Annotated in this window: 53 protein-coding genes and 1 tRNA gene (2 of these 54 only partly in view); 28 read left to right on the top strand and 26 right to left on the bottom strand. The window is 69.5% G+C overall.

Annotated features, from left to right (window positions below; all coding sequences use genetic code 11):
• The 5 genes from rfbG to BM140_RS25785 all read left to right on the top strand — a co-directional run.
• Positions 1-739, top strand: partial view of a CDP-glucose 4,6-dehydratase gene (rfbG, locus tag BM140_RS07275; protein WP_091943809.1) — the 3' portion only. 365 nt of this gene lie to the left of the window's left edge; the window shows 739 of its 1,104 coding nt (coding positions 366-1,104); its start codon lies beyond the left edge, outside the window; it ends in the stop codon at positions 737-739.
• Positions 736-1,965 carry a class I SAM-dependent methyltransferase gene (locus BM140_RS07270; protein ID WP_091943542.1) on the top strand — a complete coding sequence of 410 codons (1,230 nt, stop codon included), beginning with the start codon at positions 736-738 and terminating at the stop codon, positions 1,963-1,965. Before rfbG ends, BM140_RS07270 begins: the two co-directional genes overlap by 4 nt.
• Positions 1,966-2,090: 125 nt before the next feature.
• A complete protein-coding gene (rfbC, locus tag BM140_RS07265; RefSeq protein WP_091943540.1) occupies positions 2,091-2,624 on the top strand; it encodes a dTDP-4-dehydrorhamnose 3,5-epimerase in 534 nt (177 codons plus the stop codon).
• The gene (locus BM140_RS07260) at positions 2,621-3,532 is read left to right on the top strand and encodes an NAD-dependent epimerase/dehydratase family protein (protein WP_091943538.1); all 912 of its coding nucleotides are present in this window, start codon (positions 2,621-2,623) and stop codon (positions 3,530-3,532) included. Before rfbC ends, BM140_RS07260 begins: the two co-directional genes overlap by 4 nt.
• Before the next feature lie 52 nt (positions 3,533-3,584).
• Positions 3,585-3,752: a hypothetical protein gene (locus tag BM140_RS25785; protein WP_165616414.1), complete on the top strand. Its 168-nt coding sequence runs from the start codon at positions 3,585-3,587 to the stop codon at positions 3,750-3,752.
• Between the two features lie 170 nt (positions 3,753-3,922).
• Here BM140_RS25785 and typA read toward each other — a convergent pair whose 3' ends face one another.
• The gene (gene typA / locus BM140_RS07255; RefSeq protein WP_091943536.1) at positions 3,923-5,749 is read right to left on the bottom strand and encodes a translational GTPase TypA; all 1,827 of its coding nucleotides are present in this window, start codon (positions 5,747-5,749) and stop codon (positions 3,923-3,925) included.
• A gap of 196 nt (positions 5,750-5,945) precedes the next feature.
• On the opposite strand from typA, the gene BM140_RS07250 reads away from it, so the two are divergent.
• Positions 5,946-7,310, top strand: coding sequence for a DUF2254 domain-containing protein (locus BM140_RS07250; RefSeq protein WP_207549439.1), 1,365 nt, complete (start codon positions 5,946-5,948; stop codon positions 7,308-7,310).
• 36 nt (positions 7,311-7,346) lie between these two features.
• A complete protein-coding gene (gene minC / locus BM140_RS07245) occupies positions 7,347-8,078 on the top strand; it encodes a septum site-determining protein MinC (protein ID WP_091943532.1) in 732 nt (243 codons plus the stop codon).
• A 42-nt stretch (positions 8,079-8,120) separates the two neighbouring features.
• Here minC (BM140_RS07245) and BM140_RS07240 read toward each other — a convergent pair whose 3' ends face one another.
• Positions 8,121-9,281, bottom strand: a complete 1,161-nt coding sequence (locus tag BM140_RS07240) for a calcium-binding protein (protein WP_165616413.1) — start codon at positions 9,279-9,281, stop codon at positions 8,121-8,123.
• 280 nt (positions 9,282-9,561) lie between these two features.
• Between BM140_RS07240 and BM140_RS07230 the strand changes: the two genes are divergently transcribed.
• The 5 genes from BM140_RS07230 to BM140_RS25780 all read left to right on the top strand — a co-directional run bounded on the left by BM140_RS07230 (position 9,562) and on the right by BM140_RS25780 (position 13,215).
• Positions 9,562-10,596 carry a hypothetical protein gene (locus tag BM140_RS07230; protein WP_091943527.1) on the top strand — a complete coding sequence of 345 codons (1,035 nt, stop codon included), beginning with the start codon at positions 9,562-9,564 and terminating at the stop codon, positions 10,594-10,596.
• 303 nt (positions 10,597-10,899) lie between these two features.
• Positions 10,900-11,538 carry a septum site-determining protein MinC gene (gene minC, locus BM140_RS07225; RefSeq protein ID WP_244535341.1) on the top strand — a complete coding sequence of 213 codons (639 nt, stop codon included), beginning with the start codon at positions 10,900-10,902 and terminating at the stop codon, positions 11,536-11,538.
• Between the two features lie 11 nt (positions 11,539-11,549).
• Positions 11,550-12,365, top strand: a complete 816-nt coding sequence (gene minD, locus BM140_RS07220) for a septum site-determining protein MinD (RefSeq protein WP_091943523.1) — start codon at positions 11,550-11,552, stop codon at positions 12,363-12,365.
• Positions 12,362-12,640, top strand: coding sequence for a cell division topological specificity factor MinE (gene minE, locus BM140_RS07215; protein ID WP_091943521.1), 279 nt, complete (start codon positions 12,362-12,364; stop codon positions 12,638-12,640). Before minD ends, minE begins: the two co-directional genes overlap by 4 nt.
• 284 nt (positions 12,641-12,924) lie before the next feature.
• A complete protein-coding gene (locus BM140_RS25780) occupies positions 12,925-13,215 on the top strand; it encodes a hypothetical protein (protein WP_091943807.1) in 291 nt (96 codons plus the stop codon).
• 110 nt (positions 13,216-13,325) lie between these two features.
• Here the strand turns inward: BM140_RS25780 and BM140_RS07205 are convergent, their stop codons facing one another.
• From BM140_RS07205 to BM140_RS07165, 9 genes are all read right to left on the bottom strand, one after another.
• Positions 13,326-14,681, bottom strand: coding sequence for a cytochrome P450 (locus BM140_RS07205; protein WP_091943519.1), 1,356 nt, complete (start codon positions 14,679-14,681; stop codon positions 13,326-13,328).
• 270 nt (positions 14,682-14,951) lie between these two features.
• The gene (locus BM140_RS07200) at positions 14,952-15,437 is read right to left on the bottom strand and encodes a hypothetical protein (RefSeq protein ID WP_091943517.1); all 486 of its coding nucleotides are present in this window, start codon (positions 15,435-15,437) and stop codon (positions 14,952-14,954) included.
• 100 nt (positions 15,438-15,537) lie between these two features.
• A complete protein-coding gene (locus BM140_RS07195; RefSeq protein WP_091943515.1) occupies positions 15,538-15,996 on the bottom strand; it encodes a hypothetical protein in 459 nt (152 codons plus the stop codon).
• Positions 15,997-16,070: 74 nt separating this feature from the next.
• Positions 16,071-16,397: a hypothetical protein gene (locus BM140_RS07190; protein ID WP_091943513.1), complete on the bottom strand. Its 327-nt coding sequence runs from the start codon at positions 16,395-16,397 to the stop codon at positions 16,071-16,073.
• 198 nt (positions 16,398-16,595) lie between these two features.
• Entirely contained in the window at positions 16,596-17,420 is an 825-nt protein-coding gene (gene panB, locus BM140_RS07185; protein ID WP_091943511.1) for a 3-methyl-2-oxobutanoate hydroxymethyltransferase, read from the bottom strand.
• A 349-nt stretch (positions 17,421-17,769) separates the two neighbouring features.
• A complete protein-coding gene (locus BM140_RS07180; protein ID WP_091943509.1) occupies positions 17,770-18,156 on the bottom strand; it encodes a thioredoxin family protein in 387 nt (128 codons plus the stop codon).
• Positions 18,157-18,167: 11 nt separating this feature from the next.
• Entirely contained in the window at positions 18,168-18,746 is a 579-nt protein-coding gene (locus tag BM140_RS07175; protein ID WP_091943507.1) for a rhodanese-like domain-containing protein, read from the bottom strand.
• A gap of 4 nt (positions 18,747-18,750) precedes the next feature.
• The gene (locus BM140_RS07170; protein ID WP_091943505.1) at positions 18,751-19,566 is read right to left on the bottom strand and encodes a quinoprotein dehydrogenase-associated SoxYZ-like carrier; all 816 of its coding nucleotides are present in this window, start codon (positions 19,564-19,566) and stop codon (positions 18,751-18,753) included.
• Positions 19,567-19,600: 34 nt separating this feature from the next.
• Positions 19,601-20,530 (bottom strand): quinoprotein relay system zinc metallohydrolase 2, encoded by a 930-nt coding sequence (locus BM140_RS07165; protein WP_091943806.1) that lies wholly within the window; start codon positions 20,528-20,530, stop codon positions 19,601-19,603.
• Positions 20,531-20,711: 181 nt separating this feature from the next.
• Between BM140_RS07165 and BM140_RS07160 the strand changes: the two genes are divergently transcribed.
• Complete coding sequence (locus BM140_RS07160; protein WP_091943503.1) at positions 20,712-21,296, top strand: TetR/AcrR family transcriptional regulator; 585 nt, start codon at positions 20,712-20,714, stop codon at positions 21,294-21,296.
• 21 nt (positions 21,297-21,317) lie between these two features.
• Here BM140_RS07160 and BM140_RS07155 read toward each other — a convergent pair whose 3' ends face one another.
• A complete protein-coding gene (locus tag BM140_RS07155; protein WP_131803760.1) occupies positions 21,318-21,593 on the bottom strand; it encodes a hypothetical protein in 276 nt (91 codons plus the stop codon).
• Positions 21,594-21,878: 285 nt separating this feature from the next.
• Between BM140_RS07155 and BM140_RS07150 the strand changes: the two genes are divergently transcribed.
• Positions 21,879-22,868 carry a CobW family GTP-binding protein gene (locus tag BM140_RS07150; RefSeq protein ID WP_091943497.1) on the top strand — a complete coding sequence of 330 codons (990 nt, stop codon included), beginning with the start codon at positions 21,879-21,881 and terminating at the stop codon, positions 22,866-22,868.
• 225 nt (positions 22,869-23,093) lie between these two features.
• Here the strand turns inward: BM140_RS07150 and BM140_RS07145 are convergent, their stop codons facing one another.
• On the bottom strand, positions 23,094-23,354 hold the full coding sequence (locus BM140_RS07145) for a hypothetical protein (protein ID WP_091943495.1): 261 nt from the start codon (positions 23,352-23,354) through the stop codon (positions 23,094-23,096).
• A gap of 313 nt (positions 23,355-23,667) precedes the next feature.
• On the opposite strand from BM140_RS07145, the gene BM140_RS07140 reads away from it, so the two are divergent.
• The 4 genes from BM140_RS07140 (at position 23,668) to BM140_RS07125 (ending at position 31,037) form a co-directional block, all read left to right on the top strand.
• Positions 23,668-24,999, top strand: a complete 1,332-nt coding sequence (locus BM140_RS07140) for an O-antigen ligase family protein (RefSeq protein WP_244535331.1) — start codon at positions 23,668-23,670, stop codon at positions 24,997-24,999.
• 70 nt (positions 25,000-25,069) lie between these two features.
• Positions 25,070-28,390 (top strand): ATP-binding protein, encoded by a 3,321-nt coding sequence (locus BM140_RS07135; protein WP_091943804.1) that lies wholly within the window; start codon positions 25,070-25,072, stop codon positions 28,388-28,390.
• Between the two features lie 140 nt (positions 28,391-28,530).
• Complete coding sequence (locus BM140_RS07130; protein WP_091943492.1) at positions 28,531-29,976, top strand: YcjX family GTP-binding protein; 1,446 nt, start codon at positions 28,531-28,533, stop codon at positions 29,974-29,976.
• Positions 29,973-31,037, top strand: coding sequence for a YcjF family protein (locus BM140_RS07125; protein WP_091943490.1), 1,065 nt, complete (start codon positions 29,973-29,975; stop codon positions 31,035-31,037). The genes BM140_RS07130 and BM140_RS07125 overlap by 4 nt, the downstream gene beginning before the upstream one ends.
• A gap of 120 nt (positions 31,038-31,157) precedes the next feature.
• On the opposite strand, the gene BM140_RS07120 is transcribed toward BM140_RS07125, so the two are convergent.
• The 3 genes from BM140_RS07120 to BM140_RS07110 form a co-directional block, all read right to left on the bottom strand.
• Positions 31,158-31,538, bottom strand: a complete 381-nt coding sequence (locus tag BM140_RS07120) for an exopolysaccharide production protein YjbE (protein ID WP_091943488.1) — start codon at positions 31,536-31,538, stop codon at positions 31,158-31,160.
• Positions 31,539-31,839: 301 nt separating this feature from the next.
• A complete protein-coding gene (locus BM140_RS07115) occupies positions 31,840-32,733 on the bottom strand; it encodes a lipase family alpha/beta hydrolase (protein WP_091943486.1) in 894 nt (297 codons plus the stop codon).
• A 138-nt stretch (positions 32,734-32,871) separates the two neighbouring features.
• The gene (locus tag BM140_RS07110; RefSeq protein ID WP_091943484.1) at positions 32,872-33,618 is read right to left on the bottom strand and encodes a YebC/PmpR family DNA-binding transcriptional regulator; all 747 of its coding nucleotides are present in this window, start codon (positions 33,616-33,618) and stop codon (positions 32,872-32,874) included.
• Positions 33,619-33,875: 257 nt separating this feature from the next.
• Here BM140_RS07110 and rpmG point away from each other — a divergent pair, with 257 nt between their 5' ends.
• Together rpmG and BM140_RS07100 are read left to right on the top strand one after the other, a co-directional pair.
• Positions 33,876-34,043 (top strand): 50S ribosomal protein L33, encoded by a 168-nt coding sequence (gene rpmG / locus BM140_RS07105; RefSeq protein WP_003602581.1) that lies wholly within the window; start codon positions 33,876-33,878, stop codon positions 34,041-34,043.
• A 535-nt stretch (positions 34,044-34,578) separates the two neighbouring features.
• A complete protein-coding gene (locus BM140_RS07100) occupies positions 34,579-35,484 on the top strand; it encodes an outer membrane protein (RefSeq protein ID WP_091943482.1) in 906 nt (301 codons plus the stop codon).
• A 122-nt stretch (positions 35,485-35,606) separates the two neighbouring features.
• Here the strand turns inward: BM140_RS07100 and BM140_RS07095 are convergent, their stop codons facing one another.
• The gene (locus tag BM140_RS07095) at positions 35,607-35,981 is read right to left on the bottom strand and encodes a VOC family protein (RefSeq protein WP_091943480.1); all 375 of its coding nucleotides are present in this window, start codon (positions 35,979-35,981) and stop codon (positions 35,607-35,609) included.
• Positions 35,982-36,399: 418 nt separating this feature from the next.
• Here BM140_RS07095 and BM140_RS07090 point away from each other — a divergent pair, with 418 nt between their 5' ends.
• Complete coding sequence (locus BM140_RS07090; protein ID WP_091943478.1) at positions 36,400-36,768, top strand: DUF4440 domain-containing protein; 369 nt, start codon at positions 36,400-36,402, stop codon at positions 36,766-36,768.
• Between the two features lie 103 nt (positions 36,769-36,871).
• Positions 36,872-37,054: a hypothetical protein gene (locus BM140_RS07085; protein WP_091943476.1), complete on the top strand. Its 183-nt coding sequence runs from the start codon at positions 36,872-36,874 to the stop codon at positions 37,052-37,054.
• 268 nt (positions 37,055-37,322) lie between these two features.
• Here the strand turns inward: BM140_RS07085 and BM140_RS07080 are convergent, their stop codons facing one another.
• The 7 genes from BM140_RS07080 to BM140_RS07050 form a co-directional block, all read right to left on the bottom strand.
• Positions 37,323-37,682, bottom strand: a complete 360-nt coding sequence (locus BM140_RS07080) for a winged helix-turn-helix domain-containing protein (protein ID WP_091943473.1) — start codon at positions 37,680-37,682, stop codon at positions 37,323-37,325.
• Between the two features lie 8 nt (positions 37,683-37,690).
• A complete protein-coding gene (locus tag BM140_RS07075; RefSeq protein WP_091943471.1) occupies positions 37,691-38,761 on the bottom strand; it encodes a hypothetical protein in 1,071 nt (356 codons plus the stop codon).
• Between the two features lie 43 nt (positions 38,762-38,804).
• A complete protein-coding gene (locus BM140_RS07070; RefSeq protein WP_091943469.1) occupies positions 38,805-41,864 on the bottom strand; it encodes a penicillin-binding protein 1A in 3,060 nt (1,019 codons plus the stop codon).
• A gap of 223 nt (positions 41,865-42,087) precedes the next feature.
• Complete coding sequence (gene mqo, locus BM140_RS07065; protein ID WP_165616412.1) at positions 42,088-43,791, bottom strand: malate dehydrogenase (quinone); 1,704 nt, start codon at positions 43,789-43,791, stop codon at positions 42,088-42,090.
• 192 nt (positions 43,792-43,983) lie between these two features.
• Complete coding sequence (locus tag BM140_RS07060; protein ID WP_091943467.1) at positions 43,984-45,486, bottom strand: PepSY domain-containing protein; 1,503 nt, start codon at positions 45,484-45,486, stop codon at positions 43,984-43,986.
• A gap of 34 nt (positions 45,487-45,520) precedes the next feature.
• The gene (locus BM140_RS07055) at positions 45,521-46,708 is read right to left on the bottom strand and encodes a flagellin N-terminal helical domain-containing protein (protein ID WP_091943465.1); all 1,188 of its coding nucleotides are present in this window, start codon (positions 46,706-46,708) and stop codon (positions 45,521-45,523) included.
• A 208-nt stretch (positions 46,709-46,916) separates the two neighbouring features.
• Positions 46,917-48,092: a flagellin N-terminal helical domain-containing protein gene (locus BM140_RS07050; RefSeq protein ID WP_091943463.1), complete on the bottom strand. Its 1,176-nt coding sequence runs from the start codon at positions 48,090-48,092 to the stop codon at positions 46,917-46,919.
• Positions 48,093-48,296: 204 nt separating this feature from the next.
• On the opposite strand from BM140_RS07050, the gene BM140_RS07045 reads away from it, so the two are divergent.
• The 6 genes from BM140_RS07045 (at position 48,297) to BM140_RS07020 (ending at position 52,329) form a co-directional block, all read left to right on the top strand.
• Positions 48,297-48,707 (top strand): flagellar biosynthesis repressor FlbT, encoded by a 411-nt coding sequence (locus BM140_RS07045; RefSeq protein WP_091943461.1) that lies wholly within the window; start codon positions 48,297-48,299, stop codon positions 48,705-48,707.
• Positions 48,708-48,838: 131 nt separating this feature from the next.
• Complete coding sequence (locus BM140_RS07040; protein ID WP_091943459.1) at positions 48,839-49,081, top strand: hypothetical protein; 243 nt, start codon at positions 48,839-48,841, stop codon at positions 49,079-49,081.
• A gap of 441 nt (positions 49,082-49,522) precedes the next feature.
• Complete coding sequence (locus BM140_RS07035) at positions 49,523-49,807, top strand: hypothetical protein (protein WP_091943458.1); 285 nt, start codon at positions 49,523-49,525, stop codon at positions 49,805-49,807.
• 231 nt (positions 49,808-50,038) lie between these two features.
• Positions 50,039-51,664, top strand: a complete 1,626-nt coding sequence (locus tag BM140_RS07030; protein ID WP_091943800.1) for a hybrid sensor histidine kinase/response regulator — start codon at positions 50,039-50,041, stop codon at positions 51,662-51,664.
• Positions 51,665-51,673: 9 nt separating this feature from the next.
• Positions 51,674-52,153 (top strand): hypothetical protein, encoded by a 480-nt coding sequence (locus BM140_RS07025; protein ID WP_091943457.1) that lies wholly within the window; start codon positions 51,674-51,676, stop codon positions 52,151-52,153.
• 101 nt (positions 52,154-52,254) lie between these two features.
• A tRNA-Gly gene (locus tag BM140_RS07020) sits at positions 52,255-52,329 on the top strand.
• A 334-nt stretch (positions 52,330-52,663) separates the two neighbouring features.
• On the opposite strand, the gene BM140_RS07015 is transcribed toward BM140_RS07020, so the two are convergent.
• Positions 52,664-56,014, bottom strand: a complete 3,351-nt coding sequence (locus BM140_RS07015) for an AMP-binding protein (protein WP_131803756.1) — start codon at positions 56,012-56,014, stop codon at positions 52,664-52,666.
• Between the two features lie 6 nt (positions 56,015-56,020).
• Positions 56,021-56,753 carry the 3' portion of an aKG-HExxH-type peptide beta-hydroxylase gene (locus tag BM140_RS07010; RefSeq protein ID WP_165616411.1) on the bottom strand. Its footprint extends 167 nt past the window's final position, so 733 of the gene's 900 nt are visible here — the last part of the coding sequence; its start codon lies off the right edge, out of view; its stop codon occupies positions 56,021-56,023.

Raw genomic sequence — 56,753 nt, 5'->3', positions numbered from 1 at the left:
CGCCCGCGACGTGCGCGCGGTCGTGGTGGTGACGAGCGACAAGGCCTACGAGAACCGCGAATGGCCCTATGCCTATCGCGAGACCGAGGCGATGGGCGGGCACGATCCCTACAGCGCCTCGAAGGGCTGCGCCGAACTCGTGACCGCCGCCTACCGCGCCTCGTTCTTCGGGCCCGGCGGGCATCCGGCCCGGATCGCCAGCGCGCGGGCCGGCAACGTCATCGGCGGGGGCGACTGGTCGCAGGACCGGCTGGTGCCCGACATCGTCCGCGCCTTCGAAACGGCCGAATCGGTCGAGATCCGCGCGCCCCACGCGATCCGCCCCTGGCAGCACGTGCTGGAGCCGCTGGCCGGCTACCTGCGGCTGGCCGAATGCCTTTTCGGAGCGGACGGAGCCGCCTTCGCGGAGGGCTGGAACTTCGGGCCGGCGGACGAGGATTGCCGGCCGGTCTCGTATCTGGTCGAGCGGCTCAGCCGGGGCTGGGGCCAAGGACACGGCAAGCCGCCGGACTGGCACCTCTCGCAAAAAACCCACCCGCACGAGGCGACCTATCTCAAGGTCGATGCCTCGAAGGCCCGCGCCCGGCTCGGCTGGGAGCGGCGCCTCCCCCTCGACGCGGCGCTGGACTGGACCGCCGCCTGGTACCGCGACGCCGCCGCGGGCGCCGACCCGCGGGCGCTCACCGAGGCGCAGATCACCCGCTACGCGGCCCTTCGCGAGCCCGGAGGCACGCCGTGACCCGCCCGACCTGCCGCGCCTGCGGCGCCCCCCTCACCCGCACCTTCTGCGATCTCGGCCTGTCGCCGCTCGCCAATTCCTACGTGACGCCCGAGCATCGGCACCGGGGCGAGGTCTTCCATCCGCTCCACGCCTATGTCTGCGACGCCTGCTGGCTGGTGCAGCTGGAGGCCTTCGAGAGCCCCGAGGCGATCTTTTCCGACTACGCCTATTTCTCGGGCTTCTCCGCCGGCTGGCTGCGGCATGCCGAGGCCTACGTGGAAGCCATGATCGACCGCTTCCGCCTCGGGCCCGACAGCCACGTGGTGGAAGTCGCGAGCAACGACGGCTACCTGCTGCAATATTTCGTCGCCCGCGGCGTGCCCGTGCTCGGCGTCGAGCCCGCCGCCAACGTCGCCCGGGTCGCCGTGGAACGCGGCGTGCCGACCGAAGTGGCGTTCTTCGGCCGCGACGCCGGGCGCCGCCTCGCGCAAACCGGCCACAGGGCGGACCTGACGGCGGCCAACAACGTGCTCGCCCACGTGCCCGACATCCACGATTTCGTGGCCGGCTTTGCCGAGATCCTGAAGCCCGAGGGCGTCGCGACCTTCGAGTTCCCGCACCTCCTGCGGATGATCGAGAGCCGGCAATTCGACACGATCTATCACGAGCATTTCTCGTATCTGTCGCTCGGGGTCGTGGCCGGCATCCTCGCCCGCCACGGTCTGCGGGTGTTCGACGTCGAGGAATGGCCGACCCATGGGGGCTCGTTGCGCGTCTTCGCCTGCCGCGAGGCCGCCGCCCACGCGACGAACCCGGCGGTCGCCCGCGTGTGGGACGCGGAGCGGGCGGCGGGCCTGTTCGACCCTTCCGGCTATGCCGGCTTCGGCCGGGCGGTCGCCGACATCAAATGCGCGGCCCTCCGCTTCCTGATCGCGGAGAGGGAAGCCGGCAAAACGGTCTGTGCCTACGGCGCGGCGGCCAAGGGCAACACCTTCCTCAATTACGGCGGCATCGGCCCCGAACTGGTGCAGGCGGTGGCCGACCGCTCGCCGCACAAGCAGGGCACGTGGCTCCCCGGCAGCCGCATCCCCGTGGTCTCGCCGGAGGAACTCCTGAGTCTGCGCCCCGACACCGTGCTGATCCTGCCCTGGAACCTCAAGGACGAGATCGCGGGGGAGATGGCGGCGATCCGCGCCTGGGGCGGACGGTTCGCGGTGGCGATTCCGGAACTGACGGTGTTCTGATACCAAGCGGCACGGAACCGGACGGATGGTCCCGTTCCGTGCGTCCGGCGGACGCCCGCCGCCCCGCCGTCGCGGGGGCAATCGGCGATGAGCCAGGATCATCGCCGATCGGTATGAGGACGCCCATGGTCTTCGAGTCCCTCCCCCTTTCCGGTCTCTATCGGATCACGCCCGAGCCGCACGCGGACGAGCGCGGCCTGTTCGCCCGCACCTTCTGCGAGGACGCGTTCGCCCGGCACGGCCTGGCCGCCCGGTTCGCGCAATCGAGCGTGTCGTTCAACGCGCGGCGCGGTACGGTGCGCGGCCTGCATTTCGCGCGGGAACCGCATGCCGAAACCAAGCTCGTGCGCTGCACGAGCGGGGCGATCCACGACGTGGCGGTCGATCTGCGGCCCGGCTCCCCGACCTACCTGCGCTCCCTCGGGGTGACGCTCTCGGCCGAGAACCGCCATGCGCTCTACATTCCGGCGGGCTTCGCCCACGGCTTCCAGGCCCTGAGCGACGGCGCGGAAGTCCTCTACATGATCGACCGCCCGTTCGTGGCCGGCGCCGCCGACGGCCTGCGCTGGGACGATCCCGCCCTCGACGTGACGTGGCCGGAGCCTGTCACGGTCATCTCGGAGCGCGACCGCACCTATCCCGACTGGAAGGCCCGGTGAGGCGCGTCCTCGTCACCGGCGGGGCCGGCTTCGTCGGCCGTCACGCGGTGGCGGCTCTGATCGCCCGCGGCTTCGAGGTCCACGCCGTCGGCCGCCGCGCCCCCGAGGGTGCCCACGTCGTCCATCCTGCCGACCTGCTCGACGCGGAGGCCCGCCGCGCCGCCCTGCGCGCGGCCGGCGCGAGCCATCTCCTCCACCTCGCCTGGGTGACCGAGCCCGGCCGCTACTGGCAATCGCCGGACAACCTCGACTGGACGGCGGCCAGCCTCGACCTCGTGCGCGGCTTCCGCGAGGCCGGCGGCACGCGGGCCGTCGTGGCGGGAACCTGCGCGGAATACGATTGGACGGGGGGTGGGCAGGCATCGACGACCAACGGACACCTGACCGAGTCCGCCCCCTGCCGCCCGGCCACCCTCTACGGCGCCGCCAAGGACGGCCTGCGCCGGGTGCTGACCGGCTACGCCGCGGGCACCGGCCTGTCGCTGGCCTGGGGCCGCCTGTTCTATCTCTACGGCCCCGGCGAAGCGCCGGGCCGACTCGTCGGCGATGCGGCGCGGGCGCTGCTGGCCGGACGCAGGGTCGCCACCAGCGAGGGCCGCCAGCGGCGCGACTTCCTGCACGTCGCCGACGCGGGCGAGGCCTTCGCGGCGCTGCTGGATTCGTCCGTCGAAGGCCCGGTCAATATCGGTTCCGGCGCGGCCGTGCCGGTGCGGGCGATCCTGGAGACGCTGGGCCGGCTCACGGACCGCCCCGAGCTGATCGATTTCGGCGCCCGCCCCCTCTCCCCGACGGAGCCGGCCTGCATCGAGGCCGACATCCGGCGCCTCGTCGAGGACGTCGGCTTCCGCCCCCGCCTCAGCCTGGACGAGGGCCTGCGCGCGACGCTCGCCGCCTACGCGGCACGGTGACGATCGGCGGCGGGGCCTTCCCGCGGCCCCTCCCGAAGCCCATCTGCGGGCGATGAATGCGGTGCTCGGTCTGTGGGCGGCCTATTGGGCGGCGATCTTCGCGCAGCTCGCCCATCTGCGTGGGCAGGAGGACGGCGTCGGCGCCGTGGCCTTCGCCCGCATCGCCGGCCTGCTGCTGGCAGCGGGCCTCGGCCTGTTCCTCAGCGCCCATGCCGGGTGACGTCCAGAGCATCGGCCCGAGAGGTGGGAACCGGCTTTCGGAAAAAGCCGATGCGGCACAATCACGTAGAGTATCGGCCTGGATCCGACATCCAGGACGATACTCGAAAACGAGAAAGGCCACGGCGCGCCCTGCACCGTGGCCTTTCTCGTTTCGAACGCCGACCGGAATCAGGCCGAGAGGGAATCCTTGGCGCGCTCGGCGCGCTTGCGGTCGTTGGGGTCGAGCACGGCCTTGCGCAGGCGGATCGACTTCGGCGTGACCTCCATCAGCTCGTCGTCCTGAATCCAGGCGAGCGACTTCTCCAGCGTCATGCGGATCGGCGGGGTCAGGCGCACGGCCTCGTCCTTCGAGGTGGTGCGGATGTTGGTGAGCTTCTTGCCCTTGAGCACGTTCACCTCGAGATCGTTCTCGCGGTTGTGCTCGCCGACGATCATGCCCTGATACACCTTGGCGCCGGGCTCGATCATCATCGGGCCGCGATCCTCGAGGTTCCACATGGCGTAGGCCACGGCCTCGCCCTTGTCGTTCGAGATCAGCACGCCGTTGCGGCGGCCGGCGATCTCGCCCTTGTAGGGCTCGTAGGCCTTGAACAGGCGGTTCATGATCGCGGTGCCGCGGGTGTCGGTCATCAGCTCGCCCTGGTAGCCGATGAGGCCGCGGGTGGGAGCATGGAACACGAGGCGCAGGCGGTTGCCGCCGGACGGCCGCATCTCGATCATGTCGGCCTTACGCTCCGACATCTTCTGCACGACGACGCCCGAGTATTCCTCGTCGACGTCGACCACGACCTCCTCGACCGGCTCCAGGGTCTCGCCGTTCTCGCCCTTCTCCAGGACGACGCGCGGACGCGAGACGGCGATCTCGAAGCCCTCGCGGCGCATGGTCTCGATCAGGATCGAGAGCTGCAGCTCGCCGCGGCCGGAGACGTAGAACGAATCCTTGTCGGCGGCTTCCTCGATCTTGAGCGTGACGTTGCCCTCGGCCTCCTTGAACAGGCGGTCGCGGATCATGCGGCTCGTGACCTTGTCGCCCTCGGTGCCGGCGAGCGGCGAATCGTTGACGATGAAGGACATGGTGACGGTCGGCGGGTCGATCGGCTGGGCCTGGATCGGCTCGTTGACGGCCGGATCGCAGAAGGTGTCGGCGACCGTGCCCTTGAGCAGGCCGGCGATGGAGACGATGTCGCCCGCCTCACCCACGTCGATGGGAGCCCGCTCGAGACCGCGGAAGGCGAGAATCTTCGAGACGCGGCCGGTCTCCACGACCTTGCCGTCGCGCGAGAGCACCTTGATCGACTGGTTCGGCTTGACCGTGCCGGACGCGATGCGGCCGGTGATGATGCGGCCGAGGAACGGGTTGGCCTCGAGCAGGGTGCCGAGCATGCGGAACGGGCCGTCCTCGACCTTCGCCTGCGGCACGTGCTCCAGCACGAGGTCGAACAGGGGCGCGAGACCCTCGGACTGGTCGCCGTCGGGCGAGGTGTTCATCCAGCCGGAGCGGCCCGAGCCGTAGAGGATCGGGAAGTCGAGTTGCTCGTCGGTGGCGTCGAGCGCCGCGAACAGGTCGAACACCTCGTTCACGACCTCGTTGATGCGGGCATCCGGCCGGTCGACCTTGTTGATGGCCACGATCGGACGCAGGCCGATCTTGAGCGCCTTGCCGACCACGAACTTGGTCTGCGGCATCGGGCCCTCGGCGGCATCCACCAGCACGATCACGCCGTCGACCATCGAGAGGATGCGCTCGACCTCGCCGCCGAAATCGGCGTGGCCGGGGGTGTCGACGATGTTGACGCGGGTGTCCTTCCAGACGACCGAGGTCGCCTTGGCCAGGATGGTGATGCCGCGCTCCTTCTCGAGGTCGTTGGAATCCATCGCCCGCTCCTCGACCCGCTGGTTTTCGCGGAAGGTGCCGGACTGCTGGAGCAGCTTGTCGACCAGCGTGGTCTTGCCGTGATCGACGTGGGCGATGATGGCGATGTTGCGCAGCTTCATCGGGGTTCTCGAAGGGAGCGGACGAAACCCGGCCATAAGGCGGCGTGTCGCGGGCCGTGTTCGACGGTCGTGACGCCAGGATACGATTCGGGCGGTATCGCGTCGCAATATAAGCTGGGGACCGATCCGGCAAGGGCGTGTGACGCGGGGCGGGTCTTCCCTGTTATGTCCGGCGGGACGGGAGAGAGGACACCGGATGCCGCGCTGGCGATGGTTGATGGCGCAGCTGACGCGGCGCCTGTGGGTGCGCGCGACGCTGATCGGCCTGACGGGCGTGCTGGCCGCGGTGCTGGCGGCCGGGGTCGACCGCTACCTGCCCTGGCAGATGCCGGGCACGATCAGCACCGACGCCCTCGACAGCATCCTCACCGTCATCGCCTCCTCCATGCTGACGGTGACGACCTTCTCGCTCAGCATCACGGTCTCGGCCTACGGCTCGGCCACCAGCAACGTCACGCCGCGGGCCACCACACTGCTGATCGAGGACGGGCTGACCCAGACCGTGCTCTCGACCTTCCTCGGCTCGTTCCTGTTCGGCATCGTCGGCCTCGTCGTGTCGAAGACCGGGGCCTATGGCGAGCAGGGCCGCGCCATCCTGTTCGTGGTGACCATCGCGGTCATCGCCCTGATCGTCGTGACGCTCCTACGCTGGATCAACCACCTGACCCGCCTCGGCCGCGTCGGCGAGACGACCGACCGGGTCGAGGCCGCCGCCCGCAAGGCGATCGAGGTGCGCCTGCGCGAGCCCTATCTCGGAGGCCGCCCCCTGCGCGAGGGCGCCGTCCCCGAGGGCGCCGTCCCGGTGAGTCTGGAGGCGATCGGCTACGTGCAGCACATCGACATGCCGGCCCTGTCGGCGCTGTGCGAGGCGGCCGGCACGGAGGCGTTCGTCCGGGCGGTGCCCGGCGCCTTCGCCTATCCGGACGCGCCCGTCGCCTGGATCGGGCGGGCGCAGGCGGAGACCGACCCCGCGGCGTTGGCGAAGGCGGTCGCCCGGACCTTCACGGTCGGCAACGAGCGCTCGTTCGACCAGGATCCGCGCTTCGGCCTCGCCGTGCTGAGCGAGATCGGCTCCCGCGCGCTGTCGCCCGCCACGAACGATCCCGGCACCGCCATCGACGTGATCGGCCGCTCGATCCGCCTGCTGAGCCTGTGGGCGCGCCAGAGCGCCGCCGCCCCGGAGCGCGAGCCGACCTATCCCCGCATCCACGTCCCGCCGCTGACCGCGGCCGACCTGCTGGAGGACGCCGTCATGCTGATGGCCCGCGACGGCGCCGGACTGATCGAGGTGCAGCTGCGCATCCAGAAGGGGCTCTCGGCGCTCGGCCGCATCGGCGATCCCGCCTTCAGGGCGGCGGCCCGGCACCAGTCGCGCATGGCCCTCGACCGGGCCGAGACGGCGCTCGCCCTGGAGGCCGACAAGGAACGCCTGCGGGCCCTCACGCGGACCTTCGGCCAGGACGCGGCGGCGATCGACACGCCGAGCGCGCCGCCTGCGGCCCGCACGATACTTGTTGAGCACGCCCCGCCCCTGGGCGGACGGCCCCGCGATCTGGCATAAGCTGGCCGGCATGACCCGACCGATCCGGCCCCTCCCGTGACCGCCCGCCCCCCGATCCGCTTCCGCGGCCGCTCGTTCCTGGCGATGGTGCTGGCCCCCGTGCCGCCGGTCGATCAGTGGCTGGCCGAACTCGACGCCCTGAAGCAGCGCGCGCCCGCCTTCTTTTCGGTGCGGGCGATCATCCTCGACGTGACCGGCCTGTCCTTCGACCGCTCGGACCTGCTCGACCTCTGCGCCGAGCTGAACAAGCGCTCGATCACGATTCTGGGGATCGAAGGCATCGGCCCGACCTCGCTCGGCCCCGGCTTCCCGCCGCCGCTGGTGGGCGGCAAGCCGATCGACGATTTTTCGGCGCCCGAGCCCGGCGCCGAGACGCCCGCTGCCACGCCATCGGCCACCGCGCCAAGTCAGGCCGCGGCCCCGCCGGCCCCGCCGCGGCCGCGCTCCTTCGTGCTCGACGCGCCGGTGCGCTCGGGGCAGGTGATCCAGCATCTCGACGGCGACGTGACCGTGATGGGCTCGGTCGCCTCCGGGGCGGAAGTGATCGCGGGCGGCTCGATCCACATCTACGGGGCGCTGCGAGGCCGCGCCATCGCGGGCGCGGTGGGCGATGCCAACGCGCGCATCCTGTGCCGGAAATTCGAGCCGGAACTGATCGCCATCGACGGCCTCTACAAGACCGCCGACGACCTCGGTGCAACGGGCCGCGGCCAGGCGGTGCAGGCCCGGCTCGACGGCGACGCCATCGTGATCGCGGCCCTCGACTGAAGACCTCATGAAGGCCCCCGGATGACCGGGGGCCTTCCCTGCTCACAGCAGGAAGTCGCCCGCCTGCAACTGGATCTTGGTGAAGACTTCCACAGCGAAGTCGGCCTTGGCGTCGCCGTTCACGTCCGCCGAGACGAGGACATGATCCGTCGATCCTTTGATCTTCGTCACTTGAAGCTCGCCGGCATGGCCGCCGAATGCCTTGACGAGCGTGAACGCCTGATCGCCGGCGAGCTTGGTGTTCGCGTCGATGGCCCTGAGGTCGATGCGGTCGCCGCGCGTGAAGGAGTCGTATTGATCGCCGATGATGTCGTGGCCGGCCCTGCCGCCGGGGCTGTCGGACAGCGCCTTGAACACGAAGCTGTCGTGGCCTGCGCCGCCGAACAGACGGTCTGCGCCCGCGCCGCCGATCAGGGTGTCGTTGCCCCCCCATCCCTGCAAGACGTTCACGGCGGCGTTGCCGGTGATGACGTTGTCCTGCTCGTTACCGATTGCACCGATTTGATCCTTGCCAATCAAGGTGATGTTATCGATGTGGCGATTCTCGAAGGCATCATAGGAAACACGCGCGATGACAGTGCTGATTTCATTATTTCCCGAAGAATAATCCTCCACTTTGTCTCCGACATCATCGACAATATAAGTATTACTGCCGCTGCCGCCATTCATCACATCCGCCCCGGCACCGCCGTCCAGCCAATCGTTCCCGACACCGCCCCTGAGTTCATCGGTGCCGGCGCCACCGTAAAGGTGGTCGTTGCCATCACCGCCGCTCAGTTTGTCAGCGTCCGCGCCGCCGTAAAGGCGGTCGTTGCCGGCCTCGCCCAACAGCCAATCCTTGCCCGCGCCGCCATCCATCCAGTCGTCGCCGATCCCGCCGAACAGAAAGTCGTCGCCAGCGTCGCCAAACAGATGATCCTTGCCGTCGCCGCCTCTCAGGGAGTCGTTGCCGCCGCCGCCGATGAGGCGATCGTTGCCGGCCTCGCCGTTCAACATATTCCGCGCCGCATTCCCGGTGATGACGTTGTCAAGGGCGTTGCCGGTCCCGTTGATGCTGCCTTTTCCGGTCAGGACGAGATTCAGCACGTTGGCCGGCAGAACCGTATCCTTCGATGACACGATCTGCTTGACGAGATTGACCTTGAAGGCGCTCCCGATCTCATCGTCAGCGTCATTTATCTTTTTCAAGAACGACATATCCATCCCCCGGGCCATCATTTTCTGACTTTAACAAGTGTTGCGATGTCGGGGATTTATCTTACCGAGATATTAATGGCTACGCTTGCCGCGGCCACAATTTCAGACAAATTCTGCGACGATCGCCTCGGTTCGGGGGAAGACGGTCGAACCGTCGGCGCGACCGCGTTTCCGCTCCTGTCCCTGGCTTTCCATGGGGATCGCTCGCATTCTCGGCATTGGCCGTACCTTTGCTTCACGGGATCGCGGGTTCGATCCCGGATCGCAAACCCGGAGGCCTCGTCCGATGCGCCTGCCTGCCCTGGCGATCCTGATCGCCCTCGCCCCGAGCCTCGCGGCGGCCGACGACGCATTCCGCGCCCGGCTGTCCGAGATCATCGCCGAGCAGGGCGGTTGCGCCGAGAGCCGTGCTCTGGTGGAAGGGGAACTCGCCGCCTTCGAGCGGGCGCGGAAAGGCGACGAGACCGGACAAGGCGACGGGAAGGCGGACGAGACCGCTCCGCTCCTCCTGTTCGGCAAGCCGGCCGCGGCGTGGAGCGGTGAGAACATCCGCGACCTCGTCGCGGTGATCCGGGCCTGCGAGGCGGCCCGGCCCGGCCAGAGCCGGAACGCCGAGGAGCGCGAGCGGCGCCTCACCGAGCGGATGGACCGCCTCGCCCAGGCCATGCGCCGGGCGGTGGTGCTGAGCAGGCGCCCCCCGGAAATCGAGGAGACCTCCGCCAACCCGACCCTGCGGTCCGACGCCCTGCCCGAGGCCGCCGGCGGCGGCGCGGCGGCGCGCAGGACCGGCCGCCGCGGCGCGGGCCCCGCCTTCGTGCCGCTGGACGGCGCCCGCGCGGCGCAGACACCGCCGGAGGGCGAGCGGCGCGCCCCGGCGCGCGCGGCCGCGCACGCGTCGGCGGCGGTTCCGCCATCCACGCTCGCCCCCGAGACCCGATCGGCCCCGGCAGCGGCCACCGCGCCGTCGCGCCGCGAGGCTGCTTCGGACGCCCCGCAGAACGCTCCTCGGGCCGCCTTCGCGCCGGGGGCGGCGCTCTCGATCGAACCGGCCTTCCGCCCCGGCGCGGCGCCCGCGGAGGCTGCGCCGCCCCGGACCTGCCTCGTGACGCGAGAGCGGTTCGAGCGCATCCGCACCGGCATGAGCCTGAAGGAGGTCGAGGGGCTGTTCGGCTGCCGCGGGCGGCTCGACAGCGCGGTGGCGATCGACGGGCTCGGCACCTTCGAGGTCTATGTCTGGTCGCCGCCGAGCCAAGCCGGCTCGGTCACCGTGACCTTCCAGAACCGCCGCCTGACGACGAAGGTGTTGCGCGGCATGAGCTGAGCCGAATCGCGCCCGGCCTCGGATCACAGGATCGCCCGGGAAAGGGATTCCGGGAGCCGCGCGATGTCTTAACTTTTATCCCGATGGCCCTCCGGCACGCATAAGGGAGGGGTGGGCTTTCGCTTTTCCGCCCCGGCACGGGGGGCGGCAAAAATGACCGGCCCGGCAATTCTTGCCGGGAACAAGCAAAAAATTAACCACCCGGTAACCTTACCGGCGATCAATGGGCGGGTCGGTAAGGAAACGTCAACGCCCGTGACCAGCCCCGCTCCACCCCACCTCTCACTGCCCCTGCGAGGCCGCGTGTTCCGCGCCGTCTCGCTGGCGCCGCAAGCGCCGGCCGCCGAGTGGCTCGTCCTCCTGGACGGCGCCCTGAAGCGCGATCCGACGCTGTTCGACGACAAGGCCGTGATCCTCGACGTCGCGGGTCTCAAGCCTTCGGCGAGCGAGCTGGAGAGCCTGATCGCCGAACTGAGCACCCGGCGCCTGCGCCTCCTCGGCATCGAGGGCGCGGATTCCGCGCTCCCGCCCACCCTGCCGCCGCGCCTCGTCGGCGGCCGCCCGCAGGGCGAGACCCTCGAGGCCCCCGCGGGGCCCGAGGAGAAGCCCGGCGTGTCCTCCCTCACCATCGAGGGCTCGGTGCGCTCAGGGCAAAGCATCGTCCACCCGGAGGGGGACGTGACCGTAATGGGATCGGTGTCCTCGGGCGCCGAGATCCTCGCGGGCGGCTCCATCCACGTCTACGGGGCGCTGCGCGGCCGGGCCATCGCCGGCGCCGCCAAGAACCCGCGCGCCCGCATCTACTGCCGCAAGTTCGAGCCCGAGCTTCTCGGCATCGACCGCCTCGTCCGCACGGCCGAGGACATGGGCACTCACCTGCGCGGTCAGGCGGTCCAGATCTGGTCCGACGGCGGCGCGATCAAAATCGCAGCCTTGGGTTAAGGGGAAACAGTATGGCCAAGGTTCTTTGTGTCACGTCCGGCAAGGGCGGCGTCGGCAAGACCACCACGACGGCGGCGCTCGGCGCGGCGCTGGCGCAGGCCGGCGAGAAGGTCTGCGTGGTCGATTTCGATGTCGGCCTGCGCAACCTCGACCTGATCATGGGCGCCGAGCGCCGCGTGGTCTACGACCTGATCAACGTCACCAACGGCGACGCCAAGCTGCCGCAGGCGCTGATCCGCGACAAGCGCCTCGAGAACCTCTCGCTGCTGCCGGCCTCGCAGACCCGCGACAAGGACGCGCTCACCGACGAGGGCGTCGAGCGCGTCATGGGCGAGTTGCGCGAGAAGTTCGACTGGATCGTCTGCGACAGCCCCGCCGGCATCGAGCGCGGCGCCCAGCTCGCCATGCGCCACGCGGATGTCGCCGTGGTGGTGACGAACCCGGAAGTCTCCTCGGTGCGCGACTCGGACAGGATCATCGGGCTCCTCGATTCCAAGACCGTGCGGGCCGAGCGCGGCGACTCGATCGAGAAGCACCTGATCCTGACCCGCTTCGACCCGGCCCGCGCCGACCGCGGCGACATGCTCAAGGTCGACGACGTGCTGGAGATCCTGTCGATCCCGCTGCTCGCCATCATCCCGGAGAGCCTCGAAGTCCTGCGCGCGTCGAACCTCGGCTGCCCGGTGACGCTCAACAACCCGCTCTGCGCGCCCGCCCGCGCCTATGCCGACGCGGTGCGCCGCCTCAAGGGCGAGACCGTGGCGATGTCGATCCCCACCGACCGCAAGTCCCTGATCAACAAGCTGTTCACCCGGAGGGCCGCATGAGTGTCCTGACCTTCCTCAAGCCGCGGGGCTCCGGCTCCGTCGCCCGCGAGCGCCTGCAGCTCATCCTGGCGCACGAGCGCTCGGAGAGCAGCCGCCCCGATCTGGTGATCACGTTGCGCGAGGAGATCCTCGCGGTGATCGCCAAGCATATCGAGGTCGAGCGCGACAAGGTGCAGATCAAGCTCGAGCGCGGCGAAGGCGTGTCGACGCTGGGCGTCGACATCGAATTCCCGGTCGAGACGCCCAAGGCCGCCAAGAAGCGCGCCACCGCCTGAGACGGTTTCCGCTTTCACAGAGCGGAAACCGCCCCCGGACGCCCGCCCATCGACGGCAACGAGCCGCATGCCGACGGCGAAACAGTCGATTTCGCCGGTACGGACGCGAGTTCGGGCGATCCGTTCAACAACTTTTGCGATTAAATGCCATCACTCGGCGGTTTTCGCGCGCATTCGGCGCCCCGAAGACGACCACCTGTTCTTGAGAAAATCTTTTTCTCGGAACGGCTTTGCGCAGCACATCGTTCTGGAAGCCTCAACGGATGTTGAAGGGAGAGAACGACATGAAGCGCACCATTCTCGCGCTCGCCGGCACCCTGGCCCTGACCGGCGCGGCCTTCGCCGGCGGTTCGGGCAGCAGCAGCGGCAGCAGCCCCGGCGCCTCCGGCAACACCCCCGCCAGCCAGATGAAGAGCGACGGCTCGGGGTCCGGCTCGGGTTCGTCGCGCCCCGGCGCGTCCGGCTACACGCCCGGCGCCCAGATGAAGAGCGACAGCACCGGCTCGACCTCCGGCGGGTCCTCCGGCTCCGGCAGCATGGGCTCCGGTTCGGGCTCGGGCTCAAAGTCGAAATAAGACCCATCGGCGATGATCCTGCGTCATCGCCGATTGTCCCCGCGACGGCGGGGCGGCGGGCTCGGCAGATCCGAGTCCGCCCGGGCCTTTTTGCGTGAGCGCGTCGGCCCTTATCGCCGCGTCAGCCGGAAGGCCGGCGCGTGGTCGGGCTGGGTCGTCACCACGGCGGCCGGCAGGACCGGGCGGTCGTCCGCCCGCGCGAGGCGGAAGTGCCCGACGAGGCGGCTCAAGGCCAAAGTCGCCTCGGTGAGCGCGAAGGCGGCGCCGATGCAGATGCGGGGCCCCGCCCCGAACGGCATGTAGGCGAAGCGCGGCACGGGCGCGGCGCCGGGCAGGAAGCGGGTCGGATCGAACGCGTCGGGATCGCGCCACAGCCGGCGGTGCCGGTGCAGCAGCCAGGGCGAGATCGTCACGCTGTCGCCGCGTGCCACCGGCTGGCCCGCCAGCACGTCCGGTCCGAGCGCGACGCGGGCGATGACGTAGGCCGGCGGATAGAGCCGCAGGGTCTCGTCGATCACCGCGCGGGTGAAGGGTTTTTCCGGCAGGTCCGCCTCGGCGGCGACCCGCTCCTGCGCGTCCGCGTCGAGGGCGAGCAGGGTACAGGCCCAGAGCAGGGTCAGCGCCGTGGTCTCGTGCCCGGCCAGGATCATGGTGGCGACCTGATCGCGCAGTTCCTCGGTGGTGAAGCTGCGGCCGGTCTCGGGGTCGCGGGCGGCGCGCAGATGGTCGAGCAGGTCGCGCGGGCGGCCGTCGCGCTCCGCCGCGCGGTCGGCGATCACGGTATCGAGGAAGGCGACCCAGTCGCGCCGGAACCGGTCACGCGCCCGGTCGAGCGGCGTGGCGAAGCGCAAGGGGACCAGCGCGTCGGTGAGGTGCGGGCGCCCGAGCCGTTCGGAATAGGCGGCGAGGTACCCGCGCAGACGCGCGCCGTGGCGCGCCATGCCGACCGAGAACATGGTGCGCCCGGCGATCTCTAGGGCGAGGTGCTGGAGCGCGCCGAACAGATCGACCGGCCCCTGGGCGGCCGGCCCTTCGAGGGCGGCGACCGCCTCGTCGGTCGCCGAGAGGATGTGCGGCACCAGCGTCTCCACCGCCCGCGGGGTGAAGGCGGGGCTCAGCGCCCGGCGCTGATGGCGCCACGCCGCGCCCTCGCTGATGAGCAGGCCGTCGCCCAGCATCGGCCGCAGCATGCGGATCGAGAGCGCGGTGCGGGCGTAGTTGCCGGCATTCTCCACCAGCACCCGGCGCACCGCCTCCGGATCGCTCACCGTGAGCCGGACCTTGCCGAACAGGCGGCGGCGGCGCAGGGGCAGCTCGTAGGCCGAAGCCGGCCAGCAGCCGATGCCGTTGGTCCGCATGGTCGCGACGAAGCGCAGCGTCGACAGCTCCCGCTCCGGCGGCACCGGCACCGGCGGCACCAAGCGGGCGCCGGGGCGCGATGGAGCCGTCTGCTGATCGATGGTCATGGCCTCGCGCCCAGGTCCGCTCCGGGAAATTGCGGAGATCCGCCCCGGATTCCGGATCCGGGACGCATCGCCGCGTTCGTGGTTCGCATCGTTTTTCCGAAATCCGGAAGCCGCCGTTCAGAACGATGCTCTCGGTTCCTGTGCCGCATCGTCTTTTTTCCGAAAGCCGGTTCCCACCTTTCGGAACGATGCTCTAGGCCGCCGCCCCGCCCGCGGCGAGCGCGATTGCCGCGGGGGAGACCGCGGCGCGGCGCGGGGCTCCCGGCCGGTTCAGGCGGCGGGCTGCGGGCGCCGGATCAATCGCGGGCGCCAGATGCCGAACACCACGTTGAAGGTCGCGATGAACAGGAGCACCCAGAGCGTGCCCCGCTCCGAGCCGAGATCCTGGCCGAGCGTCGCCGGGTCGACCCGGCCGGCGAGCGCCTCGGCGCTCAGGCGCGCCTCCTCCTGCATCGGCCCCTGCACGCCGACGAAGCCCCACTCGAACATCACCACACCGGTGGCGAGCTTGGCCCAGGCCCAGCCGGCATTGTGGAAGGCGCGCTGCGCGATCGAGAGCAGGCCGGCGAGCAGCGTCAGGGCCAGCGAGGGCAGGAACAGCCAGGTCGCGACCGCCCCCATGGCGCCGCGGATCAGGGCATAGCCCTCGATCGCGGTCGGTGACGGGGTGCGCTCGAGCAGCACCAGCAGGGCGGCCATCGCGCCCATGAGCCCGATGGCCCCCATGGTGTGGAGGAACTTGAGAAGGCGCCGCATCGCGTCCCGCCCCGACCGGAGGATGGCCGAAGCCTATCGGAAACCGTCTCGATGCGGGAGGCGGCACGGCGGCGCCCGCCCGCACGTCGCCGTGAGCGGCTCAGGCGAACAGATCGAGCTGTGCCGCCGGGGCACGGACGCGCCGGGCCGGGCGCGCGGGCGGAGCCGGAGGCGCGAGATCGGGCAGCGGGATGCCGGGCTTGGCGTAGAGCACCGCGCCGACGACGCGGGTACGGGCCGGATCGAGCAGGACGCAGCAGGTGTGCGGGCCGCTGCGAACGATCTCCTGCACCAGCGGTGCGTCCGGGGGCAGCGCCGCGACGGCCTCCAGCAGGCCCGGCAGGCCGGCGGCGGCGATGCCGAGCACGCGGAACTCGAAGGCCTGCCCGCTCCACGTGTGGCGCACCGAGCCCGCCTTGGTGGCGGCGAACGGGTTGCTGGCGAAGGCGGTGGCCTCGTCGCGTAGGAAGGCGGCGATCGCCGCGCGCTCGGCCAGATGGCCGGCGGCGAGGACGAGGTCGGCGAGTTGTGGCTTCGAGAGGTTCTGTAGGGGTTGCACGAGGGCAAGGCTCGCACGCGTCCGTGCGCAGGGTCGAGGCCGCGCCTGTGCAAGCCTGTGGATAGCGCCGGCCGCTACCGAACCGAGTTCTCGCCGTTGTTGCGCTGGACGCAGCGATAGCCGGCGAAGCAGTAGGGATCGTCCAGCGTCGGCTCGAAGGCCGGGGCGCCGGTCACCTCGTTCTGGCAGGCGCCGCTCTCGTAATGCACCGTCTCGTAGGCGGTCGGGCTCGAGGCCAGCACGACGTGGCCGCGGCGGGCCACGATGCCCTTCACCGCCGCGCAGGACAGGGCCGGGGTGAACGGCCGGTCCGCGCTGAGCGTCTGGGCGGCAACCGGACCGGTGAGAGCCATCGCCATCAGGCCGGTGGCGAGACGGAGGGCGGACGCCTTGCGCATCATGGTCGAGGGTTCCGGTGGGAGCGTCCTATCTGCGCCGACGATCCGGCGCGGCGCAAGCCGGTTCCGAGGCCGGATCGACGCCCCGCTCCGCCCGCCGGGCGCCTTGCGCCGGTCGCGGGAACAGCACCATGCCGGCCAGCGCCCCGAGCAAGCCCGTCCATCCGATCCGCCACAGGCTCATCGCGGTCTCCCCGGGTTTCAGCGCGGCGCGTAGGTGTGCTCGTCGGCCGGAAAGCGGCCCTCGCGGACCTCTTCGGCATACATCCGCACGGCGCCCTCGATATGCTCGCGCAGCGACCCGTAGCCCTTCACGAATTTCGGAGCGCGCTCGCTCAGGCCCAGCATGTCCTCCAGCACGAGGATCTGGCCGTCGCAGGCGCTCGTCGCGCCGATGCCGATGGTGGCAGCAGAGACCGCCGGATCGGTCGCGATGGCGCGGGCCACCGGCTCGACGATGCCCTCCAGCACGATGGCGAAGGCGCCCGCGTCGCTGATCGCGCGGGCGTCGGCGATCAGCCGCGCCTCGTCGCCCGCGCCGTGGCCCTGGACCTTGAAGCCGCCCATCGTGTTCACCGATTGGGGGGTGAGCCCGATATGGCCCATCACCGGCACGCCGCGCTCGGTCAGGAAGGCGACGGTGTCGGCAAAGCGCGCGCCGCCCTCCAGCTTGATCGCGCCGGCCCCGGTCTCCTTCAGCACGCGGGCGGCGCTGAGGAAGGCCTGCTCCCGGCTCGCCTCGTAGGAGCCGAACGGCATGTCGACGACGACGAGGGCCCGCGCGGTGCCACGCATCACGGCCTGGGCCTGGACGATCATCATCTCCAGTGTCACCGGCAGGGTCGATTCCATGCCGTGCATCACCATGCCGAGGGAATCGCCGACGAGGATGAAGTCGCAATAGGGATCGAGGATGCCCGCCGTGTGGGCGTGGTAGGCGGTCAGCGCGATGATCTTGCGCCCCTCCGCCTTGCGCTTGGCCAGGTCGACCGCCCTGAGGCGACGGGACTGGACGTGCTGCGACATGGCTTGCCATCCGGGATGCGTTCCGGGCGCGCCGGAACCGTCATGGGAGGCCCGTCTATAGCCCGGTTCGCCCGGACGTTCGACGCCGTGTTCGAGACGCCGTATTCTTGCGGAAATCATGTGGCCCGGAGGCGTCGGCCTCCTGTTGCGGTGGCGTTTGCCGCCCCGCGCGCCCGTTATTCGGGCGTTTCCTCCCTAGACTTCGGACCGCCTCCGGGCGTGCCGTTTTTCCGCCACATCCGGCCCGGTGTCAACCGCCTCCGGCTGTCACAAGGGCTTTGAAATTGCTTGAATTTCGAGCTTTGCCGGAAATTTGACGAAATTGTGACAAATGATGTCCGGACGGGGCTCAGAGCGCCTTCTCGAGGAGCTGCTCGATCCATTCGGGTTGGGTCTCGCCGACGGAGCGGCCGACCTCGGCCTTGCCCTTGTAGACGATCAGCGTGCTCTGCATCCGCGCCTCGAATCGGCGCACGAGGTCGCGCTGACTGTCGAAGTCGATGGTGAAGACCGCGAGATCCTTGAACCGCGGCTCGGCCGCGAGCGTCGCCAGGATCGGCTTCTGCGTCTTGCAGATCGGGCACCAGGGCGCCGAGATCTGCACGAGGATCGGCCTGCCCTCGCTCTGCGCCGCCTCGAAGGCCGCCGCATCGAACGGCACGGGGGCTGCGGCCCGCGCCGTCCCGGCGAAGATCAGGGCGGCGGCGAAGGCGAGCGCGTGGCGGCGGGTCGGCATGGAGAAAAGCCCTATCGCTCGGGCGTGCCGCTCGCCGCGACCCATTGCGGGTCGGGCTTCACGGCCGCGGTGTCGTGATCGTCCTGCCAGCCCTCGACGCCGAGCGGGAACCAGTAGGCGCGCGAATACCCCGCCGCCACCAGCCGCTTGCCGGCGTTCCAACTGCCCCAGCATTCCGGGCGGCAGAAGGTGACGACGGGTCTGGCCTTGTCGCCGCCGGTCAGCGCGGCGACGCGGGCCAGAAACGCCTCTTCCTGCGCCGGAGCCAGCGGCACCTCGCCCGCCCCCGGCAGCCAGATGGCGTCGGGCAGCGAGCGGTGGGTCGGCAGCCAGGGGCGATTGGCCGGGAAGCCCGCGGGCTTGCGGTCGGCCAGCACCACGTCGAGCAGCACGGGCTTTTCCGGCAGCAGCGCCTCCAGCCCCTTGAGGTCGAGGACGGTGGCCCCCTTCAGGGTCGCGGGCGTGTAGCCGTGCGTCGGGCCGGTATAGAGCCCCTCCGGCTCCGGCACGTTCACCGGCGAATCCGCCGGCCCCGCGCCCCCGAGCATCAGCCCGAGCGCGAAGACAGCAGCGGTTCGGGTGATCCGCATCGGCTCAGTTGCTCGCCGAGGGGAGTTGGAAGCTGTGCTCCCAGCGTCCGCCCTGGTTGTCGGTGGCCGCAACCTTGACCGGTCCCTTGCCGTCGCCCTTGATCCCGAAATTGATCACCGGGTTCGAGGCGATGGAGATGTCGCCGTCGAGGTGGAACACGAGCTGGTCGCCATGGGTGACGTCGAGCTTGTCGACGTAGCGGGCCGGCGTGTAGTCGCGGGTCACCTGATTCATCTGCATCCCCGAAAAATTCGGGTGGCGCACCATCAGGGTCGCCTCGACCGGCTTGCCGCCCTGGCCGTCGCCCGAGAACTTCATGCGCATGTCGCCCATGCCCTTCATGGCCTCCTCGTCGCTCATCCCCATCGGGGCCGAGCAGCCGCCGGACGCCTTCACGAACTTGGCCGACTCGATCAGCTTGCCGTCCTTGGTCTCCACCACCGCGTGGACGTTGGTGTAGTTGTTCACCCGCACCCGCATCTTGATCTCGGCCGGGTCGGCGGCCGGGCCGAAGGTGAAATGCGCGGCGTAGGGCGACGGGTTGTCGTCGATGATGAAGTAGAGGCCCTTGACGTTGTCCTTGTCGGCGAGCGTCAGGCCGATCGGCACCAGCGAGGCGTCGAGCGCGCGGGCGGGCGCGTCGATCTTGACCGCCGCATCGCTCGCCTCGACCGCGCGGTCGCCGAAGATCGTCTTTTTGATCTCGGTCCAGCGGGCGGCACGTTCCTCGTCGGAATCGGTCGCGCCGGCCCGCACCGGCACCGGCGCGAGCGCGGCGGCCGAGAGGGTGAGGCTGAGGGCGAGCAGCAGGCGTTTCATGGTCGTTTCCTTCCAAATCTTTTAAGCCGCGGGATCACTCCCATTCGAGCTCTTGGTAGGCCTGGGTGACGTTGCGGCCGTTATAGGTGTCGAACAGGGCCCACTTGTCCTTCTCCCCCTGCGCGACCGTCGTCACCGCTCGCTCGATGGGGGTGTCGGCGGCGACCGCCTTGCGGGTCTCGTCGCGCAATGTCGTGAGATAACGCGCGAGATCGCCGAGCGAAGGAGCGAGCTTCACCCGCGTCGGGCCGTGGCCCGGCACGGCCTCGCTCGCCCCCATGCCTTTGAGCCGCTCGATCTCCTTGAGCCAGCCGATCAGGCTGCCGTCGAGCGAGGGGATGCGGCCGACGAACAGCAGGTCGGCGGGAAACAGCAGGCCGCTGGCGGAATCGAGCATCGACAGGTCGCAATTGGTGTGCGCGGTGCCGTGGGCCGTGAGCTTGAGGGTGCGGTCGCCCAGATCGATCTCGGCGCCGTCCTTCACTTCAAGCGTCGGGTAGACCACCGTGCCGGCCCGATCCTCGCCGAGGATGTCGACGAGGCGCTTGCGGTAGAACTCGCCGCGCGCGTCGAGCGCGCCGCGGAGCATCCCGTGGCCGACGAAGGTCGGGGTGTCGGCCTTGAAGGCGGCGGCGCCGAAGACGTGGTCGGGATGCACGTGGGTCAGCATCACGTACTTGATCGGCTTGTCGGTGCGCTTGCCGATCTCGGCGCGCAGCCACTGCCCGTCGGCGAGGCTGCCGCCCGACTCGGTGACCAGCACTCCGTCGCGCCCGACGATGAAGCCGATATTGGCGATGGCGTCGTTGTTCTCAGGGCTTGCTTCCGCGTCGGGGCCGCGGCGCACGAAGATGCCGGGCGCCACCTCGTCCATGGAGAAGGATTCGGCGGCGCGTCCGAGGGTCGGCAGGCAGCACAGGCACAGGCCGCCGAACAGGGCCTGCCTACGGGTCGCGGCGCTCACGCCGCGCTCCCCGGCTCGCTGCTCCGGCCGGCGTACCGCCATATGCCGTCTCCTCCCGATTCCTCGGTGATATATTGCCAACCATCTAGTAGGTAGATTTCTCGCGCGTCAAGTGTCATCCTGGCCTCGGCAGATCGGGCGGGATCGCGTTTGCGTGAGCGCCCCGGACGACGGACGGACGATGAGAGACACGCGCGCGTCGCTCCTGAGCGAGGCCGAAATCCTGGTACGCGGTCGGGGCTATTCGGGTTTCAGCTACGCCGACCTCGCCGAGGCGGTGGGCATCCGCAAGGCCAGCATCCACCATCATTTCCGCACCAAGGAAGACCTCGCGGGCGCGCTGATCGCGGCCTACGCGGCGCGCTACGACGCGGCGCTCGCCGACATCCTGGCGCAGACCCCGGACGGCGTGGCGCGGATCGAGGCCTACGGAAAACTCTATCTGGGCGGGGTCGAGCAGGGGCTCGGCTGCCTGTGCGCCGCGCTCGCGGTCGAATTGGAGACCCTGCCCGAGGGCCTGCGGCGGCAGCTCAGTTCGTTCTTCGAGGGGCACATCGCCTGGCTCGAGCGGGTGCTGGCGGAAGGCGTCGCCGACGGAAGCGTCCGCGCCGGGATCGACCCGCCCTCGCACGCCCGCATGGTGGTGGCGACGCTGGAGGGGGCGCTGCTGCTGGAGCGGTTCCTGGCCGGGCCGGCGGGGTTCGGGCAGGCGCTGGCAGCGTTGAGCGCGGGGTTGCGACCGGTTCGGCCGGGTGGCGGATCGTGAAACCCGGCCCGCACCGAGGCTCTAAATGTTCTCCTTCCCGGCCTGCTCGGAGCACGCCTTGAAGATGTCCGAGATCGACAGGTTCGAGTGACCGGGCGCCTTCGCCGTGTCGTCGAGGCAGGAGCGCACGCTGGCCTTGGACGAAGCGCCGCCCGACGCGTCCATCTTCTGCAGGAGGGCGTCCTTTTCGGCCGGCGAGGCCGCCGCCCAGGCCTGCATCTTGTCCCCGGTCCCGAGCGCGAAGGCGGGCGTCGCCAGCACGGACAGGGAGACGGCTCCGGCGAGAAGGAAGCGCATGGTCATGACCTCGGGCTGCGATGGACCGATAACGGCACGCCGGACTTCATCGAGAAGCTGGCCGCAGCCGAAGCGCGGGCCGATACGAGCACGAGCGTCCGTCCGGGAAGAATTAGGCCTCGAAGCGCCGCCGAAACGGCCGAGGGCTTAGGGCAAATACGCGCAGTCCGCCCCGCCCCTCGCGGCGTGGTGGCGTTTCCCCGGATAAGCGCGCCCCGACCTTCCATCGGGCCCCGCTGATACAATATGACAGCCTCAAACACCCCTCACAGCACAAGCGCCCCGATGTCCGACGCCTCTCCCCTCGCCGCCTCGTCCCAAAAGATCCCGGTGACGGTGCTCACCGGCTATCTCGGGGCCGGCAAGACGACGCTGCTCAACCGCATCCTCACCGAGCCGCACGGCAAGCGCTACGCCGTGATCGTCAACGAGTTCGGCGAGATCGGCATCGACAACGACCTCGTGGTCGGGGCCGACGAGGAAGTGTTCGAGATGAACAACGGCTGCGTCTGCTGCACCGTGCGCGGCGACCTGATCCGCATCATGGACGGCCTCGTGAAGCGCCGCGGCAAGTTCGACGCGATCATCGTCGAGACCACCGGGCTCGCCGACCCGGCCCCCGTGGCCCAGACCTTCTTCGTCGATCAGGACGTGGGCGAGGCCGCCCGCCTCGACGCGGTGGTGACGGTGGCCGACGCCAAGTGGCTGACCGACCGGCTCGCCGACGCGCCCGAGGCCAAGAACCAGATCGCGTTCGCCGACGTGATCCTGCTCAACAAGTCCGATCTGGTCTCAGGGGAAGACCTCGACCGGGTCGAGGGCCGGATCCGGGCGATCAACCCCTGGGCCAAGGTCCACCGCACCCAGCGCTGCGACATCGCCCTCGATCAGGTGCTCGACCGCAACGCCTTCGACCTGTCGCGCATCCTCGACGTCGAGCCCGACTTCCTGGAGGAGGGCCACCACCATCACCACGACGAGCAGATGCAGTCGGTCTCGGCCAAGATCGACGGACCGGTGGACCCGGAAAAGTTCATGCCCTGGATCTCGAACCTGACCCAGGTGCAGGGGCCGGACATCCTGCGCTGCAAGGGCATCGTCGCCTTCCCCGACGAGCCCAAGCGCTTCGTCTTCCAGGGAGTCCACATGATCCTCGACGGCGACGTGCAGGGCGAATGGGGCGCCGACGAGAAGCGGGTCTCCCGCGTCGTCTTCATCGGCCGCAACCTCGACCCGGAGGCGATTCGGCAAGGCTTCTACGACTGCAAGGTCTGACACGACGGCGTCGCTCGAAAGCGGCGGCACCGAGGACAACGAAAAAAGGGCCGCCTCCCGGCGGCCCTTTCCCTTGTCGTGACAGCGCCTGACGTCAGAGGTTCAGCAGGGTCTGAGCCGTGCCGAACGCCGTGGTCGCGAGACCGAAGGCCAACACGCCGATCATCGCGTAGGAGAACGCCCTCATCAGCATGAGCCGGCTCCCGTCCCGTGTGTCGTCCCGGATCAGCAGCGGTAGCCGCCCGAGGTCTGGCCGTACTGCTTGACCGGGAAGTGCTGCTGGTTGGCGTTACCCTCGGCGGCCGAGCTCTGCGGGCAGCTCGGCGAGGCGTAGACCGGGCCGTAGCCGAGGACCGGACCGGTGGTCTCGATCGCGCCGGGCGCGGCGTAACCGGTGTAGCGGCCGCCCCAGGTCTGGGCGGTGGCGGCGAGGGGAGCGGCGCCGAGAATGAGGGCGGCGACGGCGGCGGCGATGCGGGTCTTCATGGTTTGTCAGTCTCCGGTGAGAGGCCGACCCGGTCGTCCGGGCCGTTTCGTCTTCGATGAACTGAATATGGGGCGCCCTTTGCCGGCATGACGTGTCTCCCCGCACGCGCCGTCGCGGATTAAATTTTCCCTCGTCTCCCCGAACTTGGCACACTTGCGCCCGGGGCGGCTCGACCGCGTCGTTGGGCAAACCTCAACCTTTCGGTGGTGTGATCCGGCCCGGCGCGGGGCCGCGATCCCGTCGGGCGGCCGGTGACGGCGGACCGATCGGGTGGCGTGCAGCGGTCCGCGCCCCGGAGTTGCGTTGGCGTCGATGACCTCCACGGCGAGTCCCCTAGACGCGCGCCTTGCGGCCGCCCCGCTCCCGCGCTGGCGCGAAGGCGCCTGGGGCGAGCTTCCGGCGATCCGGGTCGTCCACGGGCTGGCCGGCGTGATGCACGCCGCCTTCATCTTCTTCGCCTGCTTCGCCTTCTCGGACGCCTCGCCCTACGACCTCATCGCCCTGCCGACGATGCTGCTGTGGCTGGCGCTCGGCATCCGGCTGCACCGGGGCGCGGTGCCGCTGGTGTTCCTGCTCGCCCTCTACCTGTCGGCGATCGTCGTGGCGCTCCTGCCCTATGTCAGCGAGCCGCTGCCGCTGACCTGGACGATCCAGCTCGGCTACCTCGTCATCACCGCGGTGTTCTTCGCGATGCTCTATGCCGACGACACGGCGGCCCGGCTCGATCTCGCGCTCAAGGCCTACACGGCGAGCTGCGTGCTCTCCGCCGGGCTCGGCATCGTCGGCTACCTGCAACTCCTCGGCATCGAGGACCTGTTCGCCCGCTACGGCCGCGCCTCGGGCACGTTCCAGGACCCGAACGTGTTCGGCTCCTACCTGATGCTCGGCACGCTCACGCTCACCCACGGCCTGCTGACGGGGCGCGGGCGCCATCCGGTGCCGGCGCTGGCCTGCCTGCTGGTGATCCTGGCCGGCACCTTCCTGTCGTTCTCCCGCGGCTCCTGGGGCGCCACCCTGGTCTCGACCGGGCTGATGGTGGGCTTCGTCTTCGCGACGAGCCGGTCACGCGCCTTGCGGCGGCGCATCGTGGTGATCGGCCTCGTCACCGCAGCACTCGGCGCGGCGGCACTCGTGGGCCTCCTGTCGATCGACAGCGTCGCCAAGACCTTCGAGTCGCGCGCGACCGTCACCCAGGACTACGACGAGGGCGAGACCGGGCGGTTCGGCAACCAGATCCGCGGCATGAGCCTCCTCCTGGACGAGCCCCTCGGCATGGGCCCGCTGCGCTGGCGCCAGATCTTCAACCTCGAACCGCACAATTCCTACATCGGCAGCTTCGCCAACGGCGGTTGGGTCGGTGGCGCTGTCTTCATCGTGCTGGTGGCCGCGACCACCTTCGTCGGCTTCCGGCTGATGACACGGGCCTCGCCCTATCGCGCCTATGCGCAGATCGTGTTTCCGGCGCTGCTGATGTTCTTCGTCCAGGCGATGCAGATCGACGTGGAGAAGTGGCGCCACGTCTACATGATGCTCGGCATGGTCTGGGCCCTGGAGGCCGCGCGCCTGCGCTGGGCGGCGCGGGGCGGCCGCGATCACAATGCGTTGCCCCGCGCGCCGCATGCGAGAACCACAGGGGACGGCTGAGCCGGCAGCCGCTATGCTGGCGCGTCGCACCCGCACGGGCGGGCGGCAAACGTACGAAAGTCAGGCCCCCGTGAGCAACCCGTCGGCGAGCGAGGCCGAGCGCCTCGCGGCCCTGCACGCGCTGCACATCCTCGACACGGCTCCGGAGGCGCATTTCGACGCCGTCTGCCGGACGGCGCAGCGCCTGTTCGGCGTCGCCACGGCCTATGTCTCGCTGATCGATGCCGAGCGGCAATGGCTCAAGGCCTGCACCGGCACCATGGCCCTGCCCCGGGCGATGCCCCGCCGCGACTCGATCTGCACCCACACCGTCGCGCAGGACGGCGTGCTCGTCATCCCCGACACCCGCCGCGATCCGCGCTTCGCCGGCAGCGACCTCGGTGCGGGGGCCTCGCGGATCGTGTTCTACGCGGGCGTGCCGCTCAGCCTCGGCCCCGGCCTGCGGCTCGGCTCGCTCTGCCTCGTCGATCCCAATCCGCGCCTCTTCTCCGCCGAGGACGAGATCGCCCTGTGCGATCTCGCCGAGGCGGTGACGGCGCATCTGCGGCTCCATCGGGACAACGTCGCGCTCGCCCGCGAGGCGGAACTGCGCCGCGGGCACGAGAGCACGATCCGGGCGCAGCGCGCCGAGATCGAGCAGCGTCGGGCGGCCAAGGCCCTCCTGATCATGGCCGAGCAGATGGCCCAGGTCGGCCATTGGCGCATCAACTTCGCCGAGCCGGAACCGCGCTACTCCGACAGCCTGCTGCGCATCGCCGGCCTCGACGCGGACGCCCCCTCGCCGACGCATCCGGCCTTGCCCAGCCTGTTCCACCCGGACGATCGCGCCACCGTCGAGGGGGCGCTGGCGGCCGCCCTGGCCAAGGCCGGCGACTTCGAGTTCGAGGCGCGGCTCGCCCGGCCCGACGGCACCGCCCGCGACGTGATGGTGCGCGGCACCTGCAAGCGCGAGGCGGACCACGTCATCGGGATGTTCGGCATGTTGATGGACGTCACCGACCGGCGGCGCATCCAGACCGAGATCCGTCGCAGCGAACTGCGCTATCGCAGCCTCGCCGACACCCTGCCCCTGCTGGTCTGGACGGTCGATCCCGAGGACGGCGCGGCCACCTACGCCAACACCCGGTTCGAGAACTATTACGGCCCGATCGGCCCGAACCGGATGGAGCGGGTGTCGCGCAACCACCCCGACGACGCCCCCCTCCTCGATGCGGCGTGGCGCTCGGCGCGGGCGAGCGGGCGGGGCTATGACGGGCAGTGGCGGCTGCGGGCGCGGGACGGCACCTATCGCTGGCACAAGCTGACGATGACCCCGGTCCACCATCCGGCCGACGGCACGGTGATCGAGTGGATCGGCACGGCGCTGGACATCGACGACATCGTCACCGCACGGCTTGCCGTGGAGGAGGCGAGCCGCTTCCTCGGCATCGCGCTCGAAGGCGCGGGCGCCGGCACCTTCGACTGGGACATGCGCACGGGCCTCCTGACGCTCTCACCGGAGAGCCTGCGGCTCTACGGCCTGCCGGAGACCGGCGAACCTCGCCGCCTGACCACGGCGCAGTGGACCGCGACCGTGAACCCCGACGACGTGGTCGAGACCTGGGACCGCATCCACCGCGCCATCGACAGCCATGGCCGCTACATCGCCGAGTATCGCGTCGGCCCGAGCTGGATCTATGCCTGCGGCCGCACCCTCTACGATGCGAATGGCCGGCCCTACCGGATGATCGGGCTGCATCTCGATGTGACCGAGCGCAAGGCGGCGGAGGCGGCTTTGCGCGCGCTCACCGACGAGGCCCAGGCCGCCCGCGCCGAGGCCGAGCGGGCGAGCGCGGCGAAGAGCGAGTTCCTGGCGCTGATGAGCCACGAGATCCGCACGCCGTTGAACAGCGTCCTCGGCTACGCCGACCTGCTGCTCGACCGCTCCGGCCACGACCCCGAGGACCGCCGCCGCCTGGAGCTGATCCGCGTCTCCGGCGAGGCGCTGCTCACCGTCGTCAACGACGTGCTCGACGTGTCGAAGATCGAGGCGGGCCGGCTCGAACTCGACCCCGTAGCGTTCTCCGTGCGGTCGCTGCTCGAGGACACCGTGGCGATCATGCGCGGCGGCGCCCTCAAGAGCGGGCTGACCGTGGAGACGCGCATCGATCCGCGCCTGCCCGAAACGCTGCGCGGGGACGCCGCCCGCCTGCGGCAGGTGCTGTTCAACCTGCTCAACAACGCGGTGAAGTTCACGCCCACCGGCTCCGTGACCCTGACGGTGCGGGCCGAGGGGGCCGCGCGCCTGCCTTCGGGCGAGGCGGCAGAGGCCCTGCGCTTCGAGGTGCAGGACACCGGTATCGGCATCGCGGCGGCGCAACAGGACCGCCTGTTCAAGCGCTTCAGCCAGGTGGACGGCTCGATCAGCCGGCGCTTCGGCGGCTCGGGGCTCGGGCTCGCCATCTGCCGCGACCTCATCACCCTGATGGGCGGAGACATCGGCGTCGAGAGCCGGGAGGGGGCCGGCTCGACCTTCTGGTTCACCCTGGTCCTCCCGGTGGTCGCCCCGTTGCCCCTTCCCTCGGCCCCGCCGCGGGTCGAGGCCGCCGCGGCGTCTCCGGCGCCGGCCGGCACGCCCGCGCCGGCCAAGCGCGGCGCCCGGCTGCTTCTGGCCGAGGACGTGATCCTGAACCAAGAGCTCGCCCGGGCCGTGCTGGAGGCACGGGGCTACCGGATCGACATCGTCGCGGACGGGGCCGGGGCGGTGGCCGCCCTGGAGGCGGAGGGCGACGACCCCTACGCCCTCGTCCTGATGGACCTGCAGATGCCGGTGATGGACGGGCTCACCGCCACCCGGCGCATCCGCGCCCTGCCGGGCGCGATGGCGCGGGTGCCGATCATCGCCATGACGGCCAACGTGCTGGACGAGCAGGTGCGCGAGCTGATCGAGGCCGGCATGGACGATCATGTCGGCAAGCCGTTCAAGCGCGCCCATCTCTACGCCGTGATCGAGCGCTGGCGCGGCCAGGGCGCCGCCCGCCGGAGCAACGACGCGCTGGCCCCCGCCCCCGCCGTGCCGATCCTCGATCACGAGACCTACGCCACGGTGCGCGACATGATGGGCCGCGAGCGCATCCTCGCCCTGTTGACGCTGCTCGAAGCCGAACTCGACCATCGCTTCGCCTCCGGCGCGGCGCTCACGGAGTCCGACCTCGACCGGACCCAGCTCGCCTACGACGCCCACGCCATGGTCGCGGCGGCGGGCGTGCTCGGCTTCGTCGCCCTCTCGTCGCTCTGCCGCGAGATCGAGAATGCCTGCCGCAGCGGCAACGACATCCTCCCCCTGATCCGCCATTTTGCGGCGCTCCGGCGCGACACGCTGGGAACGATCCGGGCGCTGCGGGCGGCATGATCGGTCCGAGCCTCGGTCCGACCGGGGCCGCCCAGCGGATCGGTCCATGCATGGCGCGGCGCAGAGCGGTAGCCTTGAGATCGGAAGGCCGGCGCGCCACCTGAGGGCGGCCCTTCCCGCCCGACGCCTCGAGCCCCGCCTTGCCCCTCTTCGACTACGCCGCCCAGGCGGGTTCCGCGATCAAGGCCTTCGCCGAAGCCTCCAGCGATCTCCTGATCCAGCCGACCCTGCGCCTCGGCGTCACCGGGCTCGCCCGCTCCGGGAAAACGGTGTTCACCACGGCGCTGGTCCACCACCTCGTCGAGGGCCATGCGCTGCCGGCCTTCGAGCCGGCGCAAGCCGGACGCCTGCGCCGCGCCCGCCTCGTGCCCCAGCCCGACGACGACGTGCCGCGCTTCCCCTTCGAGGAGAACTTTTCGGCGCTCACCGAGGCCCGCCGCTGGCCGGGCTCGACCGACCGGATCAGCCAGTTGCGGCTTGCCATCGAGTACGAGCGGTCGGGCGGCTGGCGCACGGGGCCCGGCACCCTGATGCTCGACGTGGTCGACTACCCCGGCGAGTGGCTGCTCGACCTCGCCCTGCTCGACCAGAGCTACGTCGCATGGTCGCGCGCCACCATCCTGGGCACCCGCCGGGCCGGCCGCTCGACAATCGCCGCGCCCTGGCTCGAGGCCATGGCCGGGCTCGACCCGGCCGCGCCGCTCGACGAGGTGGTGGCCGAGCGCGCCGCCAACGCCTTCAAGGCCTATCTCTCGGCGCTCCGGGCGGGCGCGGAATCCGTCGCCACGACCCCGCCGGGGCGCTTCCTGATGCCGGGGGATCTCGCCGGCTCGCCGATGCTGACCTTCGCCCCCCTCGACCGGCTGGAGGAGGTGCAGGTCCCCGGCAGCCTCGGCGCCCTGATGGAGCGCCGGTTCGAGGCCTACAAGGCCAAGGTGGTCGAGCCGTTCTTCCGCGAGCATTTCCAGCGGGTCGATCGCCAGATCGTGCTGGTGGACGTGCTCTCGGCGGTCGATGCCGGCCCGGCCGCACTCGCCGAGCTGGAAGAGGCGCTGGACGCGGTGCTGCTCGCCTTCCGGGTCGGGCGCAACAGCCTGCTGACGCGCTTCTTCGCCCCGCGGGCCGACCGCATCCTGTTCGCGGCGACCAAGGCCGACCACCTGCACCAGTCGAGCCACGACCGGCTCGACGCCCTGCTGCGCCTGCTCGTCGCCCGCGCCATGCGCCGCACCGAGGCCGCGGGCGCCCGCGTCGGCACGGTGGCGCTCGCCTCCGTGCGGGCGACCCGCGAGACCACGGTCCACGACGGCGGCGAGGTTTTGCGCGCGGTGTCGGGGACGCCCGAGGCCGGCGAGACCATCGGCGACGACACCTTCGACGGGCTAGCCGAGGCCGCGATCTTTCCCGGCGAATTGCCGACTGACGTCCAGAGCGTGCTCGACGGCGCGATCCCGCCGGGCGCGTTCCGCTTCCCGCGCTTCCGCCCGCCTTTGGCCCGGCCCGACGCCATCGGCCGGCCTGGCCACCTTCCGCAGATCCGGCTCGACCGGGCGATGCAGTTCCTGATCGGGGACAAGCTGACGTGACGACGCCTCAAGGCCCCCGCCCCCGCGCCTTCCGCCTCCCCGGCGCAGAGCCCGCCCCCGAGCCACGGCCGGAAGCCGGCGCCGAGGCACCGTCCCGGCCTCAGCCCGAGGCCCCGGCCAAGCCCAGACCGGACATACGCTTCGTCGACGAGCCGTTCGAGATCGTCGAGGCCGCCGACCGCGTGCCGGTGCCGGTCGCCCCCCGGCGCGGCCCGCCCTGGCTGTCGATCTTCCTGAGTGCGCTCGGCAGCCTCGTGGCCATCGGCGTCGGGCTGTCCCTGGAGCGCCTGGTCTCCGACCTGTTCGCCACCGCGCCCTGGCTCGGCTGGGTGGCGCTGGCCCTCGTCGTCGTGGCGGGCGTGGCCCTGCTCGCCATCGTCGGGCGCGAGGCGCTCGGCGTCTGGCGCGAGCGCAAGATCGAGCACGTGCGCGAACGGGCGCTGGCGGCGCTGACCGCCCGCGACCACACCGCGGCGCAGGGCGTGGTGCAGGAGCTGCGCGGCCTCTACGCCGACCGCCCCGCCCTGGCGAGCGGCATCAAGCGCCTCGACGCGGTGGGCGATGCGATCCTCGACGTGGACGACCGGCTCGGGCTTGCCGAGGGCGAGCTGCTCGCGCCCCTCGACCGTCAGGCCAAGGCCGCCATCGCGCAGGCCGCGAGCCAAGTGTCGGCGGTGACGGCGCTGAGCCCGCGGGCCATCGTGGACGTGGCGTTCGTGGTCTACTCCGCCGCCCGCCTGCTGCGCCGGATCGCGGCGATCTACGGCGGACGCCCCGGCCTGCTCGGCTTCCTGCGGCTCGCCCGCGCGGCGTTCGCCCACCTCACCGTCACCGGCGGCATGGCGGTGGGCGAGGGCATGCTGCATCAGGTGCTCGGCCTCGGGCTCGCCGCGCGGGTCTCGGCCAAGCTCGGCGAGGGCGTCCTCAACGGCCTGATGACCGCCCGCTTCGGTCTCGCGGCCATCGCGGTCTGCCGCCCGCTGCCCTTCGTTCGGGCGACGCCGCCCACCGTCAACGACGTGGCCGGTCAGCTGTTTCGCGGGACCGGCGAGGAGAAGTAGCCCGTCCATGCCGGCATGAGCTTGCCGGCATGATCTTGCCGGCATGAGAAAAGCCCCCGCACCGTACGGTGCGAGGGCTCTTTCAATCGGGTTCGCACAGCGGCGAAACCCTCAAAGGAATCAGCAGTCGTTGCCGCCCTTGTCGCCGAGCTTCTGGTCGGCGCCGGTGGCGTTCATCGCGCCGACGGTGCCCGGGGCGGCGGGCTGGTTGCCGCCGGCGTTGTTCTTGGCCATGGAGGTCTGCTCCGAGCCGGGCTTGTCGCCCACGCCCTGGCCGGCGCCGACATTGTTCATCGCGCCGACGGTGCCCGGCGAGGCCGGCTGCTGGCCGCCCGCGAGGTTCTTCGAACCCTTGTCGGCGCCGTTGGCGGTGGAGCTGGTGGCCGGGGAGTTCTGGTCGGGGGCCTTGGCGGTGCTGCCGGTGTTGCACGGCGCAGCGAAGGCGGAACCGGCCATGAAGGCGAGCGCGGTGGCGGCGGCAAGGGTCTTCGTGAGCGTCACGGTGCTATCCTCCGAGATTGTCTTACCGGCCCGACGACCGGTTCGACCGGGGAAAGCGATTAAGGAAAATTAAGTTCCCGAATTCTCCCGAGATAAATTGTTCTTTCCGCCGGGATTGCGCCCCTAAGGTCGGGATTCGCGAAGGAAATACCGACCTCTTCAAAAAGACCTGCGTCAAAATCGCAGGCAAGCGCGAACGCTCCCAATACAATCAGGCTCGGCGCAGACCGTTTGATGGCGTCGGTGTCCGCCCTCGAAACCGGCGAGCGATCGGAAGTATCCGAGCCGTCGGGGATTTTTCTCACGCCGAGGCGTCGGCCACGACGTCTCGGACCTGCGTGGCCCCGTCCAGGACGGCGGCCACGGCCCGCGAAAATTCCGGCGTGCGCAAATAGCCGTAGGATTTGTGCGGGTTGCGCCCACCGCGGGGGCGGCGATAGGCGTTGATCACCGGACAATCGACCACGCGCACACCGTCCGGATTCGGCGCGTAGGCCTCTCCGAGGTCGGTGCCGACGGTCGCCACGTCGTCGCGGTCGCCGAGATGGGTCCAGCGCGCCACCGCGCTCGGCACCCGCAGGTCGCCGTGCTCGGCCGTGATCCTGTGCTTGATCTCGGCGAGCCCCAACGGCGAGCCCAGGGTGACGAGATGCACGACCCGCGGGCGCGGTCCCTGGCGCTCGGCGAGCCGCAGCACGTCGTAGGCGATGAGCCCGCCCATCGAGTGGGCGGCGAGCATCAGGCTGCGGCCCTGGTAGCGCTCCAGCACCGCGCGCAGGCGATCACGGGCATCCGCGCGGAAGGCCGCGTCCTTGTAGTAGCCCCACAAGTCGTCGAGGCGGTACTCGATGAAGGCGTCGTCCACGACGAGGCGGCCAGTCTTCTCCTGCATCCATTCGAGGGCGCGGTAGAACCGGTCGGTCAGGGTCGGCCCCGGCGGCGCGCCGTTCGGGCTCGGAAACGGCTTGCGGCCGCGGGCCGCGTAATAGGGCTCGCGGTTGCGCGCGGGTGTCAGAGGCGCGTCGTAGCGCAGGTCGGCCCAATAGACGAATTCGAAGGGTACGCCCGGCGGCTCACGCCCGAGATTGCGCTTGAGCCCCTCCTCGATCGCTTGGCGCCACCATGCCGCCTTCTCCTCCCGCGGCGGCTTGTTGGCCAGCCCATGGATGCCGATGATGACCGGATCGTCGTGCATCGTGGGAGAGGCGGAACCTTCGCGCGCGCCGCGGACATGCGGCGGTCGCAAGAAATAGCGCGCGGGCCGGATCGGGCCTGCGCGACAAATTGCGCACCATCCTCTTGCGCGAAATGCCCTGGCGGCGGAAGGCGCCGCTCAGGCGCCCATCTTCTCCATCAGGGCATCGGACAGGGAGAAGTTGACGTAGACGTTCTGCACGTCGTCCTGGTCCTCGATCACCTCGACGAGGCGGATCAGCTTCTCGCCGGTCTCGTCGTCGACATCGATCGCGTTCTGCGCCTTCCAGATCAGGCCGGTGCGCCGCGGCTCGCCGAAGCGGGCCTCCAGCGCCTTCGAGACCTCGCCGTAGGCCTCCTGGGCGCAGGTGACCTCGTGGCCGTCCGCATCGGAGCGCACGTCGTCGGCACCCGCTTCGATGGCGGCTTCCAGCATCGTGTCGGCGTCGGCGACCTCGGGCGGGAAGGCGATCACGCCGACCCGGTCGAACATGAAGGCGACCGCGCCGGTCTCGGCGAGGCTGCCGCCGGACTTGGTGAAGGCCGAGCGCACGTCGGAGGCCGTGCGGTTGCGGTTGTCGGTCTGCGCCTCGACGATCAGCGCGGCGCCGCCGGGGCCGTAGCCCTCGTAGCGGATCTCCTCGTAGTTCTCGCCCTCGCCGCCGGTCGCCTTCTTGATGGCGCGCTCGATGTTGTCCTTGGGCATGTTCTCGGCCCGCGCCGCGAGCACGGCGGCGCGCAGGCGCGGGTTCATCGCCGGATCGGGCGTGCCGAGCTTGGCCGCCACGGTGATTTCGCGGGCGAGCTTGCTGAACAGCTTCGAGCGGACCGCGTCGACGCGGCCCTTGCGGTGCATGATGTTCTTGAACTGGGAATGCCCGGCCATGGCGGGACCTTTTCGGTTTGCCGGGGCGGAGGGCTCCCGCAGGCCGGGATCCTCGACGCCGCGCTCGGCAGGTGTGTCGGGAGCGCCGCTTATAAGGCGCAGCCCGGTCCGTAGGCAACGCATCGGCTTGACGAACCGAGGCCCGTCAGGCATTCACCCCGCGGAATTCGGCCGGGGTGTCCCGGCCTTTTGCGTTTCGCGTGGGCGCCGCCACGATCGCGAATCGTGTCCGACAACCCGCATTGGGAGCGCCAGCCATGGCCAAGGCCGTCACCGTCAAGATCCGCCTCGTTTCGACCGCCGACACGGGCTACTTCTACGTCACGAAGAAGAACTCGCGCACGCAGACCGAGAAGATGGTCATGAAGAAGTATGACCCGGTCGCCCGCAAGCACGTGGAGTTCAAGGAAGCCAAGATCAAGTAAGCGATCCGACACCAAGTCAGCGCTTTGACGAACGAAAGCCGCCGCGCAGACGTGGCGGCTTTTTTCGTTCGGGTCGAGGCGAACCGACCGAGGCCACGCGGCCGCTCGGTCCGAAGGTCGGCACGTCACCTGCGGTCCACCAGACTGCGGCCGTAGCCCTGCGCGCACCGCAAGAGGATCGTCAGGGACGATTCCGGGACGCTGCCATCCGCCGCCCGCACCCAACCCCTTACAACAAGCAACACGGAACCGGACCGATGGCCCTGTTCCGTGCGTCCGGCGGACGCCCGCCGCCCCGCCGTCGCGGGGGGCAATCGGCGATGACTCATGATCATCGCCGATTGGTATTAAAAATTTGTTGCACCTAGCCCTGTCGAGATCTGCGCTATCATGCGAACTCGACAGAAAAACCTTCGCAAAAATTGTGCGGATGCCGGACCGACCTTCGGGAGCGGTGTTGCAGGTAAAGCATAGACAGTCCGATATACGATCCGGTACGACAGCCACGCTTCAACACCAAAAACGGGCTCGTACAATGAAAGCCGTCATCCTGGGGCTGGTCTCCTATACTGCACTGACCCTGGCCGCCTCGGCCGCCGACCTGCCCCGTCGGGCGGCTCCTCCCGTCTTCACCCCGGTTCCCGTCTTCACGTGGACCGGGATCTATGCCGGCTTCAACGCGGGCTATGCCTGGAGCAACGATCGTCTCACGACCCGAGCCCTGGATCCGACCGATCTGGAGGCGTCGGCCGTCATCAACGGTCTGGGTCTCGCTCGCCAGAAGTTCGATGCAGGCGGCTTCACCGGCGGCGCGCAGATCGGATACAACTATCAGCTCACGCCCGGTTCCGGTCTGGTCGTCGGTTTCGAAGCCGATGCCCAGTACACCGACCTGAAGCGTCGGCGCAGCAGCACGTTCCTCGTCGATGAAAGCGCCGACGGAGGCTTCCCGCCGGGGACCGTCACCGAGGCTTCCGCGGTCACGGCGACGAAGCAGCTCAGCTTCCTCGGCACGGTCCGCGGGCGCCTGGGCTATGCCTGGGATCGCGTTCTGGTCTACGGCACCGGCGGCTTCGCTTACGGCCAGACCGATGACCGGTTCACCTTCACCGGGACGTCCACCGACAACAGCCCCGGCGGCGACGGCGTGGAACGCAACAGCATCACCACGCGCCATCGCAAGATGCAGACGGGTTATGCCTATGGCGGCGGCATTGAGTACGCCCTGCCGACCGACAGCGTCCTGAACTTCTTCAGGGCCAACGCCATCACGCTCAAGGTCGAGTATCTCCACTACGACCTCGGCAGCCGCACCCTCGTCGACTTCGGCGTCGTCGCTCCGGTCGATGCCGCGGGTGATGGGCCGTCGTCCCTCGCCAAGATTCGCACCGAGGGCAACATCGTCCGCGCCGGCCTGAACTACAAGTTCGGCTCGTACTGACACGACCGCGCAGAGGACCGCCCCGGATCCGGTGATCCGGGGCGGTCCTCCGGCTTTCGGAAAAAGACGATGCGAGACCAGGGCGTAGAGGATCGTCCTGGATCCGATATCCCGGACGATCCTTAGCGCGTCGGCGCCGTCCGGGCAGTGAGCTTGTTCCCGTCGGGATCCCGAAGATAGGCAACGAAGGACCCGTTCGGGCGCTCGGTGGGCGGGCTCTCGATCGCGGTGCCGCCCTGCGCGGTCCCGGCCGCATGCCACGCGCGGACCTGGTCAGGGCTCGCGGCCATGATGCCGATCGTCCCGCCATTGGCCGCGGTCGCCGGCTTGCCGTCGATCGGCGTCGTGATCATCAGCCGACCGCCCTCATGGACGTAGATCAGCCGGCCTCTGGCATCCATCGCGCCGGGCTCGCCGCCCAAGGCGGCGAAGGTGGCGTCGTAGAAGCCGCGGGCCCGCTCCAGATCGTTGCTGCCGATCATGACATGCGTGAACATGCATCCTCTCCGGAAGGGGGCGGGACGCGCCGGCCGCTCGTGAACGGGGCGAACACGGCAGCCGGCGCGCTCGCACACGGGAGCCGGAACGGCTCGACCGCGGCGATGGGAAACGTCAACGGGCGCGATGCCGCGACAGGATCGCGATCGGCGCGGGCCAGAGATGGGAGTGCCACGGGCGACGGTCAACGACCGCCCACGCCGCAGGATCCGCTCACCGAGCATCCGGGCACGGCGTCGCGCCCGTTTCCGTCGCGATCCCGCTGCGGCTCTCCGCTCTGGTCCTGACGCGTCTTCTTGCGACCCGGTGTCCGCTTCGCCGGAATGCGCTCGGCACCCGCCGCCGCATCGCCTGCCGCCGGAACGATCGGCGCGGGCGCGTCTTCTCCCGTCGCGCCTCTGGCATGGGAGAGTGGAAGTGGACGATGATCGCGTCTGGTCGTTCGAAAAGAGTCTGTGGCAGGGCGGCGCCGACCGCTACCGGGAACTCGTCGACGACGCGTGCCTGATGGCGCTGCCGCACCCGCCCTACGTGCTCGGCGGCGCCGAGGCGATCGCGGCGGTGGCCGACACCCCGCGCTGGGACGAGGTCGCCATCGCGGACGGCCGCATCGCCCGGCCGCAGGAGGGCCTGATCGTCATCGCCTACGGCGTGAAGGCCACGCGCGGGGACGAGACCTACGAGGCCCATTGCACCTCGACCTATCGCCGCCTGTCGCACGAGGAATGGCGCGTGGTGCAGCACCAGCAGACGCCGCGCATCGCCGTGCCGTCCCAGGAGGGATAGAACCTTAAAAAAATCGGTCGCATCAGGGAACCTTTGCGACCTTCGCGCCGAGGGCGACGATCCGCGCCATGCCCGCGCAAGCGAGGCGGCGTAGGGTCGGCCCATGAGCACGCTGCCCACCGCCCTCTTCCCCCTTGGCATCGGCCTGGCCATCGCCTCGGCCGGCTCCGTCCTCGAACGGGTCGGCTACGATCACCCGTTCGAGACGAGCCTCGGCGCGGCCCTCTTCGCCGCCGGGCTGACCCTGCTGGTCACGACGGGCCTGCCCTGGCTCCAGCCGGACTAATCTTCATTTGGCCCTACGGTCCGGCCGCGCTGGCGCGGCTCCCCTCCCCACAAGGGTGAGGAGAAGCGCCCCATTTCTGTTCGCCTTCAAATGCGAGGGGCCGACAGAGAGAGGTGATCAGCCAACCCCTTCAGCAAAAAAACAAAAACGGCGCGCCCAGGGTGGGGCGCGCCGGTCGAGGTGCTCGCGGTCTCAGGAACGAGTCCGGGCAAGGTATGCAATATACCATCTCACGTCCACCGTTCGGGATGACATCCGGCACGATTTCTCACGTTTTCGTGGGCGGCGCGCCCTCCGGGCAGCGCGCCGCGAGGCGATGCAGGGCCGGCGCCGCGGCCTCCTGCGCCGCCCGCTCGACCGCCCGGTAGGCTTCGACCACCTCCGCCCCGAGCGCGGAGAGCCGCGCCCCGCCGCCGGCCCGGCCGCCGGCCTGGGATTCGACGAGCGCGGCGCCGAAGCCGCGGTTCATCGCCTCCACCAGCATCCAGGCGCGCCGGTAGGACATGCCGAGCGCCCGTGCGCCTGCCGTGATCGAACCGTGTTCGGCGATGGCCTCCAACAGCCGCACCTTGCCGGGGCCGAGCCGGTGGTCGGGCCCGAGATCGACGCGGATGCTCAGGCGCGCCACGGACGCGCTCAGTTCTTGGCCAGCGCGTCGGCGAAGGCGACGATGCGGTTGCGGGCGTAGGTCGGCACGCCCGCGCTGATCGAGGAGCCGGTGTTGAACGAGGAATTGCCCATCAACACCTGCACCGGCAGCAGGTTCTTGAGCACCGGCACCCGGGCGTATTCCTGCTTGCGGTCGAGCACGTCGGCCTTGATGGCGAGCGCCATGTAGGTCGTCACCACCGTCCGGTTCGGGTCGTTGGGTGCGGGCTGCATCACCGCCAGGAACTTGCCGAAGCGCAGGATCTGGTTGACCCAGAAGATCGTCTGTTCGAGCCCGCCCGCCACCGGGGTCTCGATGCGGGTCAGCGCAGACAGGTTCGCGGCCTCGGCCGGCGGCAGCACCCGCAGCTCGCTCTGGAACGAGACGAACTCGGCGACCTTCTTGGAGGACCCCAGTTCGAGCTTGTTGGCGAGCTTCACGCCGAGCGGCAGCTTGCCTTCGAGATCGTAGCGCGACTCGATGCAGGCGCCGCCCGCGCCGCACCAGGGCCGGTCGGGGCGCTTGGCGAAGGCGGCGGCCGGGTCCTTGGTCGGCGTGGCGTCCGCGGGCTCCAGCCGCTTGTGGCGGATCACCGGGTCCATCCTGGCCAGGAAGTCGAGGTTGGCATAGGCAGAAAGATCGATGGCCGACGGGGGCTTGGCCACCACGAAGCGCCCTTCCGCGACGTAGACCTTGAGGGTCTCGTGGCGCTGCTTGGTCACGCCGTTGAGGGTCTGGGCGTAGTCCGGCTCGGTGTAGCCGGGCCAGGGCGAGAGGGCGGCGGCCTCCTGGGGCCGGGCCTTCTTCCAGGCCTCGAACGCGATCAGGCCGTTCTCGGGATTGGTCGAGGCGTTCTCGCGGGAATCGCGGAACAGCACCGTGCCGGGCTTGAGCGTTGCCGCGTCCGTGGGGCTGAGCGCCGCCACGTCCTTCACCCGGTCGGAGACGGCCGCCGGCTTCGCGGGCTCCTTGACGGGCTCCTTGGGCGCCTCCTGGGCGAGGGCCGGACCGGCCAGAGCGAGGGCGACGAACAGGGTGGCCGGGTAATGCCTGGGCACAGCGGACCTCGGGAAGACGACAGGGATGAGGAGAAGGCCCGCGTCAGTAGCGCGGGTCGTCGCCGAACAGGTAGTCGGGATCGCGGCGGCGCTGGCGCGCCCGCGGCTGCTCGTCCTCGAAGGGCGAGGAGCCGAACGGCGAGGGATTGGCCTGTCCGTAGCGGTCGCGGCCGGGCCAGGGGCTTTCGGCCTCACGGGCGTCGCGGCGGCCCCAGGGATCGGCGGTGCGATCGGACGAGCGCGGGTCGGCATAGCGCGGATCCGCGTCCGGCCGGTCGCGGCCGAACGGATCGTAGCCGTCGCGCCGTCCGCCGCCCATCAGGTTGCCGAGGATGTCGCCGGCCACATCCGCCCCGTCCTCGGCGCCGGCCCCGTCGCCGTCCTCGGAATCCGGCCGCATGGCGTACATCGTCTCGCGGGGCACCAGCGCGTATTGGGTGTCGGACACGCGCCCGTCCTTGAGGCGGAAATGCTCGATGAAGCCGCCGCCCGCCACCCGCTGGCCGCTGCGGGGCTCGATCGGCAGGTCGGCGATATACGCCTTGGCCTCCGGCGAGGGGGGCGCGAGCGGCGTGCGCGGCACGCCGTTGGCCCAGGCGGCCTGGAAGATCGCCCGCGCGATCGGCACCGCGACATGGCCGCCGGTCTGGCCGCGACCGAGCGTCTTGCGCACGCCGTCGGCGTTGTCGTAGCCGGCCCAGACCACGACCGTGATCTCGTTGGAGAAGCCCGCGAACCACGCGTCGTTCTCGTTCTCCGAGGTGCCGGTCTTGCCCGCCACGTAGGCCGAGACGCCGGACAGGGCCGCGGCGGTGCCGTGCTGGGTCACGCCCTGGAGCATGGTCTTGAGCTGGTAGAACGCGACGCGATCCGCCGAGCCGATCCGCACGGGCGCCTTGGCGGGCCGGGCATAGACCGGCTTGCCGTCGCGCTCGATCGATTCCAGCGCGTAGGCGGAAGGCCGCGCGCCCTCGTTGGCGATGGCGGCGTAGAAGCTCGCCAGATCGATCATCCGCACCGGCTGCGCGCCGAGCACGAAGGGATAGTAGCGCTCGCACTCGGCGTAGAGTTGGGCCTCCAGCGCGATGTCGCAGACCCGTTGCAGGCTCTGCGGCGCGCTCTTGGCGATGCCGCCCTCCAGCAGGCGGGCGGTGACGAGGTTCTTGGAGAATTCCAGGCCGCGCCGGATCGTCGTCGCGCCCGAGCCGCCGCCGTCGTAGTTCTTGGGCGACCACGAGGCGCCGATGCCGCCGATGGGCGGCAGGGTCACGGGGGCGTCCATCACCAGGGTGTTGGGCTGGAGGCCGGCGTTCAGCGCGGCCAGATAGGTCAGCGGCTTCAGGGTCGAACCCGGCTGGCGCACGGTCTGCGTCACCCGGTTGAGCTGGCTCAGGGGGTAGGAAAAGCCCCCGGTCATCGCCAGGATCTTTCCGGTCTTGTTCTCTAGAACGATGGCGGCGCCCTGGACGGACGGGCGCACGCGAAGGTCGGCGCGCAGGCTGCCCTTGCCCTCGCGCAGGCGCACCCGCACGGCATCGTAGAGCTGAAGTTTTGCGCGGGCCGGGCCGGGGTCGAGACTGGCGATGCGGCCGTCGGGCAGGCCGACCCGGATGCCGTTCTTGCCGGTCTGAAGCACGACCGCGAGCGGCCAGCGCAGATCGTAGAGCGGGGCGCGGGCCGTCTCCAGGGCGCGCTGCCATGCGGGTTTTTGCGCCGGCGCCTTCGGCACCGGCAGGGCCTTGGCGCCCTTCACCCCCTTGGGCAGCGGCACCGCGGGCGCGGCTTCGGCAGCCGGCTCCGGCGCCGGGGCGGCGGTCTCGAAGCGCTTCACCGCGTCGGCGAGGTTCAGTTCCGGCCCCTCGTAACGGGCGCGGCCGGTGCCGCGTTCGTAGGTCGAAAGGCCTTCCTGGATCGCGCCCTCGACGGCGCTCTGAAGCCCGGCATTGACCGTGGCGTGGACCGTGTAGGAGGCGTTCGTCAGCGATTCGAGACCGGCGAAGGTGCGGGATTCCCGCGCCAAGTGATCGACGAGGTAGAAGCCGGAATCGCGTCGCGCCGTGTCCGGGGGCTTGATGCCGAGATCGCTCTTCAGCGCCGCGTTCATCTGCTCCTCGGTGATCGCGCCGTCCTCCTTCATGCGGGTCAGCACGTAGGCGCGGCGCTCGCGGGCGCGGTCGGGGTACTTGTCGGGGCTGTAGTAGTTCGGGCCCTTGGGCAGGCCTGCGAGCAGCGCGGCCTCCGGCACGGTGAGTGCGCCGACCGACTTCCCGAACCACGAGCGCGCCGCCATCTCGATGCCGTAGGCGCCGCGCCCGAGATAGATGCCGTTGAGGTAGAGCCCGAGGATTTTGGGCTTGGTCTGGATGCGCTCCAGGCGCGAGGCCACGATCATCTCGCGGATCTTGCGCTCGTAGGTGACGTCGTCGCCGACCGAGAGGTTCTTGACCACCTGCTGCGTGATGGTCGAGCCGCCGGCCGGGCGCCCCGGCGAGGCGAGGTTGCCGACGAAGGCGCGGATCACGCCGCGCTCGTCGATGCCGTGGTGCTGGTAGAAGCGTTTGTCCTCGGCCGCGACGAAGGCCTTCTGCACCAATTCGGGGATGCCCTCGATCGGCACGACGAGGCGGCGCCCGTTCGGCTCGAAGGTCTCGGAATAGGGCTTTCCGGCGGCATCGAGGATCACGCTGGCGCTGGCGAGCTTGATGTCGCGCAAGGCTTCCGCCGAGGGCAGGTCCTTCACGGCGTTGTTGTAGAACGCGATCACCGCCCCGGCCTCGAACGGGGAATTGGCCGGGTTCTCGCCCTTGCAGAACTGCTTGTAGCTCGTGTTCAGCTCGTTGAGATCGAGCCCGTGCAGGATCTTGGGCGCGTTGTCGCCCGCGACCGCGCTCGGGTCCTCCATGGCGGTGGAGATCAGCTCGTCGAGGTTGATGTCCTCGATGTCGAAGCTCTTGCGCATATGCGCGCAGCCGTCGCGCAGGATGCGCACCACCTCCGGCCCGTCCTTGCCCGGGTCGAATTGCGTGCGCACGGCATCGGGCCGCGTCGTGACCTGGCTCAGCGTCAGCGCGGTCGCGAACAGCTTGATCAGGATGGCGTTCATCGAGCCTGCGCGGGAACCCGGAGCGAGCGGGCCTCAAACGCCCGAAGCGCCGATCATGCGGCGCACAACGCGGCTGATTTATGATGAAGCACGACCTGTCCCCTCCCCCTTGCGGGGAGTGGTTCGGGGTGGAGGTGGTTCAGGATCGAGCGGGGCGGTGCCTTCTGCACCACCCCCACCTCCTACCTCCTCCACACAAGGGGGAGGAGAATGCCCGTCGTGCTTACGGCGCCATGTCCGGCACGGCCTTCACCACGCCGCCCGTGGTCTCGGCGGCGGGGGCGCTCACCGGGATCGTGACGGCGGCGGGCTTCGGCGGCGGGGTGAGCTGCAGGTGCTCGCTGGTATAGGCCAGCTCCTCGTAGGCCTTCTGCGGGTCGGCGTTGAGCTTGGTGCCGTAGCTCGGGACGATCTTGCGGATCTTGTCCTGCCACTCGGCGCTCTTCACGCGATCCGCGAACACCTTCTCCAGCACGGAGAGCATGATCGGCGCGGCGGTCGAGGCGCCGGGCGAGGCGCCGAGCAGCGCCGCGATGCTGCCGTCCTTGGCCGCGACCACCTCGGTGCCGAGCTTGAGCACACCGCCCTTCTCCGGGTCGCGCTTGATGATCTGCACCCGCTGTCCGGCCTGAACGAGGCGCCACTCGTCCTTCTTGGCGTTGGGGAAATACTCGCGCAGGGCCTGATAGCGGTCCTCGTCGGAGAGCATCAGCTGGCCGGCGAGGTACTCGACGAGCGGGTACTGATCGACCCCGACGCGCACCATCGGCCAGACGTTGCTGGTGGTGGTGGAGGTGAGCAGATCGAAATACGAGCCTTCCTTGAGGAACTTGGTCGAGAAGGTCGCGAACGGCCCGAACAGGATCACGCGCTTGCCGCCGAGCACGCGGGTGTCGAGGTGGGGCACCGACATCGGCGGCGAGCCGACCGAGGCCTTGCCGTAGGCCTTGGCGAGGTGGCGCAGGGCCACGCTCGGGTTCTCGTTGACGAGGAACGAGCCGCCGACCGGAAAGCCGCCGTAATCGGCCGCCTCGGGAATCCCAGAGGCCTGGAGCAGGTGCAGCGCGCCGCCGCCCGCGCCGATGAACACGAACTTGGCGTCGACCGTCTGGCGCGAGCCGTCCTTGAGGTTCTTCGAGGTGATGCGCCAAGTGTTGTCCCGGTTGCGCTCGATGCTCTCGACCTCGGTCGAGACCCGCAGCGAGAAGTTCGGGCGGGCGGCCAGCGAGGCGACGTATTGGCGGGTGATCTCACCCCACTCGACGTCGGTGCCGGTCGGCGTCCACGTGGCCGCGATGGTCTGCTTCGGGTCGCGCCCCTCCATCATCAGGGGGACCCACTTGTTCAACTGCTCGGGGTCGGTCGAGTATTCCATCCCGGCAAAGAGCGGGCTGGCCTTCAGCGCCTCGTGGCGCTTCTTGAGGTAGGCGATGTTCTCGTCACCCCAGACGAAGCTCATATGCGGGGTCGAATTGATGAAGGAGCGCGGGTTCTTCAGCACGCCCTGCTGCACCTGCCACGCCAGGAACTGGCGGGTGACCTGGAACGCCTCGTTGATCTCGACCGCCTTCTCGATCTTCACGTTCCCCTTCGAATCCTCGGGGGTGTAGTTCAGTTCGGCGAGCGCCGAGTGACCGGTGCCGGCATTGTTCCAGCCGTTGGAGCTTTCCAGCGCGACGCCGTCGAGCCGCTCCAGCATCTCCATCGACCAGCCGGGCTCGAGTTCGCGCAGCCAGACGCCGAGCGTCGCGCTCATGATGCCGCCGCCGATCAGCAGCACGTCGACCTTACGGGCCTCGCCCGCGGCAAAGAGCGGGCCGCCGGGCAAGGTGCTCACGGCCGCGCCCGCGAGCGCGCCGCCGATCAGCTGCCGACGGTTCATCGGCAAGGTGCGCGACACGGAGCGCGGCTCGGAACGATCGTGCATGGAAAAAGCCCCATTTGGGAGTCTGCGGCCGCCACGCCGGTTATTTTTCATTTTATTTTGAGTGTGGCTCAAAATTTATTTGGCCTGTTCCGCTAGCGCGCGGAGCGCCCAGCCGGCAGCGATATGTCAGCATAGCTGCCATGCTTCGATCGCCGGCTCGGCCGGCTGCGGGGCACGGAGAAAGGAAAACAATCAGCCGAAGCGACGCTTCAGGCGCCGCCAGCCGATGACGAGACCGGTGACCGCCACGAGGAAGCCCGCCGAGAGCCAGAGGCCCATCACGACATCCCAGGCCGGACGGGGCAGCCGCGCGAAGTCGAGGGTGTGCAGGCCGTTGAACAGCCAGCGCGACACCCGGTTCGAGCGGTCCATCCGCCCGAGGATTTCGCCGGTGTCGGGATCGAGATGGATCCAGGTCGCGGCCGGGTCGGCGAAGACGGCGCGGAGCACCGGGAGCGGGCGCGTCTCCCGGTCGCCGTACCAGTAGGCATCCTCGCGTTCGATCCGCTCGAGGCGCGGAGCCCCCTCCCCCGGCATCAGACCGGCGAGGGCGTGGGCAAGCCTGTCCGGATTCGGCGCGGCGCTGCCGCAGCAGGGGCGCGGCGGGGCCTGCCCGCACAGCGCGCGCGCCACCGGCACGCCGGCGGCGCGGGTGAAGCGGATCTCCTTCAGATCCGGGCAGATGCGGGTGGCCTCGGCCGGATCGAACCGGAACGGCGCCGCCTCCGTCCCGGCATAGCGGGCCAGGGCGGCGGCGTCGGGCAGGGCCGGCGAGAACCAGCGGTTCGGGTTCATCGACAGCCAACCGCTGACGATGAAGGTCAGCAGCGCGGTGCCGCCGATGAGGCCGCCGAGATGGTGCCACGCCGCGAAGCCGCGATAGGGCGTGGTCCGCCCGGTGGCGTAGCGGGGCTTCAACCGGAGCCGCGACAGGCCGAGGATGTATCCGCTCACCGCCACCGCGATGGCGATGCCGGAGACCCACAGGACCACGTCGCGCCACAGGGCGGGCTCGGCCCGAAGCGGCGTGAGGTAGATCCAGTGCGGCACCGCGCCGAGCCAGTTCCAAAACCGCTCGGAGGCCGTGGTGTCGAGGACGACCTCGCCGGTGCGCTCGGACAGGTACAGGCGGGTGCCGGCGGCGTCGCCGAGGGCCACGAGGCGGAACGGGCGCAGCGGGTTGAAGCGCTGCGGCACCGTCCACTGGTCCCACGTCACGGCGCCGAGATCCTCGACGGCGCGGGCGGCGGGGTGGTTTTTTGCGACTTCGAGGAGGAGAGCGGGATCGCCCCCCGCGATCGCCCGGCCGTCGAGCGCGGAGACCGTGATGCGCGTGCCGTCCAAGGCGCTCACCCGGTACACCGGCGCGTCGCCCAGCATACCGAGATCGATGCGAGCGGGCGGCCCCGAAAACTTCGCGGCGGCGAGCGCCGCATCGGGGCCGATCATCCCGGGCGGGAGCGCCAGCGGCGGCAGCACGGCCCGCCGTTCGGCCTCGCTCAGGCGCGGGAAGCCGACATACATCATCACCGCGCCGGACAGGAACCAGACGGCGAAGACCAGGGCGAAGACGATCCCGAGCCAGCGGTGGCCGAGGAGGAGCCAGCGCAGGGCGCGCTTGCCGAAATTGCTCAAGGTGACGTCGATGAAGGAGGCATCGGAAGCGGGCGCGCCGCCGCCGGGGCCATAGACCATCCGGCCGTCCGTGGGGAGGGCGGCCGCCGGAGGATCAGCGGAGCAGCTGGAGGATGCCCTGCTGCGCCTGGTTGGCCAGCGACAGCGCCGAGATGCCCAGCGACTGGCGGGTCGAGAGCGCCTGGGAGTTCGCCGCCTCCTCGTTGAGGTCGGCGTTGGTCAGGTTGGCCGCGCCGGTATCGAGGATGTTGACGAGGCGCTTGGTGAAGTCCTGCCGGTTCTGCACCACCGAGAGGTTCGAGCCGTAGGTGGAGCTCGCCGCCCGCAGGGTGTCGGACGCCGTGCCGAGGCTGGAAAGCGTCGTCTTGATGTCGGTGTTGAGCAGGAAGTTGCCCTTGCCGTCGGGGGTCGCCCCCGAATCGCCCACAATGGTCTCGAGGCCGAGGCCGTCCGAGGTCAGGTCCTGGCCCTGGATGTCGAGGTTGGCCGTGTCCTTCTCGTTGAAGGCGATGTGCAGCTTGTTCGACGGATCGCCGTTGGCGATCAGGTTGACGCCGTTGAAGCTCGCATCCTTGGCCAGCTGCGTGATCTGGATCAGGAGGCTGTTGAACTGCTCGCCGAGCTTCTTGCGGCTCTCCACGCCGGCGACGGTCAGGTTCGGGCTCTGGCTGATGACGTCGTTGCCGGTTCCGTAGCGGTCGGCCGTGGTGGTGGAGCCGGCGTCGAAGCCCAGATTGGTCTGATCGGCGGCGGTCTTGAACTCCACGTCGGCGCTGGCGTTCAGCACGATCTTCTTGCCGCTCGTGTCCTTCGAGAACATCGTCCCGCCGGCGGCGGTGTTGAGCGAGGCGATCGCCACGTCGATCGTGTCGGTGGCGGTCAGCGTCGCGGTCTTCAGGTCGCCGTTGACGTAGAACGAGATGGTGTTGGCGGACGGCGCGAACTCGGTCGAAGCGGTGCCGGTGGTGGTGATCTGGGTCGACAGCGCCTGGTTGGCGGTGGACTTGGCCGAGTCGATCAGCTTCTGGATCGAGGTGATGCCCTGGTTGGCCGCCTGGATCGTCTGCACGCCGTTCGAGATCGAGTCGAGCAGGCCGCTGAGATCGCCCGAACGGCTGGTGAAGGCCTGGGCGGTGAAGAAGTTGACCGGGCTGTCCAGCGCCGACGACACCTTGAGGCCGGTGGCGAGGCGGTTCTGCGTGGTCGAGGTGAGGGCAGAGGTGTCCTGCAGCGAGAGCAGGTTCTGGCGGGTCGCGGCGGAGAGAGTGACGCTGGAGGACATGACTGGCTACCCGTTCGAGGCGCATGCCTAACCGGCATTAAGGTTAATTCACCACGAACGGGTTTCCGGCAGGTTAACGCCGCGTTTTCCCTAACGAATTTCTTCGTCCTAAAACACGAACACGGCCGGAGCGGGACTCCGGCCGTGTTCGTGTTCCCCTGAGGAGGAGCACTCCCCCGTACCGAAGCACGGGAGAGCGTTGATGGGATCAGCGGAGCAGCTGGAGCACGCTCTGCTGCGCCTGGTTGGCCAGCGACAGCGCCGAGATGCCCAGCGACTGGCGGGTCGACAGCGCCTGGGAGTTCGCCGCCTCGACGTTGAGGTCGGCGTTGGTCAGGTTGGACGCGCCGGTGTCGAGAACGTTGATCAGGTTCTTCGAGAAGGTCTGACGGTTCTGCACCACCGAGAGGTTCGAGCCGAAGGTCGAGCTCGCCGCCCGCAGGGTATCCGTCGCGCTGCCGAGCTTGGTCACCGTCGTCTTGATGTCGGCGTCGAGCAGGAAGTTGCCCGTGCCGGTGGCGCCGGCGGTGATCGAGGTGAGGCCGAGGCCGTCCGCGGTCAGATCCTGGCCCTGGATGTCGAGGTTGGCCGTGTCCTTCTCGTTGAAGGCGATGTGCAGCTTGTTGCTGTCGTCACCGTTCGAGATCAGGTTGACGCCGTTGAACGTGGCGTCCTTCGACAGCTGCGTGATCTGCGTCAGCAGGCTGTTGTACTGCTCGGCGAGCTTCTTGCGGTTGTCGACACCGGCGACGGTCAGTTCGCTGGCCTGGGCGACGGTCGTGTTGCCCGTGCCGTAATCGGGAGGCGTACCGGTGCCGGCGGTGAAGCCGAGCGCCGTCTGGCTGCCGGTGTCGGCGAACTCGACGTCGGCGCTGGCGTTCAGGACGATCTTGTCGCCCGTCTTGTCCTTGGAGAACATCTTGCTGCCGGCCGCCGTGTTGAGGGCGGTGATGGCGTCGTCGATGGTCGAGCCCGCGGCGATGTTCGCGGTCTTGGCCGTGCCGTTGACGTAGAGGTTGACCGTGCTGGCGGCGGTGCCGTCGAAGTCGGTCGAGGCGGTGCCGGTGGTGGTGATCTGGGTCGACAGCGCCTGGTTGGCGGTGGACTTGGCCGAGTCGATCAGCTTCGAGATCGAGGTGATGCCCTGGTTGGCCGCTTGGATCGCCTGGACGCCGTTCGAGATCGAGTCGAGCAGGCCACCGAGATCGGCCGAACGGTTGGACAGGGACTGGGCGGTGAAGAAGTTGACCGGGCTGTCCAGCGCCGACGACACCTTGAGGCCGGTGGCGAGGCGGTTCTGCGTGGTCGAGGTGAGCGAGGCGGTGTCCTGCAGCGAGAGCAGGTTCTGGCGGGTCGAGGCGGAAAGGGTGATGCCGGAGGACATGGGGGCGATCCTATTGGGTCTGAAAGCCGTCGTTTTGGCGGCTCCCCGATATTTCACCCTCCGCCTTGCCGAGACCTTAATCCGATCGATGCATTCGCCGTGTATTGGTCCGCCAATGGCAAGTCGGACCGCGGCGATTGCCGCGATGGTTAACAAAACTTCGCATTCGACCACACCTCTCGACTGATTAAGGAAAAGCGAACCATGCCTCTGCGCATCGAACTGAAGCCCAACGAGCGGCTGATCATCAACGGCGCCCTGATCCGCAACGGCGACCGGCGGTCGGTGTTCATGATCGAGAACCAGTGCAAGTTCCTGCGCGAGAGCGAGATCATCTTCGAGGCGGAGGCCGACACGGCCGCCAAGCGTCTGTGCGTGACGCTTCAGCTGATCTACCTCGCCGACAATCCGGCCGAGGCCGACGACCTGTTCGTGCGGCAGGCCAACCAGATCCTGGAAGCAGCCCCGAGCATGGCTCCCTACATCCTGGCGATCCAGGACGAGCTGTCCGCCCGGCAATATCACAAGGCGGTCAAGCGCGGCCGCGACCTCGTCGCCTACGAGCGCAGCCTGCTCGCCCATCTGGCGAAGCCGGAGGACGGACGACAGGAATAGAACAGCGGTCCGGCAAGGTTTCATCGGACCGCCGGGGGACGCCGCGTCCGCGGGCCCCTACATACATTGCGGCGCCCCGAGACGGACGCCCGTAGTCTCGCCGCCCGACGATGTCCCGGAGTGAAGGATCGATGGCGGGGACGGCGGAAACGTGGATCGAGGTCCGAGCGGTAGAGCGGACCCTGGACCCGACGAGCGGCAGCGACCGCATGCGGGTGCGCTTCGAGTACGGGTCCGAGGGCGGCATCCTGTGCGAGTGGGCGATCTGGCTTCCCGACGAGGGCGGATTCGACGCGGCGGTTCGCCTCGCCCGAGAGGAGTTGCAGCGGATCAGCGCCCTCATGGCCCTGGAGCAGCTCGTCGAGCCGTCCTAGAGCATCGTCCTGGACATCAGATCCAGGACGATGCTCTACGCTATTGGGCCGCATCGGCTTTTTTCCGAAAGCCGGTTCCCGCCTTTCGGGCCGATGCTCCAGCGCGACGCCCGACCGCGTTGGGTCGGGACGCATCTCTAAGCTTTTGTCCTGCCGCGCTTTCTTTCGACGAACCGGCAATCCAGGTCGTCGGAACGCACTCGAGCGGCAGGCCGGAATCGAGTGTGTTCGCCGATCCCTGTGGGCGCATCGAGACGAGATCACGCCGTTCTATTGCCGAGACAGCGGCATCAATATAGATTTCGACCAATGCCGGACCTTGACCGTCCAGGCTCAAACCTATGTTGAAGCCTCCTCGCCTGCCGGCGCATCCGACGAGGCCTGTCGAGGGGTGATCGTCCGATGGCAGAACCGAGTCCATCCCCGGAACGGCTCTCCGAAGTGTCCCGGCTGGCCGGCGAACTGGCCGACCGGATCCTCTTGGAGAGCGAAGTCGGCCCGCCCTCGGCCGCGAAGGTGACGGCGCTCGGCGAAGCCGTCCACCTGCTGGAGGCCTGCCACCATCCGATCCCCAACCTCGTGACCGACGTGCTGAGCCGGCTTCACGCCGATCCGGAAGCCGAGGGGCCCGCGGCGGGCTCCTCGGCCGAGGAACCCGGTGCGGCGGCCTCGCCCGGCCGCAGCCGCTTCATTCCGCGCTTTCTCCGCTCCCGGCGAGGTTCCTGAACATCGTCCCATCGAAGCCCGAAGGTCTTTGTATGATGTCATACAAAGACCTTCGGGCAAAAAATCCGTTTTGTTCCCTGCCCGGCCGATCACATATCTGTCGATGGGTGCGTAACTTTGCGTCGTTGACCGCATATCGAAGTTGCCGCACCCCGTGGAACGACCGCCGACGCTGTCGGATTGAGAGGCGAGCCGGCCCCCGTGGGGCGCACCCGCGGGATTTTCGAGACCATGCCCTCCTCGCCCGAGAAGCCGAAGACGCCCGGCAAGAACCCGTCGGTGTCCGGCAGCGGCCCGTCCGGCGTCGTCGATCAGCACCACGACATCTTCTTCGCCGCCGTCGAGACGACGCGGATGCCGATGATCGTCACCGACCCGCACCAGCCGGACAATCCGATCATCTTCGCCAACCGCGCCTTCGTGCGGATGACCGGCTACACGGTCGAGGAGCTGGTCGGCTCGAATTGCCGCTTCCTGCAGGGGCCGGACACTGATCGCGACACGGTGGCCGAGGTGCGTGAGGCCATCGCCGAGCACCGCGAGTTCGCAACCGAAATCCTGAACTACCGCAAGGACGGCTCCTCGTTCTGGAACGCGCTGTTCGTCAGCCCCGTGTTCAACCGGCAGGGCGATCTGGTCTACTTCTTCGGCTCGCAGCTCGACGTCTCGCGTCGGCGCGACGCCGAGGAATCGCTCTATCAGGCGCAGAAGATGGAGAGCCTGGGGCAGCTCACCGGCGGCATCGCGCACGACTTTAACAACCTGCTCCAAGTGGTCTCCGGCCACAACGAGGTGATCCTGGCCCAGTTGGAGCGACCCGAGATCGATCCCGCACGCCTGCGCCGGGCCGGCGAGGCGGTGCGGGCGGCGACCGACCGGGCCGCCAAGCTGACGCACCAGCTCCTCGCCTTCTCGCGCAAGCAGCGGCTGGAGGGGCGACTGCTCAACCTCAACGGCCTCGTCGAGAGCATGAGCGAGATGACCGGCACCACGCTCGGCGAAACGATCGTGCTCAGGACCGTGCTGGCGCCCGACCTGTGGACCACCCGCATCGACCCGACCCAGGCCGAGGTCGCGCTCCTCAACGTGCTGATCAACGCCCGCGACGCGATGCCGGACGGCGGCACCGTGACGGTGCGAACCGAGAACCTGCTGATCGAGGACGAGGACGTCGCCCTCTACAAGACCGTGCCGCGGGGCGCCTACGTGGTGATCTCGGTCACCGATACCGGCACGGGCATGCCGCCCGAGATCCTGACCCGCGTCATGGAGCCGTTCTTCACGACGAAGGGCGAGGGCAAGGGGACCGGGCTCGGGCTCGCCATGGTCTACGGCTTCGCCAAGCAGTCCGGCGGCTCGGTCAAGCTCTATTCCGAGGTCGGCCACGGTACGACCGTGCGCCTCCTGTTCCCGGCCTCCGACCAGAAGGTCGAGGACGAGCGCGCCCCGACCCAGCGCGCCGCCGACCGGCACGGCACCGAGACGGTGCTCGTCGTCGACGACCGGCCCGACGTGGCGGCGACCGCCGGCACGATCCTGGAGGATTTCGGCTACAAGGTCACGATCGCCGACGGACCGAAGGCGGCCCTCGAAATCCTCGATGGCGAGGCCCGGATCGACCTCCTGTTCACCGATCTGATCATGCCCGGCGGCATGAACGGGGTGATGCTGGCCCGCGCCGCCCGCGAGCGTCAGCCCAAGATCAAGGTGCTGCTCACCACCGGCTATGCCGAGGCCTCGCTGGAGCGCACCGATGCGGGCGGGACCGAGTTCGAGATCATCAACAAACCCTACAAGCGCATGGAGCTCGCCCGCCGGGTGCGCCGGGTCATCGACGGGCCGACCGGCGTCGGCTAGCCGGAGGGGATGCTCGGCCGCATCCTCCTCGTCGTCCTCGCCCTTCTAATGGCAATCCCCGCCGGCGCTCTGGCGCTTCTCGGCGGGGTGCTGCTCGACCCCGCCCTGCGCGAAGCGTTCGGCCGCCTGGGGCTCGCCGGGCTTTTCACCGGTCTCGCCGACCTTGCAGCCGGCGTGCCGCCGGACCTGGCGGCGTCGATGCTCGCCTTCCTGGCCCAGGCGCTCGCCCTCCTCGTGGTGGTGCCCCCGATCCTGACGGCGCTCATCGGCGAGACGTTCGGCCTGCGCTCGGCCCTCTGGTACGGCGGCGTCGGCGCCGGGCTGACGGCGGCCCTGCCCTGGCTCGCCCGCGGCGCGGCGCTCCCGCCCGCGGGGCCGGCGGCGGCGGCACGGCTCTCCGCGATCCTGCTCGCGACGGGAGCCGCGTCCGGCCTGACCTATTGGCTGATCGCCGGCCGCAGCGCAGGCACTCGTCCGAGCGCTCCCTGACGCATTTTTAGGGTGGACAGCCGCCCGCCAACCCTTAGAACCAGGGGGCGCGTCGCTCCGCGAGGCCCCGGTTCGCCGGGGCACCGGCCGGAGTCCCCGGCGCGGGCGTAGTTCAGTGGTAGAACGTCAGCTTCCCAAGCTGAATGTCGTCGGTTCGATCCCGATCGCCCGCTCCAACGCACTTGCTGAAGCGTCAGCCGATTTCAGAAATATCGGCCTCTCGGGCCGGCGCATCTCACAGCAGCGTCTCACTTTCAGAGCCGGAGTGCGGTTCGACACGCCGCATCCGACGGCGTTCGCGGGCCCGGGCGCATCCGCGCCGACGGCTCACGGCAGCCCAGATCGGACACCCAATCGACAGAGCATCGAACTCTCGAGCAATTGCAAATGGCAAATGGTGACTGAATTATCGTTTCATTACGGCCACCGGATAGATTTATTTATATATAAATCGATTATATTGACTATACGGAAACAAAATTATACATGAAGGAGCGGAAAACGGGGAACTCAACCTTTCGACGGAAAGATACCGTTGATGCGCAGCACGAAATCGCCGCTCAATCCGGACCAAAGCTCCGGGGCGAGGACGGCATCACCGTTCGTCCAGCGCCATGTTCGTCCCTCCTGTTCCTCAAGCTCGTGGAATCCGATCGACAGGGCTGGATCGGCGATGTCGATGTTCCGAACCGAACCGCCCGCCTCGACCGTCATCCGCGTGATCAGCAGGCCGAGCGTGCGGATGTCGGGCGGCGCAGCCGCCATGATGCTCGAAACGAGCCGGACGGATCGGGCCGAGGCCGGCACGGAGAAGCACAGCTCGTCGGTCGAGACATGCCCGGCTCTCACCGTCCCGTCGATGACGAGATGCGGGCTCTCCAGGGCGGGCGGGCAGGCCTCCACGGTGCCGTCCGAGGCCGGCACCCCGACCGCGACGGGAATGACGGCCGCGCCATGCTGGCGCGCCGGATCGAACCAGGCACTCCCTTCCTCGACGAGATCGACGGCGAGCGAGAGCTGTCCGGCGCGGTGCGGCGCCTTGACGGTCAACCCGAGTGTGACGGTTTCTCCCGGGGCGATTCGCGGCAGGAGGCTGCGTCCGTCGGTCGGCTGAAGCATCTGCCCCGACGAATCGACCCAGTAATTTCCCAGCATCAGGCCGGACCGCTCGGTCTCATGCCAAGCGTAGGCACTGCCGTTGCTCACGGCGACTTCGATCGTCAGCGTCTGCCCGGCCGCCATATGCGTCGGCGGCGAAGCGAGCGTGACGCTGGCGCGGCGGCCCTCCGCCGGCAGGTGAAGCGGAGATCGAGCCAGGGCGGCCGCGCAGGCCTCGGCGAGCGCCGTGGCGGTCCGAGCGACGTGGGGCGCATCGAAGAGCTCCCGGTAGGCCGCACCGGGTACGGCGACCGCCGCCACCGCGCCGTATCGCCTGTTCCAGGCCCGAGAGGGTTCGTGGAATCGCCGGTACGGGCTCGAGAAATGGCTGTCCTGTCCGTAGAGGAAGAGAACGGATCCGGGATAGGGCCGAAGCCTAAACCCCCAGTCCATCAGCGTCAGCAGCGGCACGTCGCGCTCCCGTCGCAGCAGATGTTCCGCGACGGCTTGGGCGATGATGCCCCCCTGACAGGTGCCGGCCAGCAGAACCGGCCCTTCCGGATGGATCGCCTGCAGATCGGCGGCGTAGCGGAGCGCGAAGGCCTGGACCGCATCCTCCTGCTGCGCGGCAACCATGTGGCCGGATCGAAAGCCGTGGACCGGCTGATCCGGTCCCAGCGCCTTGGCCAAGTCCCTCAGCTCGAATTCGACCTGACACACGAAGAAGATCGGCGGCTTGGATCCGTCGATGTTGAAGCTGACCATCAGCCTGTCTTCGGTCAGGCGACGGCCGTGCCACGTCTCCACGAAGACGAGCAGATCCCGGTGCTGGCGGGCCGTCAGCGGCCACAGGTCGGGCGTGCCTTCCGGTTCCCCGGCGGGTGCGGGGGCTTCGTCCAGAAGCGCTACGAGCCCGGCGAGCGTCGGGCGCCGGTAGAAGGCGCGCGGGTCGAGGGTGACACCGAAGGCCTCGCTCAGGCGGGAGAACAGCTGCAGGGACCGCATCGATTCGCCGCCGAGCGCATAGAAATCCGCGTCCGGGTCGGTGGCGCTGCCGGGTCCGAGGACGGCTTCCCAGAGGCGGGCGATGCGCGCAGGCGCTTGCCCGGATGCGACGGGCTCCGCGGCCGTCGTCCGGCCGCCCGGCGGCGGGACGGTCACGTGCAACGCGAGGCGATCCGCGAGGGCGTGCCGGCTGATCTTGCCGGTCGCGGTCGTGGGGATGTCGGCGGTGGGAATCTGCACCACCGCCTCGACGGCAAGGCCGAACGCATGGCCGACGGCTTCGCGGACCGCGCGGACGACGGGCTCGGGAAGCGTACCGGGATCCGGACCGGCGACGGCGACCACGAGGCGCTCGGCCGGCCCGTCATCGTGGCGAACCGAGCAGGCATAGGCCCGGCGGTTCGGGAGCGCGGCGTCCAGGGCCTCGTCGATCGCCGCGAGCGAGACCTTGCGGCCGTTGACCACGAGGATGTCCTTGGTCCGGCCCTGAAGCACCAGCCGTCCGTCGTCCAGGAACCCCGTATCCTCGGTGCGCCACCAGCCGTCCGCCGTGAACCCCCTCGTATCGAGGTGCCCGCAATCCCAGTATCCCGAGAAGAAGGAGCCGTCGCAGCTCACTTCGATGTTCCCGGTCCGTCCGGCCGGGACGAGCCGACCGGCCTCGTCGAGGATGCGGATCGCGACGTTCGGTGCGCAGGGACCGAGCACGGCGGCGTTGTGCCGACCCTCTCCACAGGCAAGAGGATCGGCGCCCGCCACGAGGACGCCCGTCTCCGTCGTTCCGTAGCCCGCCCGCACCGAGCGCGGCGGCGCACCGAAGCGTTGCAGCATCGCGTCGAGACGCCGGACCGTGGAGAGCTGAACGGTTTCGGCCCCTAACGAGACCTGCTTCAGCCCACGCAGATCCCAGGTTTTATCCGCCCCCTCCCTCGCCGCGAGGATCATTTCGGCCAGGGTGTTGGTGAGGCCGGCATCCGACGCCCGGAACTGCGCCAGCACATCGAGGAAGCGCTCGGGCCTTCGAACGAGGACACTCATCGGCAGGCGAACCCAATCGGGCCGCTGCAGCAAAGCGCATCGCATGCCGGTCGTACTGTCCAACGGAAACACGCTGACATGGGCCCGGCTTGTCTCGGAGGGCGCTCGCACGGTGAAGGCGCGGTAGAGAAGCGCCCTTTGGCTCAGGGCGACGAGCTTGATCTGCCCGGTTGTGCCGGAGGTCGGGAGCAACAGGACCGTATCGGCCGGCGCAGCTGCGTCGGTGAACGGCGGCGTTGTCTCGATCCCCTCCGGATCGAGACAGGGGCAGTGCGCCAGCTCCGCCCGCGCGATGTCCCGGAAACCCGCATCCGCGATCACCACCGCCGGTGAAGCGCGGGTAAGGGCGAGCGTGAAGGCGGAAGCGTTCCCCCTGGTGCGAAGCGCGTCCGCCGCGCTCATCAACGGAACGGCCGTGTGGCCTGCCCGCAGGCAGGCCCAGAAGGCCGGGATGAAATCCAGTCCGTCGTCGGTGAGGAGAGCGATGGGACTGCCCGGCGGAAGGCCGAGCGCCGTCAGCGCGGCGGCGATGCGGCCGGACCGCGACCACAACGCCGCGTAGCTCTCCGCGCGGACGCCGTCGTCGCCGATGCTGGAGAACCGGGCTTCCGCGGCGCGCGCCACGCGCGCCGCGAGCGCTTCGGTGAGGGTCATCCCCTCATAAGGGTCGAGGTTGGCCTGCGGGCCCTGAGCGAAGCTGAGGGCCGGATCGCCTGTCACCACCGCTCAGTCCACCTCGAGGCTGGCCGCCGCCTCGTCGAGAAGACGACGCCCCAGATCCGTGAGATGGCCGCTCTCCTGCAGCGTCACGAATCCCTTAGCGAAGTCGGCCCGGGCCTTGTCGAGCTGATCGCCGAGGTCGGCCCGCTCGTCGCGGGCCAGGCCGCACGCGCCCGCCAGCATGGCCCGGAAGGCGTAGCCCATGCGGGCGCAGACGAAGGTGGCGTGATAGACCCCAATGATCGGTCTCGGATCGCGTCGCAGCGGAGAGGCGAAGCGCGCATCGAGGGCATTCGCGACGACCGGCTCCCGGCAGGACAGGGCGAAAAGCACCTGATGAGCGCTCTCGTGCACGAGGCCCGCGGCGATCTCCGTACGGGTTCGGTGCAGAGCCACATTGAGGAACACCGCGCCCCAGAGCATGAACGAGGATGCGCCACCGAACGAGCGCGGCCCCTCCGGGTTGTCGGATGCTCCGACGATGCGGACGACGCACGAGCGTAGTTCGGCCGCAAGGTCGGAATCGGCCGCAGCGATCAGCGCGAGTGCGGCCGGCACTCCGGCGGAGAAGGCGGCCCAGTCCTCTTTTACGGGGGCTCGGACAAGCCCGCTCCCTGTCTGTCCAGGGCTCAGCCAGCGTTGGTAGCGTTCAGCCTCCGGCCCGAAATCGCGCTCGCCGAAGGGCAGAACCGCGAAGGCCGCCGCCCCGCGGGACCGATCGGCGATTTCGCGATAAAGA

The sequence above is a fragment of the Methylorubrum salsuginis genome (assembly GCF_900114375.1).
Lineage (GTDB): Bacteria > Pseudomonadota > Alphaproteobacteria > Rhizobiales > Beijerinckiaceae > Methylobacterium > Methylobacterium salsuginis.
Note: the sequence above shows the minus strand (reverse complement) of the source record. Positions and strands in the feature narration are given on the sequence as shown.

Bases quoted from the DNA above. Each gene is read 5' to 3' on its own strand.
- minE (WP_091943521.1), top strand. From the start codon at position 12,362: ATGAGTGTCCTGACCTTCCTCAAGCCGCGGGGCTCCGGCTCCGTCGCC.
- BM140_RS07050 (WP_091943463.1), bottom strand. From the start codon at position 48,092: ATGTCCTCCGGCATCACCCTTTCCGCCTCGACCCGCCAGAACCTGCTC.
- typA (WP_091943536.1), bottom strand. From the start codon at position 5,749: ATGAAGCTGCGCAACATCGCCATCATCGCCCACGTCGATCACGGCAAG.
- BM140_RS07095 (WP_091943480.1), bottom strand. From the start codon at position 35,981: ATGTTCACGCATGTCATGATCGGCAGCAACGATCTGGAGCGGGCCCGC.
- rfbC (WP_091943540.1), top strand. From the start codon at position 2,091: ATGGTCTTCGAGTCCCTCCCCCTTTCCGGTCTCTATCGGATCACGCCC.
- BM140_RS07040 (WP_091943459.1), top strand. From the start codon at position 48,839: ATGGCGGGGACGGCGGAAACGTGGATCGAGGTCCGAGCGGTAGAGCGG.
- BM140_RS07170 (WP_091943505.1), bottom strand. From the start codon at position 19,566: ATGAAACGCCTGCTGCTCGCCCTCAGCCTCACCCTCTCGGCCGCCGCG.
- BM140_RS07070 (WP_091943469.1), bottom strand. From the start codon at position 41,864: ATGAACGCCATCCTGATCAAGCTGTTCGCGACCGCGCTGACGCTGAGC.
- BM140_RS07085 (WP_091943476.1), top strand. From the start codon at position 36,872: ATGAGCACGCTGCCCACCGCCCTCTTCCCCCTTGGCATCGGCCTGGCC.
- mqo (WP_165616412.1), bottom strand. From the start codon at position 43,791: ATGCACGATCGTTCCGAGCCGCGCTCCGTGTCGCGCACCTTGCCGATG.
- BM140_RS07055 (WP_091943465.1), bottom strand. From the start codon at position 46,708: ATGTCCTCCAGCGTCACTCTCTCCGCCGCGACCCGCCAGAACCTGCTC.
- BM140_RS07060 (WP_091943467.1), bottom strand. From the start codon at position 45,486: ATGGTCTATGGCCCCGGCGGCGGCGCGCCCGCTTCCGATGCCTCCTTC.
- BM140_RS07115 (WP_091943486.1), bottom strand. From the start codon at position 32,733: ATGCACGACGATCCGGTCATCATCGGCATCCATGGGCTGGCCAACAAG.
- BM140_RS07110 (WP_091943484.1), bottom strand. From the start codon at position 33,618: ATGGCCGGGCATTCCCAGTTCAAGAACATCATGCACCGCAAGGGCCGC.
- BM140_RS07100 (WP_091943482.1), top strand. From the start codon at position 34,579: ATGAAAGCCGTCATCCTGGGGCTGGTCTCCTATACTGCACTGACCCTG.
- BM140_RS07025 (WP_091943457.1), top strand. From the start codon at position 51,674: ATGCTCGGCCGCATCCTCCTCGTCGTCCTCGCCCTTCTAATGGCAATC.
- BM140_RS07045 (WP_091943461.1), top strand. From the start codon at position 48,297: ATGCCTCTGCGCATCGAACTGAAGCCCAACGAGCGGCTGATCATCAAC.
- BM140_RS07145 (WP_091943495.1), bottom strand. From the start codon at position 23,354: ATGAAGACCCGCATCGCCGCCGCCGTCGCCGCCCTCATTCTCGGCGCC.
- minD (WP_091943523.1), top strand. From the start codon at position 11,550: ATGGCCAAGGTTCTTTGTGTCACGTCCGGCAAGGGCGGCGTCGGCAAG.
- rpmG (WP_003602581.1), top strand. From the start codon at position 33,876: ATGGCCAAGGCCGTCACCGTCAAGATCCGCCTCGTTTCGACCGCCGAC.
- BM140_RS07155 (WP_131803760.1), bottom strand. From the start codon at position 21,593: ATGCGCTTCCTTCTCGCCGGAGCCGTCTCCCTGTCCGTGCTGGCGACG.
- BM140_RS07150 (WP_091943497.1), top strand. From the start codon at position 21,879: ATGTCCGACGCCTCTCCCCTCGCCGCCTCGTCCCAAAAGATCCCGGTG.
- BM140_RS07205 (WP_091943519.1), bottom strand. From the start codon at position 14,681: ATGACCATCGATCAGCAGACGGCTCCATCGCGCCCCGGCGCCCGCTTG.
- BM140_RS07030 (WP_091943800.1), top strand. From the start codon at position 50,039: ATGCCCTCCTCGCCCGAGAAGCCGAAGACGCCCGGCAAGAACCCGTCG.
- BM140_RS07140 (WP_244535331.1), top strand. From the start codon at position 23,668: ATGACCTCCACGGCGAGTCCCCTAGACGCGCGCCTTGCGGCCGCCCCG.
- BM140_RS07200 (WP_091943517.1), bottom strand. From the start codon at position 15,437: ATGCGGCGCCTTCTCAAGTTCCTCCACACCATGGGGGCCATCGGGCTC.
- BM140_RS07180 (WP_091943509.1), bottom strand. From the start codon at position 18,156: ATGCCGACCCGCCGCCACGCGCTCGCCTTCGCCGCCGCCCTGATCTTC.
- BM140_RS07240 (WP_165616413.1), bottom strand. From the start codon at position 9,281: ATGGATATGTCGTTCTTGAAAAAGATAAATGACGCTGACGATGAGATC.
- BM140_RS25785 (WP_165616414.1), top strand. From the start codon at position 3,585: ATGAATGCGGTGCTCGGTCTGTGGGCGGCCTATTGGGCGGCGATCTTC.
- BM140_RS07230 (WP_091943527.1), top strand. From the start codon at position 9,562: ATGCGCCTGCCTGCCCTGGCGATCCTGATCGCCCTCGCCCCGAGCCTC.
- BM140_RS07190 (WP_091943513.1), bottom strand. From the start codon at position 16,397: ATGATGCGCAAGGCGTCCGCCCTCCGTCTCGCCACCGGCCTGATGGCG.
- panB (WP_091943511.1), bottom strand. From the start codon at position 17,420: ATGTCGCAGCACGTCCAGTCCCGTCGCCTCAGGGCGGTCGACCTGGCC.
- BM140_RS25780 (WP_091943807.1), top strand. From the start codon at position 12,925: ATGAAGCGCACCATTCTCGCGCTCGCCGGCACCCTGGCCCTGACCGGC.
- BM140_RS07160 (WP_091943503.1), top strand. From the start codon at position 20,712: ATGAGAGACACGCGCGCGTCGCTCCTGAGCGAGGCCGAAATCCTGGTA.
- BM140_RS07250 (WP_207549439.1), top strand. From the start codon at position 5,946: ATGCCGCGCTGGCGATGGTTGATGGCGCAGCTGACGCGGCGCCTGTGG.
- BM140_RS07175 (WP_091943507.1), bottom strand. From the start codon at position 18,746: ATGCGGATCACCCGAACCGCTGCTGTCTTCGCGCTCGGGCTGATGCTC.